This window comes from Embleya sp. NPDC059237 (genome assembly GCF_042754105.1).
Lineage (GTDB): Bacteria > Actinomycetota > Actinomycetes > Streptomycetales > Streptomycetaceae > Embleya.
Genome location: NZ_JBHZAE010000006.1, coordinates 303,105 through 358,397 on the forward strand (window position 1 = coordinate 303,105; position 55,293 = coordinate 358,397).

At 72.0% G+C, this 55,293-nt stretch carries 56 protein-coding genes (2 of these 56 running past the window's edge); 27 read left to right on the plus strand and 29 right to left on the minus strand.

What is annotated here, in order from left to right; all coding sequences use genetic code 11:
• Window positions 1-457: the 5' portion of a YybH family protein gene (locus ACFXKZ_RS20900; protein WP_380002385.1), read on the minus strand. It extends 92 nt beyond the left edge of the window; 457 of the gene's 549 nt are visible here — the first part of the coding sequence; it begins with the start codon at window positions 455-457; its stop codon lies off the left edge, out of view.
• On the minus strand, window positions 454-1,326 hold the full coding sequence (locus tag ACFXKZ_RS20905) for an alpha/beta fold hydrolase (RefSeq protein WP_380002386.1): 873 nt from the start codon (window positions 1,324-1,326) through the stop codon (window positions 454-456). The genes ACFXKZ_RS20900 and ACFXKZ_RS20905 overlap by 4 nt, the downstream gene beginning before the upstream one ends.
• 93 nt (window positions 1,327-1,419) lie before the next feature.
• Here ACFXKZ_RS20905 and ACFXKZ_RS20910 point away from each other — a divergent pair, with 93 nt between their 5' ends.
• Window positions 1,420-2,334: a MerR family transcriptional regulator gene (locus ACFXKZ_RS20910; RefSeq protein ID WP_380002387.1), complete on the plus strand. Its 915-nt coding sequence runs from the start codon at window positions 1,420-1,422 to the stop codon at window positions 2,332-2,334.
• Between the two features lie 10 nt (window positions 2,335-2,344).
• On the opposite strand, the gene ACFXKZ_RS20915 is transcribed toward ACFXKZ_RS20910, so the two are convergent.
• Entirely contained in the window at window positions 2,345-2,479 is a 135-nt protein-coding gene (locus ACFXKZ_RS20915; protein WP_380002388.1) for a hypothetical protein, read from the minus strand.
• A gap of 60 nt (window positions 2,480-2,539) precedes the next feature.
• Window positions 2,540-2,878 (minus strand): GNAT family N-acetyltransferase, encoded by a 339-nt coding sequence (locus ACFXKZ_RS20920; protein ID WP_380002389.1) that lies wholly within the window; start codon window positions 2,876-2,878, stop codon window positions 2,540-2,542.
• Window positions 2,879-2,994: 116 nt separating this feature from the next.
• Between ACFXKZ_RS20920 and ACFXKZ_RS20925 the strand changes: the two genes are divergently transcribed.
• From ACFXKZ_RS20925 to ACFXKZ_RS20940, 4 genes are all read left to right on the plus strand, one after another.
• Window positions 2,995-3,492 carry a carboxymuconolactone decarboxylase family protein gene (locus ACFXKZ_RS20925; RefSeq protein ID WP_380002390.1) on the plus strand — a complete coding sequence of 166 codons (498 nt, stop codon included), beginning with the start codon at window positions 2,995-2,997 and terminating at the stop codon, window positions 3,490-3,492.
• A gap of 89 nt (window positions 3,493-3,581) precedes the next feature.
• Window positions 3,582-4,472: a PhzF family phenazine biosynthesis protein gene (locus ACFXKZ_RS20930; protein WP_380002391.1), complete on the plus strand. Its 891-nt coding sequence runs from the start codon at window positions 3,582-3,584 to the stop codon at window positions 4,470-4,472.
• Between the two features lie 33 nt (window positions 4,473-4,505).
• Window positions 4,506-5,495 carry a hypothetical protein gene (locus ACFXKZ_RS20935; RefSeq protein ID WP_380002392.1) on the plus strand — a complete coding sequence of 330 codons (990 nt, stop codon included), beginning with the start codon at window positions 4,506-4,508 and terminating at the stop codon, window positions 5,493-5,495.
• 115 nt (window positions 5,496-5,610) lie between these two features.
• Window positions 5,611-6,081 carry a nuclear transport factor 2 family protein gene (locus ACFXKZ_RS20940; RefSeq protein ID WP_380002393.1) on the plus strand — a complete coding sequence of 157 codons (471 nt, stop codon included), beginning with the start codon at window positions 5,611-5,613 and terminating at the stop codon, window positions 6,079-6,081.
• Here ACFXKZ_RS20940 and ACFXKZ_RS20945 read toward each other — a convergent pair.
• Window positions 6,071-7,042: an alpha/beta hydrolase gene (locus tag ACFXKZ_RS20945; RefSeq protein WP_380002394.1), complete on the minus strand. Its 972-nt coding sequence runs from the start codon at window positions 7,040-7,042 to the stop codon at window positions 6,071-6,073. The genes ACFXKZ_RS20940 and ACFXKZ_RS20945 overlap by 11 nt on opposite strands.
• Before the next feature lie 111 nt (window positions 7,043-7,153).
• On the opposite strand from ACFXKZ_RS20945, the gene ACFXKZ_RS20950 reads away from it, so the two are divergent.
• Window positions 7,154-7,747: a TetR/AcrR family transcriptional regulator gene (locus tag ACFXKZ_RS20950; protein WP_380002395.1), complete on the plus strand. Its 594-nt coding sequence runs from the start codon at window positions 7,154-7,156 to the stop codon at window positions 7,745-7,747.
• Between the two features lie 54 nt (window positions 7,748-7,801).
• Here ACFXKZ_RS20950 and ACFXKZ_RS20955 read toward each other — a convergent pair whose 3' ends face one another.
• A complete protein-coding gene (locus ACFXKZ_RS20955) occupies window positions 7,802-8,683 on the minus strand; it encodes an alpha/beta fold hydrolase (RefSeq protein WP_380002396.1) in 882 nt (293 codons plus the stop codon).
• Between the two features lie 117 nt (window positions 8,684-8,800).
• Between ACFXKZ_RS20955 and ACFXKZ_RS20960 the strand changes: the two genes are divergently transcribed.
• From ACFXKZ_RS20960 to ACFXKZ_RS20975, 4 genes are all read left to right on the plus strand, one after another.
• Window positions 8,801-9,487 carry a winged helix-turn-helix transcriptional regulator gene (locus ACFXKZ_RS20960; protein ID WP_380002397.1) on the plus strand — a complete coding sequence of 229 codons (687 nt, stop codon included), beginning with the start codon at window positions 8,801-8,803 and terminating at the stop codon, window positions 9,485-9,487.
• A gap of 71 nt (window positions 9,488-9,558) precedes the next feature.
• A complete protein-coding gene (locus ACFXKZ_RS20965; protein WP_380002398.1) occupies window positions 9,559-10,623 on the plus strand; it encodes a DNA alkylation repair protein in 1,065 nt (354 codons plus the stop codon).
• 158 nt (window positions 10,624-10,781) lie between these two features.
• On the plus strand, window positions 10,782-11,402 hold the full coding sequence (locus tag ACFXKZ_RS20970) for a hypothetical protein (protein ID WP_380002399.1): 621 nt from the start codon (window positions 10,782-10,784) through the stop codon (window positions 11,400-11,402).
• Window positions 11,403-11,586: 184 nt separating this feature from the next.
• Complete coding sequence (locus ACFXKZ_RS20975; protein WP_380002400.1) at window positions 11,587-13,032, plus strand: purine-cytosine permease family protein; 1,446 nt, start codon at window positions 11,587-11,589, stop codon at window positions 13,030-13,032.
• On the opposite strand, the gene ACFXKZ_RS20980 is transcribed toward ACFXKZ_RS20975, so the two are convergent.
• A complete protein-coding gene (locus ACFXKZ_RS20980; RefSeq protein WP_380002401.1) occupies window positions 13,033-13,383 on the minus strand; it encodes a DUF1330 domain-containing protein in 351 nt (116 codons plus the stop codon).
• A gap of 140 nt (window positions 13,384-13,523) precedes the next feature.
• Window positions 13,524-14,066 (minus strand): CGNR zinc finger domain-containing protein, encoded by a 543-nt coding sequence (locus tag ACFXKZ_RS20985; protein ID WP_380002402.1) that lies wholly within the window; start codon window positions 14,064-14,066, stop codon window positions 13,524-13,526.
• Window positions 14,067-14,105: 39 nt separating this feature from the next.
• On the opposite strand from ACFXKZ_RS20985, the gene ACFXKZ_RS20990 reads away from it, so the two are divergent.
• A complete protein-coding gene (locus ACFXKZ_RS20990; protein ID WP_380002403.1) occupies window positions 14,106-15,089 on the plus strand; it encodes a DMT family transporter in 984 nt (327 codons plus the stop codon).
• On the opposite strand, the gene ACFXKZ_RS20995 is transcribed toward ACFXKZ_RS20990, so the two are convergent.
• Window positions 15,076-16,632, minus strand: a complete 1,557-nt coding sequence (locus ACFXKZ_RS20995; protein ID WP_380002404.1) for an FAD-dependent monooxygenase — start codon at window positions 16,630-16,632, stop codon at window positions 15,076-15,078. The two genes, ACFXKZ_RS20990 and ACFXKZ_RS20995, sit on opposite strands and share 14 nt — an antisense overlap.
• 526 nt (window positions 16,633-17,158) lie before the next feature.
• On the opposite strand from ACFXKZ_RS20995, the gene ACFXKZ_RS21000 reads away from it, so the two are divergent.
• Together ACFXKZ_RS21000 and ACFXKZ_RS21005 are read left to right on the plus strand one after the other, a co-directional pair.
• Window positions 17,159-17,428 (plus strand): hypothetical protein, encoded by a 270-nt coding sequence (locus ACFXKZ_RS21000; protein WP_380002405.1) that lies wholly within the window; start codon window positions 17,159-17,161, stop codon window positions 17,426-17,428.
• 6 nt (window positions 17,429-17,434) lie between these two features.
• On the plus strand, window positions 17,435-19,216 hold the full coding sequence (locus ACFXKZ_RS21005) for a glycoside hydrolase family 3 protein (RefSeq protein WP_380002406.1): 1,782 nt from the start codon (window positions 17,435-17,437) through the stop codon (window positions 19,214-19,216).
• Window positions 19,217-19,235: 19 nt separating this feature from the next.
• Here ACFXKZ_RS21005 and ACFXKZ_RS21010 read toward each other — a convergent pair whose 3' ends face one another.
• Window positions 19,236-20,672, minus strand: a complete 1,437-nt coding sequence (locus ACFXKZ_RS21010; RefSeq protein WP_380002407.1) for an MFS transporter — start codon at window positions 20,670-20,672, stop codon at window positions 19,236-19,238.
• A gap of 247 nt (window positions 20,673-20,919) precedes the next feature.
• Here ACFXKZ_RS21010 and ACFXKZ_RS21015 point away from each other — a divergent pair, with 247 nt between their 5' ends.
• Both ACFXKZ_RS21015 and ACFXKZ_RS21020 read left to right on the plus strand, forming a co-directional pair.
• Complete coding sequence (locus ACFXKZ_RS21015) at window positions 20,920-21,459, plus strand: ArsR/SmtB family transcription factor (RefSeq protein WP_380002408.1); 540 nt, start codon at window positions 20,920-20,922, stop codon at window positions 21,457-21,459.
• Window positions 21,456-22,697, plus strand: coding sequence for an MFS transporter (locus tag ACFXKZ_RS21020; RefSeq protein WP_380002409.1), 1,242 nt, complete (start codon window positions 21,456-21,458; stop codon window positions 22,695-22,697). The genes ACFXKZ_RS21015 and ACFXKZ_RS21020 overlap by 4 nt, the downstream gene beginning before the upstream one ends.
• A gap of 84 nt (window positions 22,698-22,781) precedes the next feature.
• Here ACFXKZ_RS21020 and ACFXKZ_RS21025 read toward each other — a convergent pair whose 3' ends face one another.
• The gene (locus ACFXKZ_RS21025) at window positions 22,782-23,270 is read right to left on the minus strand and encodes a DUF6328 family protein (protein ID WP_380002410.1); all 489 of its coding nucleotides are present in this window, start codon (window positions 23,268-23,270) and stop codon (window positions 22,782-22,784) included.
• A gap of 575 nt (window positions 23,271-23,845) precedes the next feature.
• Between ACFXKZ_RS21025 and ACFXKZ_RS21030 the strand changes: the two genes are divergently transcribed.
• Window positions 23,846-25,393 (plus strand): ABC transporter substrate-binding protein, encoded by a 1,548-nt coding sequence (locus tag ACFXKZ_RS21030; RefSeq protein WP_380002412.1) that lies wholly within the window; start codon window positions 23,846-23,848, stop codon window positions 25,391-25,393.
• 58 nt (window positions 25,394-25,451) lie between these two features.
• On the opposite strand, the gene ACFXKZ_RS21035 is transcribed toward ACFXKZ_RS21030, so the two are convergent.
• Window positions 25,452-25,871, minus strand: a complete 420-nt coding sequence (locus ACFXKZ_RS21035; protein ID WP_380002413.1) for a molybdopterin-binding protein — start codon at window positions 25,869-25,871, stop codon at window positions 25,452-25,454.
• Window positions 25,872-26,185: 314 nt separating this feature from the next.
• Here ACFXKZ_RS21035 and ACFXKZ_RS21040 point away from each other — a divergent pair, with 314 nt between their 5' ends.
• Window positions 26,186-26,626 carry a PPOX class F420-dependent oxidoreductase gene (locus ACFXKZ_RS21040; RefSeq protein ID WP_380002414.1) on the plus strand — a complete coding sequence of 147 codons (441 nt, stop codon included), beginning with the start codon at window positions 26,186-26,188 and terminating at the stop codon, window positions 26,624-26,626.
• Between the two features lie 179 nt (window positions 26,627-26,805).
• On the opposite strand, the gene ACFXKZ_RS21045 is transcribed toward ACFXKZ_RS21040, so the two are convergent.
• Window positions 26,806-27,408, minus strand: a complete 603-nt coding sequence (locus ACFXKZ_RS21045) for a TetR/AcrR family transcriptional regulator (protein ID WP_380002415.1) — start codon at window positions 27,406-27,408, stop codon at window positions 26,806-26,808.
• A gap of 149 nt (window positions 27,409-27,557) precedes the next feature.
• Here ACFXKZ_RS21045 and ACFXKZ_RS21050 point away from each other — a divergent pair, with 149 nt between their 5' ends.
• Complete coding sequence (locus tag ACFXKZ_RS21050; protein WP_380002416.1) at window positions 27,558-28,688, plus strand: FAD-dependent oxidoreductase; 1,131 nt, start codon at window positions 27,558-27,560, stop codon at window positions 28,686-28,688.
• Between the two features lie 58 nt (window positions 28,689-28,746).
• On the opposite strand, the gene ACFXKZ_RS21055 is transcribed toward ACFXKZ_RS21050, so the two are convergent.
• The gene (locus ACFXKZ_RS21055) at window positions 28,747-29,094 is read right to left on the minus strand and encodes a hypothetical protein (RefSeq protein ID WP_380002417.1); all 348 of its coding nucleotides are present in this window, start codon (window positions 29,092-29,094) and stop codon (window positions 28,747-28,749) included.
• 208 nt (window positions 29,095-29,302) lie between these two features.
• Between ACFXKZ_RS21055 and ACFXKZ_RS21060 the strand changes: the two genes are divergently transcribed.
• A complete protein-coding gene (locus ACFXKZ_RS21060) occupies window positions 29,303-29,971 on the plus strand; it encodes an O-methyltransferase (RefSeq protein WP_380002418.1) in 669 nt (222 codons plus the stop codon).
• Between the two features lie 52 nt (window positions 29,972-30,023).
• Here the strand turns inward: ACFXKZ_RS21060 and ACFXKZ_RS21065 are convergent, their stop codons facing one another.
• Both ACFXKZ_RS21065 and ACFXKZ_RS21070 read right to left on the minus strand, forming a co-directional pair.
• On the minus strand, window positions 30,024-30,611 hold the full coding sequence (locus ACFXKZ_RS21065; protein ID WP_380002419.1) for a DUF3237 domain-containing protein: 588 nt from the start codon (window positions 30,609-30,611) through the stop codon (window positions 30,024-30,026).
• Window positions 30,608-31,858, minus strand: a complete 1,251-nt coding sequence (locus tag ACFXKZ_RS21070; RefSeq protein ID WP_380002420.1) for a flavin-dependent oxidoreductase — start codon at window positions 31,856-31,858, stop codon at window positions 30,608-30,610. The genes ACFXKZ_RS21065 and ACFXKZ_RS21070 overlap by 4 nt, the downstream gene beginning before the upstream one ends.
• Window positions 31,859-32,017: 159 nt before the next feature.
• On the opposite strand from ACFXKZ_RS21070, the gene ACFXKZ_RS21075 reads away from it, so the two are divergent.
• Both ACFXKZ_RS21075 and ACFXKZ_RS21080 read left to right on the plus strand, forming a co-directional pair.
• A complete protein-coding gene (locus tag ACFXKZ_RS21075) occupies window positions 32,018-32,560 on the plus strand; it encodes a MarR family winged helix-turn-helix transcriptional regulator (RefSeq protein WP_380002421.1) in 543 nt (180 codons plus the stop codon).
• 231 nt (window positions 32,561-32,791) lie between these two features.
• On the plus strand, window positions 32,792-33,775 hold the full coding sequence (locus ACFXKZ_RS21080) for a P1 family peptidase (protein WP_380002422.1): 984 nt from the start codon (window positions 32,792-32,794) through the stop codon (window positions 33,773-33,775).
• A 286-nt stretch (window positions 33,776-34,061) separates the two neighbouring features.
• On the opposite strand, the gene ACFXKZ_RS21085 is transcribed toward ACFXKZ_RS21080, so the two are convergent.
• Together ACFXKZ_RS21085 and ACFXKZ_RS21090 are read right to left on the minus strand one after the other, a co-directional pair.
• Complete coding sequence (locus tag ACFXKZ_RS21085) at window positions 34,062-34,856, minus strand: SDR family NAD(P)-dependent oxidoreductase (RefSeq protein ID WP_380002423.1); 795 nt, start codon at window positions 34,854-34,856, stop codon at window positions 34,062-34,064.
• Between the two features lie 113 nt (window positions 34,857-34,969).
• Complete coding sequence (locus tag ACFXKZ_RS21090; RefSeq protein WP_380002424.1) at window positions 34,970-35,851, minus strand: NAD(P)H-binding protein; 882 nt, start codon at window positions 35,849-35,851, stop codon at window positions 34,970-34,972.
• A 126-nt stretch (window positions 35,852-35,977) separates the two neighbouring features.
• On the opposite strand from ACFXKZ_RS21090, the gene ACFXKZ_RS21095 reads away from it, so the two are divergent.
• Window positions 35,978-36,907, plus strand: coding sequence for a helix-turn-helix domain-containing protein (locus tag ACFXKZ_RS21095; RefSeq protein WP_380002425.1), 930 nt, complete (start codon window positions 35,978-35,980; stop codon window positions 36,905-36,907).
• Between the two features lie 9 nt (window positions 36,908-36,916).
• A complete protein-coding gene (locus tag ACFXKZ_RS21100; protein ID WP_380002426.1) occupies window positions 36,917-37,375 on the plus strand; it encodes an SRPBCC family protein in 459 nt (152 codons plus the stop codon).
• 94 nt (window positions 37,376-37,469) lie between these two features.
• Here ACFXKZ_RS21100 and ACFXKZ_RS21105 read toward each other — a convergent pair whose 3' ends face one another.
• The 6 genes from ACFXKZ_RS21105 to ACFXKZ_RS21130 form a co-directional block, all read right to left on the minus strand.
• Window positions 37,470-40,307, minus strand: a complete 2,838-nt coding sequence (locus tag ACFXKZ_RS21105) for a DUF5682 family protein (protein WP_380002427.1) — start codon at window positions 40,305-40,307, stop codon at window positions 37,470-37,472.
• On the minus strand, window positions 40,304-41,416 hold the full coding sequence (locus ACFXKZ_RS21110) for an AAA family ATPase (RefSeq protein WP_380002428.1): 1,113 nt from the start codon (window positions 41,414-41,416) through the stop codon (window positions 40,304-40,306). The genes ACFXKZ_RS21105 and ACFXKZ_RS21110 overlap by 4 nt, the downstream gene beginning before the upstream one ends.
• An 11-nt stretch (window positions 41,417-41,427) precedes the next feature.
• Window positions 41,428-42,879: a VWA domain-containing protein gene (locus tag ACFXKZ_RS21115; protein WP_380002429.1), complete on the minus strand. Its 1,452-nt coding sequence runs from the start codon at window positions 42,877-42,879 to the stop codon at window positions 41,428-41,430.
• Window positions 42,876-44,300: a hypothetical protein gene (locus ACFXKZ_RS21120; RefSeq protein ID WP_380002430.1), complete on the minus strand. Its 1,425-nt coding sequence runs from the start codon at window positions 44,298-44,300 to the stop codon at window positions 42,876-42,878. Before ACFXKZ_RS21120 ends, ACFXKZ_RS21115 begins: the two co-directional genes overlap by 4 nt.
• Complete coding sequence (locus tag ACFXKZ_RS21125; protein ID WP_380002661.1) at window positions 44,270-44,773, minus strand: hypothetical protein; 504 nt, start codon at window positions 44,771-44,773, stop codon at window positions 44,270-44,272. Before ACFXKZ_RS21125 ends, ACFXKZ_RS21120 begins: the two co-directional genes overlap by 31 nt.
• Window positions 44,774-44,927: 154 nt before the next feature.
• The gene (locus ACFXKZ_RS21130; RefSeq protein ID WP_380002431.1) at window positions 44,928-45,902 is read right to left on the minus strand and encodes an Lrp/AsnC family transcriptional regulator; all 975 of its coding nucleotides are present in this window, start codon (window positions 45,900-45,902) and stop codon (window positions 44,928-44,930) included.
• A 162-nt stretch (window positions 45,903-46,064) separates the two neighbouring features.
• On the opposite strand from ACFXKZ_RS21130, the gene ACFXKZ_RS21135 reads away from it, so the two are divergent.
• From ACFXKZ_RS21135 to helR, 3 genes are all read left to right on the plus strand, one after another.
• A complete protein-coding gene (locus ACFXKZ_RS21135) occupies window positions 46,065-47,546 on the plus strand; it encodes an MFS transporter (RefSeq protein WP_380002433.1) in 1,482 nt (493 codons plus the stop codon).
• Window positions 47,547-47,821: 275 nt separating this feature from the next.
• Window positions 47,822-49,048 (plus strand): glycosyltransferase, encoded by a 1,227-nt coding sequence (locus ACFXKZ_RS21140; RefSeq protein WP_380002662.1) that lies wholly within the window; start codon window positions 47,822-47,824, stop codon window positions 49,046-49,048.
• Between the two features lie 74 nt (window positions 49,049-49,122).
• A complete protein-coding gene (gene helR / locus ACFXKZ_RS21145) occupies window positions 49,123-51,270 on the plus strand; it encodes an RNA polymerase recycling motor ATPase HelR (RefSeq protein WP_380002434.1) in 2,148 nt (715 codons plus the stop codon).
• 55 nt (window positions 51,271-51,325) lie between these two features.
• On the opposite strand, the gene ACFXKZ_RS21150 is transcribed toward helR, so the two are convergent.
• From ACFXKZ_RS21150 to ACFXKZ_RS21165, 4 genes are all read right to left on the minus strand, one after another.
• Window positions 51,326-52,039, minus strand: a complete 714-nt coding sequence (locus tag ACFXKZ_RS21150) for a hypothetical protein (RefSeq protein WP_380002436.1) — start codon at window positions 52,037-52,039, stop codon at window positions 51,326-51,328.
• A 67-nt stretch (window positions 52,040-52,106) separates the two neighbouring features.
• Window positions 52,107-52,490 (minus strand): hypothetical protein, encoded by a 384-nt coding sequence (locus tag ACFXKZ_RS21155; RefSeq protein WP_380002437.1) that lies wholly within the window; start codon window positions 52,488-52,490, stop codon window positions 52,107-52,109.
• On the minus strand, window positions 52,487-53,080 hold the full coding sequence (locus ACFXKZ_RS21160; protein WP_380002438.1) for a MarR family winged helix-turn-helix transcriptional regulator: 594 nt from the start codon (window positions 53,078-53,080) through the stop codon (window positions 52,487-52,489). Before ACFXKZ_RS21160 ends, ACFXKZ_RS21155 begins: the two co-directional genes overlap by 4 nt.
• Before the next feature lie 225 nt (window positions 53,081-53,305).
• The gene (locus ACFXKZ_RS21165; protein ID WP_380002440.1) at window positions 53,306-54,124 is read right to left on the minus strand and encodes a TetR/AcrR family transcriptional regulator; all 819 of its coding nucleotides are present in this window, start codon (window positions 54,122-54,124) and stop codon (window positions 53,306-53,308) included.
• Here ACFXKZ_RS21165 and ACFXKZ_RS21170 point away from each other — a divergent pair.
• Window positions 54,099-55,181 (plus strand): amidohydrolase family protein, encoded by a 1,083-nt coding sequence (locus ACFXKZ_RS21170; RefSeq protein ID WP_380002441.1) that lies wholly within the window; start codon window positions 54,099-54,101, stop codon window positions 55,179-55,181. The two genes, ACFXKZ_RS21165 and ACFXKZ_RS21170, sit on opposite strands and share 26 nt — an antisense overlap.
• 13 nt (window positions 55,182-55,194) lie before the next feature.
• Here the strand turns inward: ACFXKZ_RS21170 and ACFXKZ_RS21175 are convergent, their stop codons facing one another.
• On the minus strand, window positions 55,195-55,293 hold the final stretch of the coding sequence (locus ACFXKZ_RS21175) for a PucR family transcriptional regulator (RefSeq protein WP_380002442.1). The gene runs 1,422 nt beyond the window's last position; only the last 99 of its 1,521 coding nucleotides appear in the window; its start codon lies off the right edge, out of view; its stop codon occupies window positions 55,195-55,197.

A 55,293-nucleotide genomic window follows, 5' to 3' on the forward strand; every position in this document is an offset into this window, starting at 1 on the left:
CGGGCAGTGCGGTGATGTGGGTGTGCCACATGCGCCATTCGGGCGCACCGGTGCCGCTGTCGCGGTGGTAGATCTCGGTGGCCCGGCCGCGCGTCGCGTCGACCGCGTCGACCGTCCACTCGCCGCCGTCCAGCATCTCCGCGTCGATGGTGAACTCGCAGGCCAGCCAGGCGGTGTCGCCGCGGACCTCCAGGCGCATGATGCGGGTCTGCAAACCGCCGGTCTGGGCGATGAGTTCGCGATACCACTTCCACAACGCGACCTTCTCGGTCATGCCGAAGTACGGGTGCCCGTTGAAGTTGAACATCAGGTACTCGTCGCCGGGCGACGGGAACACCTCGACCATGCGGTCGATGTCCCAGCCGATGTTGGATTCCCACCACTGCCGGTGCAGGCGCAGGATCTCGGCGATGTCCGCCTCGGGCGCGGTGCGTTCCACGAAGGGGGTGTCGGTCATGCCGGGCTTTCCTTTCGGGTGATCGGGCCTCGGTCGGGTCGGGGTCGGCGCGACCGGGTGCCGTCGATGAGGGAGACGATGTAGGCCGCGACCCGGGCGGGTGCGGTGTACATGGGCAGGTGTCCGTGTCCGACCAGGACGGCGAGCCGGCCGGCGGTCAGGTCCGCGAAGGCGCGGGAGTCCGCGACGGGGCAACCCCGGTCGCCGTCCCCGACGATGGCGAGGGTCGGACAGCGCAGACGGTGCGCCGCCTCCAGGCCGGCGGCCCCGGCGGCGGCCGTCCAGATCGCCGCCGCCGTATCGTCGGGGTTGACGCTGACGTCGGCCGCGACGGCGGCGAACAGGGCGTCGTCCAGGCCGGGTTCGTCCGCGAGCACCCCCAACACGGCGTGCCGTACGCCCATCGCGGCGATGGCCGCCAGGAACTCCCGCGTGTCATCCGGTTCGGCGGCCCGGAAGGCACCCCCCACCGTGGTCACGCTCGCGACCCGGTCCGGGTGCGCCGCCGCCAGTTCGACCGCCACGGCGGCGCCGACGGACGCGCCCACCACGTGCACCCGCGCCACATCCAGCGCGTCCAGAAGAGCCACACACTCCGACACCCACCCGTCCACGCCGTAGGCGGCGCGGCGGGGCGATGCGCCGTGCCCGGACAGGTCGATGGCCACACACCGCCAGTCGGCGGGCAGCACCGCGAGCACGGCGCGCCAGCAGCGCGCCCGGAGGTTGGCCGGGTGGACGAGGAGCACCGTGGGGGAACCGGGCAGGCCACCCTGCCTGAGCAGTGCGGACGTGGAGTGCGCGGCCGCGTCCGCATCCGCGTTCGTGTCCGCGGTCGTGCCGAAAACGATTCGTTCCAGGGATGACATCGAGGCTCCCCTCTTCGCTTGGGGCGCCATAGTTACAGTAACGATGTAAGTTTGTCGAGAGCAGAGATCGCGAACCGCCCTAGACTCCGGGGCATGAGTTGGCGAACGATCGGCGATGTCGCGGCCGAGGTCGGGGTCAGTCCCCAGACCCTGCGCGCGTGGGAGAAGCAGGACCTGCTCGTACCGGACCGGACGCCGGGCGGGCAACGCCGCTACGGCCCCGAGCACGTCGGCCGGGCCCGCAAGATCGCCGACCTGCGCCGCAGACACGGCTGGAATCCCGCCGCGATCCGCACCTCACTCGGCGAACCGGACCCCGCCGACACCCCTCCCCCGGCCGCCGACGGACCGGCCGCCGAGGCACCGGCCGACGGCGGTCGGCTGCGCCGCGCCCGGCTGGCGAGCGGCCTGTCCCTGAAGGAACTCGCCGCGCTGACCGGCACGTCCGTATCCCACCTGTCCTCGATCGAGCGCAGCGTGGAACGTGCCTCGACCCAGCTGATCGCCCGGATCACCGACGCCCTCGGTGTCCCGATGAGCAGCCTCGCGTCCTTCACCCGGACCAACGCCAGCGTGGTCCGCGCCGACGAGCGGGCGAGCGTCGTCCTGGAGGGCGGCGTGCAGTGGGAGGAACTGCTCCTGCCCGGCCACGACCTCGAACCGGCCCTGCTGACCATTCCGCCGCACGGATCCAGCGGCGGCCCCTACTCCCGGCCGGGCGAGTCCTTCGCGTTCCTGATGTCCGGATCGCTCCGCGTCCGGGTCGGCGGCGGGCTCGGCGACCACGAGCGGGTCGCCGAACCGATAGACATCGCCGAGGGCGACTCGGTCGCCCTCCCGTCCCGCACCCTGATCTCCTGGGAGAACGTGGGTCGCAAGACCGCCCGGGCGATCTGGATCGAAGTCCTCTCCCCCAAGGCCTGGTCCGACCCGATGACCCGACGCATCATCAAGGCCGCGTCCGGCTTCACCCCACCCGACGACGAGCCCGCGCCGGACGGCGCCTGACCGGGCCGGCTCACCGAGGACGCACGCGCGCCGCGAGCAGCGCGATGTCGTCCTCTCCGGTGTGCGGGGCGAGGCCGCGGAGCACCCCGTCGAGCAGGTCGTCGGGCGTGCCCGCGGCGGGCGGGCGAAGGCCGGAGCGCGTCACGGCGCCACCGGCGTCGGCCCCGTGGCGGGCCGGCGCCGGTCGACGCGGGGCTCGGTCGGGTCAGCCCTGGACCTCCTGCAGCCACTGCAGGATCTCGGGGGTCACCGGGTCGACGAGATCGGCGAACTCCTCGTGCTTGCCCAGGAATTGCTTGACATAGGGGCAGACCGGGACCACCCGCATCCCGGCGGCGCGCACGTCGTTCAGCGCCTCCCGTACCAGCACGGAGGCCAGACCTCGACCGGCGAACGCGTCGTCGATCTTGGTGTGGTAGAAAACGCGCTGCTCGCCCCGGTCGTGGTACGCCGTGAGACCGGCGAACGCGTCGTCGACGCGGATCTCGTAGCGGTGCCGGTCGGCAACGTTGTGGACGGTGGGTACAACGGCCTGCTCCGTCATCGCGAATCCTTCGTGGGGTGGGGCGGGGTGAGCCGGATTGCGAAAGTTCCACTTTCAACAATCACGATGTTGATGATAGGACGTGCGACGAGGGATCGCGCGATCAAGGAGTGCAGATGACCGAAGCGGTAGTGCCGGCCCAGGACCGACGTGTCTACATCGACAAGCAGAGCCCCGCCGCATACAAGGCGTTGCTCGCGACCGCCGAGGCCGTGCACGAGGTCGCCGCCGAGGCCGGTCTGGAACGCCCGCTCGTCGAACTGCTGAACATCCGGGTGTCCCAGCTCAATACCTGCGCGTTCTGCCTCGACCTGCACACGCGGACCGCGTTGCGCGCGGGCGAGACGCCGCAGCGGATCGCCGTGCTGCCCGCCTGGCGCGACACCCTGCTGTTCGACGCGCGCGAGCGGGCGGCGCTCGCGCTGGCCGAGGCCACCACGCATCCCGCCGACGCGGGTGCGCAGCACACGGCGTACGAGGCGGCGCGGGCGGTGTTGTCCGATGCCGAGATCTCGGCGGTGATCTGGGTGGCGATCACGATGAACGCGTTCAACCGGGTGTCCGTGTTGAGCAAACACCCCGTACGCCCGCCCGCCACGACCCGTTCGGCCTGATCCGCGAGGCGGGGGCGCGAGTTCGGCCCGGCCCGGGAGGTGGGTACCGTGACGCGGGTGATCGTCGTCCACCGACTCGCCCTCGGCTGATGCGTGGGCGGGGGCTGCCCGTCGCGATCGTGCACGCGTGTCTGCGCGGAGGCGGCGCGGACGGTCGAGGCCACGGCGGCAGTCCCACCGCCGTGCTCGACGACGTGGCGCTGAGCGATGCCGAGCGGCGGCGGATACCGACCCTGTCGGGCACGTCGCACGCCGTGTTCGTCTCGGTGCACGGGGAGCGCACCCACGAGCCGGCGGTCTCCCTGCGCTTCTTCACCGCCGAGGGGGAACTGCCCGCGTGCGGCCACGGGACGGTCGCCGCGCTGGCCTTCCTCGCCGAGCGGGCCGTACGGGCCGATGGGGACGAGTATCGGGCCACGCTCCACACGGCGGGCCGCGTCTTCGCGGGCCGGGCGACGCGGCGGGCCACGCACATCGACGCCACGTTCGACGCCGGCCGCATCGGGCTGCGCGCGGCCACCGCGGACGAGTGCGACCTCGTCCTGCCGGCGCTCGGCATCGCCCCCGACGCGGTCGCCGCCGACATCCGGGTCGGCTCGCCGGGGCGGTCGCGGTTGCTGGTCCCCGTCGCCACGCGGTCCGCCCTCGCCGCCCTCGATCCGGATCCGGAACGACTCCGTGCCGCGTGTGATCGGCTCGGCTTCCTGGGCTGCTGCGTCTACTCCGTGCCGACGCCCACCGGCCGGATGGCGGCCCGCGTGTTCGCCCCGTCGATCGGCGTGCCGGAGGACATCGCGAACGCCAACAGCACCGCGTGCCTCGCCGCGCACCTGGCCGATCGGGGGTTCACCGAGATCGCCGTCGAGATGGGCGACTCGCTGGGCAGCCCCGCCACGATCACCGCCGGCACCTCGGGCACGTCGATCCACCTGGGCGGCGCCGCGCGGGTCACCCGGACGGTGCGTCTCACGACGGGTTGACCCTCTCCCCGTGTCAGGCGATCGACTGTCCGCATGTTCGCCTACGTGGGCTCCGGGCCCTACTGCTACTCGTCCTCCCTCGCGATGGTGCTCGGCGCCGACGCCCCCTCGCTCGCCGTCATCGAGACCCTGACCGGCTCTCCCTTCGGCTGCCAACTCATCGGCGGCGTCGTGCCGTTGTTCGATCCGTACGGGTGGGATCCGGACCGGGGCGTCGACGACGCGATCGCGCTCCTCGGCTGGTCCCGCACGCGCGGTGCGGGCGGCACGCCGGCGGAGGCCGTCGCCCGGCTGCGGGCGGCCTGCGCCCGCGGACCCGTCCTGGTCGGCCCGGTGGACATGGGCCTGCTGCACTACCTACCCGAGACCCGAGGGGCGTTCGTCCAGGGCTCGGGAGTCGCCTCCCCGGGCATCGGGGACGACATCGGCGGCGACCTCGGGGTCGCCGACCACTACGTGGTGGTCCTCGAAGTCACCGACGACACCGTGCTGTTGCACGACCCGCACGGCCATCCGTACGCCACCCTCCCGATCGACCGGTTCACGGCCTCGTGGCAGGCGGAGCAGGTCACCTACACCGACGAACCGTTCGTCATGCGGACCGACTTCGTGCGCCGCGAACACGTCGCCCCCGCCGAGGCGTTGCGCCGCTCGCTGGCCGCGGCCGTCGGCTGGGCGGGCGGGCGCGAGGACCTGTCGATGCCGGCGGGATCCCTCGCCGGCGGCGCCGCGCTGGAACGCCTCGCCGCCCAGGTGGACGGCGGACTCGCGGCGGAGGTCCGGGTCCTCCTCGAAGTGTTCGCGATCCGCGTCGGCGTCCGCCGGCTCGTCGACGCCGCGACCTGTCTCGCCGACATCGGCCGGATCGAGGCCGCCTCGATCGTGACCGACCAGGCCCGGATCCTCGGCGGCCTGCAATACCCCCTGGTGATCGGCGACGACCGGGCGCTGGCGGCCGGATTCCGCCGGCTGGCCCCGACCTACGAGCGCCTGCACGCGGTACTCGCCGCCTCGCTCCCGTAGGACGCGCCGGCGGTTACCTATGCGTGACGGATTCGCCCGGCGCGGGCCGCGCGTACGTTCGTCGGGCGGGGACGACCGGGGCGGCCGGTCGCACGCGAACGGAAGGGCGATTCGAATGAACGCGGACACCACCTCGGCCCCCACCCGCGACGTGGTGGGCGAACTCCTGCGCCGGATCGGGGCCGGCGACGCCGAGGCGATCGCCGACCTGTACGCCGAATCCGTCGACTGGAAACTGGACTGGCCGCTCGCCGAGCACGGGCGGGCGGCCACGCCGTGGATCCGGCGGCGCACCACGGGTGCCGAGGCCGCCGAGCACTACCGGCTGATCGCCGAACACCACGTGCCGGAACGGGTGGACACCACGGTCGAGCGGATCCTGGTCGACGGTGCCGACGCCGTCGTGCTGGGCGAGATCCGGCAGACGGCGCGCAGCACCGGGCGGGCGTACACGGCCCGCTTCGCGCTGCACCTGACCGTCGAGGACGGGCTGATCACCCGTCATCACGTCTACGAGGACAGCCTCGCCGTCGCCGCCGCGTTCGACAGCGACGGCGACGGCCTTGCGGGCGAGGTCACGCGCTGAGCGAGGCGCCGAGAAAGCCGAGGATCTCCGCCCGCGCGGGCTCGGCCTGCGGCACCAGGTTCGGCAGGCTGAGAAACGCGTGCCCCGCTTCCGGGTATTCGGTCAGCCGCGCGGGCGTCCCGGTCGTGTGCAGTCGTTCGGCGTAGCGGCGGCCGTGATCCGCCAGCGGGTCCCGGGTCGGCACCACCACGAGCGCCGGGGCCAGGCCGCCCGGTGTGTCGGCGTGCAGGGGCGAGAGCGGACGCGGGTCCGTGCCCGCCGGCACCCCGAGCCGCCGGAACAGGCGCAGCACCGGCACGGCGAGGGTCGGGGTCTGCGCGTACTCCCGCATCGAGTCGTGCTCGAACATCGTGTCCGTGACGTCGACGGCGGGGTTGACCAGCACCTGCGCCCGAAGCGGCAGCCCGGCCTCGGCGGCCCGGATCGCGACCAGGGCGCAGATCAACCCGCCGCAACTCTCGCCGAGCACGGCGGTCCGGGCCGGGTCCATGCCCCACTCGGCGGCGTGTCGCACGACGTGGCGGTACACGTCCCAGCCGTCGTCGACGGCCGCCGCCAGCGGATTCGCCTCGTCCACGAGGCGGTGCTCGACCGAGACGACGACCGCGGGCAGCCGGCCGGCGAGCCCGCTGTTGACCCAGTCGCTCTGTACCGCCGTGCCCACGAAGCCGCCACCGTGTACGTGGAGCACGAGCGGCAGCCCGGCCCCCGCGTCCGGCCCGCGCTGCCCGTCGTGTTCGGGCGGCGCCGGCCGGTATACCCGCACCGGCAGATCGCGGCCGGGCAGCGCCAGGGTCCGCCACTCGATCGTGACGCCGGCCTCCGGCTCTCCGGTGATCGCCCGCGCGGCGTCGGACGCCCGGAAGCGGTTCTCCGCCTCGCGATAGGCGACCAGTTCCTCGGCCGTCAACGCCGACCAGTTCGGCTCCGCCGGCCGCTCGATGGTGGTGACCTCGCTCATTGTTTCTCCTTGCGCTCCGGGTTGTGCTCGACCTGCCCAGGTTTCGATACCCGAGGTATCGCTACCTCAGGTATCGATACCTAAGGTAGCGCAAAGAGATATCGTGTGGCCATGACATCGACTGCTGCCGCCAGGCCGCCCGGTCGTCCGCGCGCGGGCGTCAACGACGTGGTCTTCGCCGCCACGCTGAGCACGGTCCGCGAACTCGGTTACGCGCGCGCCACCGTCGAGCGCATCGCGGTCGCGGCGGGCGTCGCGAAGTCGACCGTGTATCGGCGCTGGCCGTCGAAGGGCGCGCTGATCGTGGACTGCCTGTTGGACGCGTTCGGCCCGGCGCCGCTGGAGGGCGCCGATCGTGCCGAGGCGCTGACCTCGACCATCCGCTGGATCGCGGCGAAGATCGGCGAGCCCGGGGTGGGCGACGCGTTCGCGGGCGTGTTCAGCGACGCGGTCAGCGATCCCGCCCTGCGCGAGATCCTGTCCACGCGGTTCCAGGACCCGTACCGCATCGCCTTTCAGAACGCGCTCGGCGAGCCGGAGAACCGGGTCCTGTTCTTCATCGACGTCGTCGTGGGAACCCTGCTCCACCGCATGGGCATGACCGGCGAACCGATGGTCGAGGCCGACGTCACCGCACTGATCGAGATGATCGTGCCCCTGTTCACCCCGGGCAGCGCCGGCGCCGGCGGCGCCGATCCGGCCTGAAGCTTTCGCGGCGGGCACCGCGGCGCGGGCCCGCCGTCCGCCGTCCGCCGCCGGTCAGGAGGCTGCGGTCTGTCGAACGATCGCCGGAACGATGGTGTCCCACGTCGCCTCGGGCGGCATTTGGTGGCCCATGCCCGGTACCGGGATCAGCGTGCTGCCGGGGATCTCGCGGGCCAGGGCCTCGGCGTGGCCGTACGGGAACAGCGGATCGGCGGTGCCGTGCAGGACGAGTGTGGGCGCGGTGATCTCGCCGAGGCGGGCGCGGATCGGCTCGCCGCCGTCGATCGCCCAGTGGTTGGCCGCGGCGGCGGGGACCGGGCTGCGGTCGAACGCACGCCCTGCGGTCAGCCGCACGCGCTCCTCGTCGACGGGGATGGTCCCGGCGAAGGCGTGTTCGGCGGCCAGGAAGTACGCGATCACCGCGTCGCGGTCCGCCCAGTCGGGGGCGGGCGCGGGTTCGGCGAACGCCTTCTGCAGGGACTCGCTCATCGGCGGCAGCTCCGGGCCGTCGTTGTCGCCGGGGCCGCCCGGGCTGGTGGAGAGCAGGGTGAGCGTCAGGACCCGTTCGGGGGCCCGGAGGGCCAGGCGCTGGGCGAGTCCGCCGCCCATGGAGATGCCGACGATGTGCGCGGCGGACAGTTCGTACGCGTCCAGCACGGCCAGGGCGTCAGTCAACAGGTCTTCCTGCGTGTACGTCGGCGCGCCGAGCGGGAAGGTGGTCGACTGCCCCGTGTCGCGGGTGTCGTAGCGGATGACGTACCGGCCGGATTCGGCGAGCCGGGCGACGAAGTCGTCGTCCCACCAGTCCCGGGACGCCTCCGCGCCGCCGATGAGCAGGACCGCGGGCGCCGCGGGGTCGCCGAATGCCTGCGCGGCGAGGTCGACACCGCCGGCGTGGACGACGCGCTCGGACGAGGTGGGGTGGGCGGCGCACATGGATGCCTCCGGTGGAGTGGGTGGGGCGATGCCGGAACCGTACTACGACTTTCGAAGCTTGCGCTACGGTATTCGTAGCGAGATGCTCTCGTGGTGACACTTTCGAAGGAGGCGGGGATGCCGGCAGCAACTCCCGGCGGCGCGCACGACGGTCGACGCACCTACGGCCAGGCGTGCCCGATCGCGCACGCGCTCGACCTGATCGGCGAGCGCTGGGCCCTGCTCGTGGTACGCGAACTGCGGCTCGGCCCGCGGCGCTACGCCGACATCCAGGCCGCCCTGCCGGGTCTCGGCCCGAGCGTGCTGGCCCAGCGGCTGCGCGAGTTGGAGGCCGTGGGCGTGTTGCGGCGGCGCGTGTTGCCGCCGCCGGCCTCCGCCAAGGTGTACGAACTGACCGAGTGGGGCGCCGAGTTGGAGCCGGTCTTCGCGGCGCTGCGGGTGTGGGGTATGCGCTCGCCGGTGGTGCCGCTCCGGGGGGACATCGGCAGCGACACGGTGCTGCTCGGTCTGCGGGCGTACTTCGTGGCCCGACCGCGGGACCCGTGGACGGCGGCGTACCGGATCGACCTGGGCCGCGAGACCTACCGCGTCGTGGTCGTCGACGGCGAACTCGTCACGGTCGCCCGCGGTGAGGACCCGACCGCGCCCGCGCCGGACGTACACGTCGTCGCCGAGACCGCGACCCTGCAGTCCGTCCTGACCGGAAAGGTGCCGCTGGCATCCGCCCTCGCCGACGCCGGCCTGACCGTCACGGGCGATCTGGCGGCCCTCGAACGCCTGGTCGAGGCACTGCCGGCGCGCTGAGCCCGCGCGGGTGTGGATGCGGGGCCGCGCGTCACCGCCCGGTGTCGGACCCCTCTGGGAGCCTGGCGCGCATGGCTCAACCGCTCAAGGACATGATCAACGCGACCTCCGTCGCCACCCTGGCCGACGCCGTCGCCGCCGCCCGTGACGGCTTCCCGCGCGACCGCTTCGTCGCCGCCGCGCTGACCGGGCTGGACGACCTGGAGCTCAAGGCCCGCGTCGGCCACGTCGCCCGGGCCCTGCACACGACCCTCGACGTGCCCTTCCCGGCAGCCGCCGAGGTCCTGCGCGTGGCGACCGAACACACCGTCCTGGACATGTGGAGCGGCTGGCCCGCCACCGACTACGTCGCGGTGCACGGCGTCGACCACCTCGATGAGGCCATGGCCACGCTCGCCGTGATCACCCCCTTCGCCACGGCCGAGTTCGCGGTGCGGCCCTACCTCGACCGCCACGAGGACACCGCGCTGAAGGTCATGCACGGCTGGGCCGAATCCGCCGACGAGCACCTGCGCCGGCTCGCGTCCGAGGGCACCCGGCCCCGGCTGCCCTGGGGCACGCGCGTGCACTGGCTGATGTCCCCCGGTCCGACGCTGCCCATCCTGGAGCGGCTGCGCGACGACCCGAGCGAGTACGTCCGGCGCTCGGTCGCCAACCACGTCAACGACATCGCCAAGGACCACCCCGACACGGCACTGGCCCTCCTCGGCCGCTGGCACGCCGAGGGCGGCGTACACACCGACCGTGTGGTCCGGCACGCCGCCCGGGGCCTGTTGCGGGCCGGCCATCCCGAAGCGCTCGGGCTGATCGGCGCGGCACACGGCAGCGGCACGGTGGAATCGCTCGTCGTCGCGGACACCGTCACGACCGGCGACCGCATCCCGTTCACCCTCACCGTCCGCGCCGACGCCCCCGGGCCACTCGTCCTCAAGTACGCGATCGCCCGCGACGGTTCCCGCCGCGTCTTCCACCTGGCCGAGCGGGTGGCCAAGGCCGCCGGCGACACCTTCACCCTCGCCGGATCCCACTCGTTCCGCCCGGTAACGACCCGCACCGAACCCCCGGGCCCGCGCACCCTCCACATCATCGTCAACGGCGAACCCCGAGCCACCGCCCCCTTCACCCTGCTCCCCTAACCCCCTGACCCCACCAAGACCCCGAACAGCCGGCACGATCCCGGTGTGACCGATCTTGAAGCTTCCTTCCCAGGGCGGCGGACGACCGTTACCGGGATCCGTCCCCCGCCGCTGATGGCCAAGCGGCCCGGTTCGACGAAGCTCCGCGGGAGGGTCGGTTGGGCGTGCGTGCGCGGATCGCCGCGGACCTCCTGCGCCGGGCGATGCCGGAGATTCGCCTGGTCGCCTCCGCCGAGCACGCGCCCCGGGTCCCCATACGGGATTTCCACCGGGCATTCGCCGGTGTCGGCGCGGCCGTCGTCGCCGCGGGCGCGCACCGTCTGCCGTACCGCCGTGAAGCCGCCTTTCGCCGGCTGGTCGAGACCTGGATCCGCCGAGGCGGTCCGGCACTCGCCGAGTGGTTCGCGACGACGCTGCGGGACACCGGCCACCGGCCCATCGCCTCCCCACACGTCTCCCCTCCCCCGGTCCCCGAGCCCCGACCGTGGAGCACGCCGTCCCGGGCCGATCTTCGCTTGGCCCGGTACACGCCGGCCCGGGCATCCCGCGAAGCCTCCGCGCTCGTGCATCTCGCCGTGCCGCCCCACCCCGAGGCCGCCGAGCACGCCCCCTGGCGCCTGCTCGCCGTACAACGCACAGATCCCGCCGGCTTCCGGCTCCGCACGGAGGCGTTTCACGGCACCGGCAAGGTCGACACCGACGCGGCCGGGTCCTTCACCCTGCATGGCGGGGCGCTTGTCATCACCGCTCGGGGAGAGTGCGGCCGGACCGCGTCCTGAGGGCCGTGCGCTCGGCCCGGTCATGATCGAATCGCAGGTTGGCGCCCCCGGTCGCCTTGCATTTCGGGTGTGCGCATCGCCTACATGAATCAATTCATTCAGACCGTTGACGTTGGTTTAAATGCATGCAAGATTCTGCGCACCACAACGCCACGTACGTACGCAGATCGACGGGGAGACGCCCATGACCCTCGAGCAACCGCCCGAATCCCGTCTCGCGGTGGAGCACCGCACCATCGAGGTGATCCCCGACGCGGAGCGGCACGGCACGCCGCGGAGTCAGTTCACCCTGTGGTTCGGGGCGAACATGCAGATCACCGCGATCGTCGACGGCGCCCTCGCGGTGGTCTTCGGCGCCGACGCATTGTGGGCGATCCCCGCCCTGCTGATCGGCAACATCCTCGGCGGCATCGTCATGGCGTTGCACTCGGCCCAGGGACCCCGGTTGGGTGTGCCGCAGATGATCTCCAGCCGCGCGCAGTTCGGCGTCTTCGGCGCGGTGCTGCCGCTGGTCATGGTGATCCTGATGTATCTCGGCTTCGCCGCGACCGGCAGTGTGCTGGCCGGGCAGGCGGTCTGCGAGATCCTGCACATCGACAACACCAAGGTCGGCATCCTGATCTTCGGCGCGCTGACCGCCGTGGTCGCGGTGACCGGATATCGACTCATCCACCTCGCGGGCCGGATCGCGACGGTCGCCGGCATCGTGGGTCTGGGCTACCTGGTGATCGCTCTGTTCGCCAAGTACGACGTCGGCGCGCACGTCGGCAACAAGTCGTTCGACCTCGCGACCTTCCTGCTCGCGGTCTCCCTGGGCGCGGGCTGGCAGTTGACGTTCGGTCCCTACGTGGCCGACTACTCCCGGTACCTGCCGCGCGAGACCAGCGAACGCGCCACGTTCTGGTCGACCTTCGCCGGCAGCGTCATCGGTTCGCAGTGGTCGATGACGCTGGGCGCGCTGATCGCCGCCGTCGCGGGTGACGCCTTCCTGCCCGACCAGGTGGGATTCGTCGGGGATCTGGCCGGGCCGGCGTTCGTCGCGTTCCTGGTCTACCTGGTCATCCTGGTGGGCAAGCTGACGGTCAACTGTCTCAACGCGTACGGCGGCTTCATGTCGATCCTGACCACCGTGACCGCCTTCGACGGCCGGTCCCGGATCTCGCCGGTGGTGCGCGCGGCGTACATCGTCGCCTTCACCGCGACATCGGTCGTGATCGCGATCGCGGCCAGTGCGGACTTCCTCGGCAACTTCAAGAACTTCGTCCTGCTCCTGCTGATGGTCTTCACCCCGTGGAGCGCCATCAACCTGACGGACTACTACCTGATCTCGCGCGAACGCGTCGACATCCCCGCCCTGTACGACCCGAACGGCCGCTACGGGCGCTGGAACATCCCGGCGCTGACCTGCTACGTGGTCGGCGTCGTCGCGCAGATCCCGTTCCTGGCCCAGAAGTTGTACACCGGACCGCTGACCGAACGCCTCGGTGGCGCGGACATCTCCTGGATCGTCGGCCTCGCGTTCACCGCGGTGATCTACTACGCGTGGGCCCGCAAGACCAACAACCCGCCCGCCGAGACCATTTACCCGGCGGCGGATCGCGGCGACGACGCCGCGAGGGTGCTCGTGTAGCTACTCGCCCCCGGCCGTCGCCGCCCGCATCTTCGCGACGGTGACGGCCGGGTCGTAGTTCTCGGGGACACCCTCGACCAGGATGATGTCGCCCTCGATGTGCCGCGAGCGCAGGGGGGCGATCTCCTGGTATGCGGGCGAGTCCCACCAGGTCCGGGCCTCGACGATGCCGGGGAAGCCGATCATCACCACGCCCCCGGGCCAGGTGCCCTCCTTCACCTCGTGCGGCGTGACGTGCACGAGGAAACGGCCGCCGTACGGCGCAAAGGTGCCGGGCAGGCGCTCGATGTAGTCGGCGATCTCGGGGTGCGGAGCGGCGTCCCGCAGCTTGGCGATGGCGTAGGCGGTCATGTTCGTTCGCTCCTCTGTCGTCGTGTTTCCCTGGCGAAAACCAACCTAGGCAGCCGCCGACGACGGGGAATCGGTCGCGCATGGGTACTTTCCGTGTGCCGCTTCGGTGCCGGTCGCCGTCGCCGTCCTGTTGATCGCGATCACGCCCCGCGCGCACCCCGGCGGGCGCGGTAGGCGGCCACCGCGTTGCGGTTGCCGCACGCGGTGCTGCAATAGCGGCGCGAGCGGTTGCGGGTGAGGTCCAGGACGATGCCGCCGCACCCCTCGTCCGCACACAGGAACAGCCGGGACATCTCGTCCGTGCGGACCACGTCGGTCATCGCCATGGCGGTCTCCACCACCACGCGGCTCGCCAGTGGCGCGTCGCCGGACACCGCGTGCAGGTGCCAGTCCTGATCGTCGTGCCGCACGAGCTGCGGAAGCGCGCCGGCGTCGGCCAGCATCGTGTTCGCCAAGCTCGCGGCGCGGTCGCGGTCGGCGGTGAGCAGCTCGCGCAGTACCGGGCGCAGCGCACGCAGGCCGGCGAGTTCGGCGGCGTCGCCGTCCCGGCGGCCGGTGTAGCGATGCTCGGCGTACCACGCGTCCACGTCCTGCACCGTGGTGAGGGTGTCCGGCGCCTCCGCGCTGTTGATCAGCGCCACGACGGCCTGCAGCGACGACTCGGTGTCATGACCAAAAATCATTTTGACAGCTTACCGACCGCACCCTTACCGTCATGATCCATGACCGATGTAGCCCATGACATACCGCGTGTGCGCAGCTTCTCCGGCCCCTCCACCCATGCGGGTCTCGGCGGCGGTCTCCTCCTCGCCCTCGTCTCGGCGACCTCCTTCGGCATGTCGGGGTCGTTGGCGCGGGGGCTGCTCTCGTCCGGCTGGAGTCCGGGGGCGATCGTGCTGGCCCGGATCGGCCTCGCCGCGCTGGTCGTGGCGCCGTTCGCGGTCGTGGCCCTGCGCGGGCGGTGGCATCGACTGCGCACGCAGGCCCGCACCGTGCTGGTGTACGGCGTACTGGGCCTGGCCGGCGCGCAGTTCTGCTTCTTCTCCGCCGTCACCACGATGGACGTCGCACCCGCGCTGCTCATCGAGTACACCGCCCCGGCGGCGGTCGTGCTCTGGCTCTGGGCGCGCCGCGGTCGGCGCCCGCGACCGTTGACCCTGGCCGGCACCGGGCTGGCGGCCATGGGCCTGGTCCTCGCCGTCGACCTGTTCTCCGGCGCCGATCTGGCCTGGTCGGGCGTGGCCTGGGCACTCGCGGCGATGGTGGGCCTGACCGCCTACTTCCTGATCGCTGCGGACACCGACACCGGCCTGCCCCCGGTGGCGCTGACCGGTGCCGGTCTGGTGGTCGGCACGGTCACCCTCGCCATGCTCGCGGCGGTGGGCCTGCTGCCGATGCATGCCGGCCTCGACCCGGCCGCCTACCGCACCGGCAGCACACCCTGGTGGGTGCCGGTGCTCCTGCTCGGCCTGGTCACCGCCGCCCTGGCCTACACCACGGGCACCGCGGCGGGCCGCCTGCTCGGCTCCCGCACCGCCTCGTTCGTCGCCCTCCTTGAGGTGGTCGCCAGTGTCGGCTTCGCGTGGTTGCTGATCGACGAGGCACCGAACGCCGCCCAGACGGTCGGCGGCCTGCTGATCATCGTCGGCGTCGTCCTGGCCGGACTCGACAACCGCCGAGACCCCGCCGCGCTCAGCGGCCGGTGAGCGCGGCGAGGGTGTCGCCGACGGTCGTCCCGTTCGCCGGTCCGTCGCGCCAACGTGCCGCGACATGGCCGTCGGGGCGAACCAGCACGGCCCCATCGGCGTCGATGCCGCAGAGTTCGCGGTGTTCGTCGGGCAGGGTCTCGATCCGCAACGGGGCTGCCGGCGCGGCGCGTTGCTCCCAGCGGATGGGATCGGGGGTGAGCAGGGTGAAGCACTCGCCGACCGCGTCGAGCGTGGAGCGGCCGTCCGCGAGCCACACGTGCGGCATGCGCCGGCCCGGCTCCGCGCTCGGCACGTAGTTCGTGTCCGCGTCGGAGGGTTCGGGTGGGGCGTCGCCGTCGGAGCACACGGCGCCGGAGCGGTAGCCGACCCCGAGCACCAGGCCGAGTTGCGCGAAGTACTGTTCCGTCCAGGGCAGTTCGACACCGTCCGTCGGCGCGGCGCCGGCATCGAGCCGCTCCCGGCGGCGGTTTTGCACCTCGACCAACAGCCGGGTATTGGCCACCGCCTGACCAAGGGTGCGGTGCGCGACGGGCAGGCGTTCGGTCTGGTAGGACTCCACCAGGACCGGGTCGGCCCATCCGTGCAGCACCCCCGCCAGTTTCCAACACAGGTTGTGCACGTCGGCCAGGCCCGTGTTCATCCCCAGACCGCCGAAGATGGGCAGTGCGTGCGCGGCGTCGCCGGCCGGCAGGATGCGGCCGTGCCGGAACCGTTCGGCGACGAACGCGTTCATCACCCACGGCTGCACCCGCAACACCTCGACCCGGACGTCGGCGGCGGGGCCGAGGGCCCGTGCGACGACCTCGGCCCAGTCGACGGGCTCGGCGGTCGCCGGCGTGGGGCCGAACCAGGCCCAGCCCCCTTCCGGATAGAGCGGGGCGAGGGTGCCGTGCGCGGTCAGGTACACCCCGGCCGGTTGCTCGGCGCACCAGCGGAGGTCGGCGTCGAACACGACGGTGGTGAAGGGGCCCAGCGCGCCGGGACCGGTGGTACCGATACCCACCGCCCGCCGGACGGTGGAGTTCGCGCCGTCGGCGCCGAGCAGGTAGCGGGCCCGCACTCGCAGTTCGGCGTCGCGTCCGTGGTCGACGAGCGTGGCCACCACGCGGTCGGGGTCCTCGGCCACGTCGACGAGCTCGACGCCGAAGCGCACCGGGGCGCCCGGCGCGGCGAGCAGGATGGGCTCCAGGCGGTCCTGTGAGGTGAGCACGCCGAATTCGGGGCTCTCGGGCACCGGCGCGGCGACGCCGACCATCGCCGCACTGGCGAAGTCGCGGTCGTACAGGGTGTCGCGGAAGCGTACGCGGCCGTATTCGGGGGCGAACCCCGCGGCCCTGATCCGGGCGGCCAGGCCGAGTCGGCGAAAGATCTCCATGGAGCGCACGTTGACCAGCCGGGACCGGGGGAAGGGCGACAACTCGCGGTGTCGCTCCACGAGCAGTACCCGCACACCCCAGCGTTCGAGCAGTGCCCGGGCGGTGAGGCCGACCGGCCCGCCGCCCACGATCAGGACCTCCACCTCGGCGTCCACCACGCGCATGGCGATCTCCTCTGGCCCACCTCGGGTCGGTCGGCGCACTCGGTGACGGTGCCGGGCGCACGATCGGCGGCTCGGCCGGCACACCCCGTTCGAAGACGGTGGTGCGGGTGGGATGCGGCGGCGAACGGGTCGAGTCGGCGACGTGCCCGGGTACGCGGCCAACGGTAGCCCTGTCACCACCCTCACGAGCGAACCCCGCCCGTACCCGAAACCGGCGTGTCGCGGGCCCGACGCACACACCCGCCACAGCCCGACCCCACCGACCGGGTGGGGGCGCAGCGCGGTTGGGGCCAACGTACGTGAGCGTGGGGCGAGTTCGGATGCGCGCGTCGCGGGCGGGCAGGGCGAGGGTGTGGGGTCCAGGGATGTGTTGCGGACCGGGTCCGCGCGATCGGCCGGCGGCGCGTGCGGGAGCGGCGCTGCCGCAGGAGAGGGCCCCGAGCGCCCCCGCTCACGGTCCGTCGCCGCTCGTCCCCACCATCTCGCGCAGCGCCGCCACCCACTCCTGTGGTCCTTCGGTCACGCCGTGCTGCGCGGGCTCACCGGAACCCTCGGGCTCGCCGGGTTGTTCATCTCACACGACCTGGGCATGGTGCGCGCCGTGAGCGACGATGTCGCGGTGCTCTGTCTCGGGCGGGTGTGCGAACAGGGTCCGACGGAGGACCTGTTGGCCGCACCGGCGCATCCGCATACCGCCGTGCTGCTCGCCGCCGTGCCCGAGCCCGGGCGGGCGCTCGGCGACGGGCACGACCCCACCCGGCATCGCCCCGACCACTCCACCCAGTACGAGGACTGATCCGCCATGCTCCGGACTCTTCGCCACCACGACGGCACCCCCTTCCGCGACCTCAACCACAACGGGACCATGGAGCCCTACGAGGACCCCCGGCTCCCGATCGACGAGCGGGTCGCCGACCTGCTGGGCCGGATGACGCTGGAGGAGAAGGCCGGGCTGATGTGTTGCGGCCGGATGATCCCCGGCAACGGCGCCCGGGTCCCCACCGGGGCCGAGCTGATCGGCGAACGCGGCGTCAACACCTTCGGGTTGACCGCCATGCCCTCGCCGGTCGAGACGGCCCGGTGGAACAACCACGTGCAGGACCTGGCCGCAGCGACCCGCCTCGGCATCCCCGTCACGCTCGCCTCCGACCCGCGTCACGGCTTCACCGAGAATCCGGCCACCGCGTTCACCGGCGGCGCGTTCAGCCGAGGGCCCGAACCGATCGGCCTCGCGGCCACCGACGACCCCGCGCTCGTCGAGGAATACGCCGCCGCGATCGCGGCCGAACTGCGCGCGGTGGGTGTGCGGGTCGCGATCCACCCGATGGCCGACCTCGCCACCGAGCCCCGCAAGCCGCGCACCAGCGGCACCTTCGGCGAGGACGCCGACCGGGCCGGACGCATCCTGGCCGGCTACATCCGGGGCATGCAGGGCGAGCGGTTGGGCCCGGACAGCGTGGCGTGCATGACCAAACACTTCCCCGGGGGCGGGCCCCAGGAGGGCGGCGAGGACCCGCATTTCGCCTACGGCACCCGCGCCGTCTACCCGGGCGGCAACCTCGACTACCACCTGAAGCCCTTCGAGGCCGCCTTCGAGGTGGGCACCGCCCAGGTGATGACGTGCTACTCGATCCCGACGGGCACCGCGCTCACCGAGGTCGGCTCCTCGTTCAACCGCGACGTGCTGACCGGACTGCTGCGCGAGCGGTACGGGTTCGACGGCGTGGTGTGCAGCGACTTCAACGTGCTCACCGGCATGGAGATCCCCGGCATCGTCGCGCTGCCGCCGCGCAATTGGGGCGTCGAACACCTCACCCTCGCCGAGCAGGCGGTGCTGATGCTGCACGCGGGCGTGGACCAGTTCGGCGGGGAGACCCGTTCCGACCTGATCGTCGACGCGGTACGCTCCGGCGCCGTCGACGAGGCGCGGATCGACGCGTCGGCCCGGCGCATCCTGCGCGACAAGTTCCGCCTGGGCCTGTTCGACGACCCGTACGTCGACCCCGAGGCCGCCGAGCGGGTGGTGGGCCACCCCGCGCGCGTCGAACTCGGCCGCCGGGTGCAGCGGCGCTCCCTGGTCCGGCTCACCGGAGAGCCGTTCGCGGACACGCCGGGGCGCCGGCTGTACGTGGAGAACATCGACCCCGCAGTCGCCGCCCGCTACGGCACGGTGGTCGAGCGCGTCGAGGACGCGGACCTTGCCGTGGTCCGGATCGACGCCCCGTACGAGGTCCGCGAGGGCCTGCTGGAACGCCACTTCCACGCCGGATCCCTCGACTTCCCCGCCGCCGAGATCGACCGCCTGCGCACACTGTGCGCGACCGTGCCGACCACCGTCGACGTCTTCCTGGACCGCGCCGCGATCCTCACTCCGCTCGCCGACAGCGCCGCCGCCCTGCTCGCCGACTTCGGCGCCGACGACGACCTCGTCCTGGACGCGGCCTTCGGCCGCGCCCCGACACCCGGCACGCTGCCGTTCGACCTGCCGTCGTCGATGGAGGCCGTGCTGGACTCCCGCGAGGACGTGCCCTTCGACACCCGCGACCCGCTGTTCCGCTGCGGCCACCCGCATACGACCCGGTGACGGGCCGGGACGCCGGCGCTCAGGAGGGGGTTCGGGACGCGCGACGGGAGACGTCGCGTGTCCCGGGCCCGGCGGAGGGCGGCGCGGCGGTGCGGGGGATGGCCGCCGCGGTGAGTGCCGCCGCGAGGGCCGCGGCGGCGGCGAGGGCGAAGACGATGCGGTACGCGTCGAGCGAGGCGTAGGTGCCGCCCGCCGCGTCCCCCGCGCCCGCCGGCACCGTCGTGGTGACCGTGGTCAGCACGACGGCGACCACCGTGCTGCACAGGGCCTGGCCGATGGTGCGCATCAGCACGTTCAGGCCGGTCGCCGCCGCCGTCTGTGCCGCCGGCACCGCCTGGATCACCAGGGTCGGCAGCGCCGAGTACACCAGCCCGGTCCCGACCGAACACATCGTCGCCCCGGCCGTGATCGTCCACATCTGCTCGCTGGTGAACACCCGCACCACGTAGGCCCCCGCGATCACCAGCGCCCCCGCCACCAGCGTCAGGCGAGCCCCGCGCGCGGCGGACAACCGGGCCGACACCGGCGACATGACGACCATCGTCACCCCGCCGGGCAGCAGGCACAGGCTCGCCACCAGCGCGGACGCCCCCAGGCCGTACCCGGTGCCCTCGGGCGCCTGGACCAGTTGCACCGTGGCCAGCCAGTTGGCGTAGAAGGCGAAGCCGGTCACCAGCGCCGCCAGATGCGGCAGCAGCACCGTCCGGCGGGCCGCCAGGCGCAGATCCACCAGCGGTTCGCGCACCCGCAGCTGCTGCCGGCCCCACAGCGGCAGGACGAGTACGCCGGCCGCCCCGACGCCGAGCACCGCCGGACTCGTCCACCCCCAGTCGCCGCCCTTGGACACAGCGAGCAGTACGCCCACCAGGCCCGTGGTCAGCAGCAGCGCGCCGACCACGTCGAACCGACCCGGCGTGCGAGCCGACGAACGCGGCAGCACCCACCACGAAAGCGCCGCGCCGAGCGCGCCCAGGCCGGTGGTCACCCGGAACAACACGTGCCAGTCCGCGTGCTGCACCACGATCGACGCCAGCGGAAGTCCGGCCGCCGCCCCGATGCCCACCGTCGAACTCATCAGCGCGACCGCCGAGCCGACCCGGTGCGGCGGCAGTTCGTCGCGCAGGATGCCGGTCGCCAGCGGCACCACGGCGGCGGCGGTGCCCTGGAGCGCCCGCGCGGTGATCAGTACGCCGATGTCGGTGGTCAGCGCGCACAGCGCCGAACCCACCGTCATCACCACGAGCGCGCCGACCAGGATGCGGCGCCTGCCGTACATGTCGCCGGCCCGCCCGAGGACGGGGTTGAGCACCGCGCCCGAGAGCAGCGTCGCGGTCAGCATCCAACTCACCGTGCCCGGCGAGGACCCGGTGTCGCCGGGAAGTGCGGGCAGCAGCGGCACGATCACCGTCTGCATGAGCGCCATCAGGACTCCGCCGAAGGCCAGGGTCGGCACCATCAGACGGGAACGAAGGCCGGATGAGGGTACTGCGGTCGACACGCGGCGACTCCGGGATCCGGGGGCCGTCAGCTGACCTGACGGTCCGTCAGATCAGTTCTGTCACGAACTCCCCCGGAACGCCGGCACACGTGACGGAGGTCGCACCATGTCGCACGACCGCACGACGTCGTACGACGGAGCCAATTTCGAAATCGCGGACGAAAACCTCTTGCCCAATGGTCAAGAAACGTTGACCATTACTCGCATGCCTACGGATGATCTTCCCGAGACGTTTCACGTCACCACCGACGAGCAGTTGCGCGCCGTCTCCAATCTCACGCGTCACCGGATCATGGCCGTGCTCCGCTTCGAGCCGGCGACGATCACCCGGATCGCCGAGCGGATCGGCATCGCGAAGGGCAGTTCCAGCTATCACGTGCGGCTGCTGGAGCGGGCCGGCCTGGTGAAGGTGGTCCGGACCCGGAAGGTGCGCGGGGTCACCGAGCGCTACTACGCGATGGCCGCGCGGTCGATCGTGCTGCCGGACCCGGGCGAGGGCGGGCCGGATGTGCTGATGCGGCACGCGGTGGCGGATCTGGAGGAGTCGCCGGCGGCCGGCGAGCGGCACGTGCGGATGGCGCATCTGCGGCTCACCGAGGAGCGGTTCGCGGAGTTGGGGGCGCGACTGAACGCCCTGGCGGACGAGTACCGGGAGTTGTCCGATCCGTCGCTGCCCGACGTGTCGCTCGTCTTCGCGCTGTTTCGCCCCGCGTCGCGCGAGCGGGCCGAGGGGGACGCCAAGTGACTTCGGACGGGGGGAAGTTGCCGACCGGGTTCGGCCGACTGTGGACCGCGCAGACGGTGTCCTCACTCGGTGACGGGGTGTCACATGCCGCTCTGCCGCTGCTCGCGTTGACGTTGACCCGGGATCCGATGGCGCTGGCCGTCGTCACGGCCGCGGGGACGCTGCCGTGGCTGCTCTTCGGGGTGCTCGGCGGTGCGCTGGTGGACCGCTGGGACCGCCGGCGCACGATGTGGATCGCGGACACGGCGCGCGCGGTGTTGCTCGCGATACCCGCGGCGGCGGCCGTGCTCGGCGTGCTGAGCATTCCGCTGCTCGCGGTCGTCGCCTTCCTGCTCGGCGTCGGCGGACTGTTCTTCGACACGGCCGCCACGGCCTATCTGCCGGATCTGCTCCGCCGCGACCCAGCGCTCCTGGAGCGCGCCAACTCCCGCCTACGCGGCGCCCAGACCGCCGCGTCCGGCTTCGCGGGGCCGCCCGCGGGCAGTGCGCTGCTCGCACTCGGGCGAGCCGTGCCGCTGCTCACCGACGCGGCGTCGTTCCTGCTCTCGGCGCTGCTCGTACGGACGCTGCCCGCCATGCCCCGGCCCGAGCCGGAGGTCCGCGAGTCGCTGCTGCGGCAGGCGCGTGCAGGGGCCTCGTATGTCTTCCGGGACCGACTGCTGCTCGGGCTCGCGCTTCGCCCGGCGATCGGGAACATCGCCTTCGTCGCGGTGGAGACCGTGCTTGCCCTGTTCGCGCACGACCGCCTCGGCATGGACACCTACGGCTTCGGCCTGCTCCTGACGGCGGAGGCCACCGGCGGCCTGCTCGGCGCGGGCATCGCCTCGTCCCTCGGCCGACGACTCGGCACCGGCACCGCGCTGACCTGCACGGCCGCCGTCGAGGGGTTTGCCGTCCTGGGCCTGGCCGCCGCGCCGAATCCGTACCTCGCCGGCCTGGCGCTCGCCGTCTGCGGAGCGGGCATGGGCGCCACGATGGTGCTCGGCCCCTCCCTCCGGCAGGCGATCGTGCCCGCCCATCTCATGGGCCGGGTGGCCTCGACCTCCCGCATGCTGGGCATGTGTGCCGCCCCGTTCGGGGCCTTCCTCGGCGGATGCCTGGCCACCACCTACGACGTCCGCACCCCGCTCTACGCCGCCGCCGGCCTCCTCCTGACGATGACGGCCGTCACCGCGTCCATGACCGACAACCGCCGGGTCGAGGAGGCACTGCGCGCCGCCGTCCCGGTCGAGGTGTGATCCCCGCCGTCGAGCCGATGCCGGATGCGCCGTAGGGCCGAACGTGGCGGGGCCGACCGGTCGGGCCCCGCGGCCGCCCGCCGGCTATTCCGCTTCTCGTGATCCCGCTGCACCCAGGCGCAGCGCCAACGGCAGCACGAGCCACCAACCGAGGAACCAGATCGCGGCCCCCGACGTGAGCACCGCCGCGGTGACGGGGCCGGTGGCAACCCGCAACAGCAGCAGCAACGAGCAGCCGATGGTGCAGGCCAACAGGCCCACCCCGAGCGGCACAAGACGGTTGGCCACACGGACCAGTCCGGGCTTGCGACCCTGTCCGGCGACGGCGCGATGCACCGAGACCACGGACACCAGGACCCCCATCGAGGCCGCGCCCAGCACCACGGCGGCCACGTACAGGCCGTTGTCGAAGTCGCTCAGGGTGTCGAACTTGGGGGTGAACACGACGCTCAACAGGAAGCCGAACAACACCTGCGCCCCGGTCTGAACGACCCGAACCTCCTGGAGCAGTTCGTTCCACCGTCGGTCGGCCCGCTCGTCCGCGCTCTCGCTCCGGCCGTCCTGTTCGCGCATGCTGTCCCCTTCGTCGGTCTCGCGTTTGCGTGGGGGACGACTTCCCCGACCGCCGCGAGGGCACACGGGTTCGACTGCCGGATCGTGCCGCGCGACCACGAGTTCGATCCCGCCCGGCGAGCAACTCCCGTATCGGGGAGGCAAGTTCGTCGCCGGGATCGATCACGCACCGGCTCGGAGAGCCGGCCGGACCGGGACGCGGCACGGCGCACGCGTCGAGTGCGACCGGCGGCGGAACGGGCCGTTCCGGCTTCGTGTCGAGAATCCCGCAGGCGGCCGGCCCGGGCGTCGGTGGTACGCACAGGATCGGGGGGTGTTCTTCGTGTACGGCGACGATCCCCCGGTTTCCGGCCACTGCCTACCGTGATCGTCCGCAGCGGCGCAAGCCGCACTCCGAGGAGGTTTCCCGTGACGGGACGATCCGAACTGCCGGGTACACCGCCCGCAGACCGCCGATGGACGCCGGCCACCGAGTCGGGTGCGGTGCGCGGCACCGGGCACGCCGACGTCGAGTTTTCCCCGACAGCCGAGTGTTTCCCGGAAGGCGCGCGATGAGACGCGTCTCGCGAGGGGTCGTGGGGACCCTCGTCCTGGGTCTGCTCGCCGCCGGATGCGGCGGCAGTGGCGGCGGTGACGACGCCGGTGCCGGCGACACGATGACCGTCGGGGTCACTGCCGACCCCGGTGGCCTGAATCCGCTCACCGCGCTGAACGCGAGCGCGTTCATGCTGAACCGCTTCTCCTACGACGGGCTGGTCAACATCCAGCCGGATGGGCGCGTCGTCTCCGGTGTCGCCGAGACGTGGACGACCGACGCGACCACCGCGAGCTTCACCCTCAAGCGCGGCGTGACGTGCGACGACGGTACGCCGTTGACCCCGTCGGCGATCGCGGCGCAGTACGCGTACGTCGCCGAGCCGACCAACGCCTCGCCCATGCTCGGCATGATCGTGCCCACCGGCCTCACCGTCTCCGCCGACGACGCCGCCGGCACCCTGACCCTGAAGACCCCGGAACCCACCCCGTTCCTGCTGCGCAACGCGGCGACGCTGCAACTGGTGTGCCCCTCCGGCCTGCGCGCGCAGGGCAAACTGGACCATGCCTCGGACGGCACCGGGCCCTACCGGCTGACCGAGGCCGTACCGGGCGACCACTTCACCTTCACCAAGCGCCCGGGTTACACCTGGGGTCCGGATGGCGTGGACAACGCCCGCACCCCGGACCGGGTGGTCTTCAAGGTGATCGGCAACGAGTCCACCCGGACCAATCTGCTCCTGGGCGGCCAGTTGGACGTCACCACGGTGGTCGGCCCCGACCGGTCTCGGCTGACGGCGGCCGGGATCAAGTCCACGGCCATGCAGGACCCGCTCGGCCAGTTGTTGTTCAACGAGGACGCGAACCGGGTCACCGCCGATCCGCGGGTGCGCCGGGCGCTGGTCACGGCGATCGACCTGCGGCAGTTGGGCGCGGTCGCCACCGGCGGCAAGGGGGTGCGGCCGACCCGGCTGGGCACCGCGATGTCCCCGCCCTGTCCGACCGACTCGGTCACCGCCAACCTCCCGACCCACGATGTGGACGGCGCCGCCGAGCTGTTGCGCACGGCGGGATGGCGCAAGTCCGGTGGGTACTGGACCAAGGACGGCCGGCAACTGTCCATCGAGGTGCCCTATCCGGGTCTGTCGGGCACCCAGGTCATCGCGGCGGCGGAGTTGGCGGTCAAGCAGTGGAAGTCGTTCGGCGTGAAGGTCGATCCCCGACCGACCACGCCCGCGACGAAGGTGTCCACGCTGATGGCCGGCCAGTGGGACGTGGCGTGGGCGCCGCTGTCGCTGAGCACGCCCGACCAGATGCTCCCGTTCTTCTCCGGGACCAAGCCGCCCGAGGGCCTCAACTTCGGGTCCGTGCAGAACCCGGAGTATCAGCGCCTGACGGCGCTCGCGATGGCCAAGCCGGACACCTCGGGCTGCGCCGAATGGACCGCGGCGGAGGAGGAGTTGATGAAGCGGATCGACGTGATCACCTTCATGGACAGCAACGTCCCCTACTTCACCCGGGGTTACGCGTTCGAGGTCGACGGCGGCGGTTTCCTGCCCACGACGCTGCGGCGCGCCGACGCACGCTGACCGCTCACGCGGGCGCGGCGGATTCGCGGTCACCGCCGCGCCGCCGCGCCGGTTCGGGTCAGGCCGTGGCGAGCGCGACCTCGGTCGACTTGAGCAGGGCGGTCACCGGCGTACCCGCCGTCAGACCCAACTCCCTCGCGGCCTCGACGGTGACGACGGCAGTCAGTTCGCCGTCCGCGACGGCGACCTTGACCCCGGCCATCGCACCGCCGAAGGCGACCTCGACGACCGTGCCGGGGATACGGTTGCGGATGCTCAGCCCGTCGACGCCACCGGTGGCGAGCGAGACCTCGGTGGACTTGATCAGGGCCAGGACGGCGCTGCCTTCGGCCAGTCCGAGGTCGCGCACCGCGTCGACGGTGACGGCGGCGGTGAGTTCGCGACCGGAGCCGAGCCGGACCTTGACGGCGGCCATCACCTCACCGGTGGTCACCGAGACCGCGGTGCCCGGGAACTGGTTGCGGATGCTGAGCGACATGCGGACACACCTGGATCCCTGATCGCCGGAAGCCGATCTCCCGAACACGCGACCATCACCCTAAACGGGATGAAACACCGGCTCCGGGCAGACACGAGGAGCGTGCCGCGGATACCACCCCAAGGGCGGTTCGGCCGGACCTACGCCCGGTTCGCGGCCACGCGTTACCGCGATCGGCTCCGCGAGGGCGCGTAGGCGACGCGGCCCCGGCGCGCCCGGCCGGGAACCGGGTCGGAGGTAGTGTTTCGGTGCGGTCCGGTGCGGCGACGTCGCCGCGATTCCCACCGCGGCCGGACCCGCGACGAGGAGGACTCATGTCGAAGCCGCCACTGCCCGAACAGGCCATCGCGATGCTGCAAAAGCCCAACCCGGCCGTGATGACCACGCTCCGACCCGACGGCCAACCCGTCTCCACCGCGACCTGGTACCTGTGGGACGACGGCCGCATCCTGATCAACCTGGACGAGGGCCGAAAGCGGCTCGATCATCTCCGCAACGACCCCCGCGTCTCGCTCACCGTGCTCGACGAGGGCAACTGGTACACGCACCTCAGCATCGTCGGCACCGTCGAGGACATCCGCGACGACAAGGACCTGGCCGACATCGACCGGTTGTCCCGGCACTACGGCGGGCAGCCCTACCCACAGCGGGAACGGGCGCGGGTCAGCGCCTGGATCCGGATCGACCGCTGGCACGGCTGGGGCACGCTCAAGGACAACGACCAGGCGGGCGGCAGCCGGAACGTGTCGGAGTAGCCGACCCGTTGCCGCGCCGGTACACCCGGCGGCCCCTGTCTCCCCCATTCGGGACAGGGACCGCCGAGGTGCGGTTGGACGGGGCCGGCCGAGCCCGAACGGCGGCACCCCACCTTTCCCGTGCGAGCCACGCGCACCGCCGACTACGCGCACCGCCGGCCACGCGCGCTCCGGGAGAGCTAACTCCCTTGGGCAGCAGGCGGGTTGCGCGGTGGCGGCCAGCCGTGGGCGAGAATGTCGAAGACCGCGTCGACGGTGGCCGCGGGATCCTGCCGGCCGCGCGCCAGGGTCGGGATCTCCAGGACGAACCGGGCCAGCGCCAGACACGCGATGTCGTCGTGGTCCACGCCGAGTTCGTCGGCGATGGCCGCGCCGAGGGCGTCGGTGTGCCGTGTCCACATATGTTCCGCGTACGCGCGCAGCGCCGGCGTGGAGTTCACCAAGTGACTGAACCCGGCTGCCTGCGGATGGGTCGCGACGGCGAGGAAGTTCTCCCGGACGTGCCGCCGGAGGGCGTCGAGGATGTCCCGGCCGGCGGGCCGCCCCCGCACCGCGGCGACCAAGTGCGCCTCCCGGTCCTCCTCTTGGTCGAACACCAGCGCCTCCTTGCCGCTGAAGTGCTTGAACACCGTGGTCGTGGACACATCGGCCGCATCGGCGATGTCCCGGATGCTCACCCGGTCGTAGCCGTGCTCCAGGAACAGTTCCAGTGCGGCGTCGGCGATCGTTTGCCGAGTGGCCGCCTTCTTGCGTTCGCGGCGGCCGGCAGGGGGGACGGTCATGGGTTGAGTGTATCCGATGGTTGCATCGATGCTTTAGTTGACTCATTGCACTTTTGAACTTAGTTTGCTTTCGTGAGGGCAGCGGGTGAGTTCCCCCGCTTCCGTGCCCGTTCGGCCGACAGCCCTCTCCGCCGGCGAAAGGAACCCCCATGAACTCCCCCGCACCCGCCCACGCCCGAATCAGCGTCATCGGCGCCGGACCCGGCGGGCTGACCTGCGCCCGCATCCTCCAGCGGCATGGCATCCCGGTCACCGTCCACGACCGCGACCCGGGCCCCGACGCACGCGACCAGGGCGGCAGTCTGGATCTGCACGCCGACAACGGCCAGATCGCGCTGCGCGAGGCCGGTCTGCTCGACGAGTTCTTCGCCCGGGCCCGTCCGGAGGGCCAGGAGATGCGGAAGCTGGACCCGAGCGGGCGGATCATCTTCCATCACGTCCCGGCCGCCGACGAACTCTTCAAGCCGGAGATCGACCGCGGCCACCTGCGCGCGCTGCTCCTGGATTCCCTGCACCCGGGCACCGTGCACTGGGGCCACGCGCTCGACACGATCGACGGACCCGCCGACGGGCCCCGGCTGTTGCGCTTCGCGGACGGGACGACCGTCGAGGCCGATCTGGTCATCGGCGCCGACGGCGCCTTCTCCCGGGTGCGCCCGGCGGTCTCCCCCGCCGTGCCCGCCTACACCGGGATGGGTTTCCTGGAGGCCCACTTCCTTGATGTCGAGCGGCGGCACCCCGAGATCGCCGCACTGGTCGGCCGGGGCGGCGCCGCCGCGGCCGACGGCGAACGCGCCGTGTTCGCCCAACGCAACAGCGGCGACCACATCCGCGTCTACCTCATCCGCCGGGTCCCGGTCGACTGGATCGCCGCGAGCGGGCGCACCATCGAGGACACCGAGGGCATCCGCGCGCTGCTCCTCGACGAGTACGCCGACTGGTCGCCGAGCCTGCGGCGCATGCTCACCGACAACGACGGACGCTACGTGGACCGGCCGCTGTTCGCGCTGCCGGTCCCGCACACCTGGGCGCACCACCCGACGGTGACCCTGCTGGGCGACGCCGCCCACCTGATGCCTCCGCTGGGCGTCGGCGTCAACCTCGCCATGCTCGATGCCACCGAACTCGCCCTCGCGCTCGCGAGTGCCGCCGACGTCGCCGACGCGATCCGGGTGTACGAGAAGACCATGCTCCCCCGCTCCACCCGGATGGCAGAGGCTCTCGACGGCGCCACAGCGGGTCTGCTGTCCACCGAGGACTCCGACGACGACCGGCCCTGAGCGGGTGACCCGGTCTCCCGGGTAGCCGAACCGGACCTGTGCGAAGTCGCAGGTCGCCTCAGCGCCGGCGGGGGCGGTGGATGGCGGTGACGAGGGCCGCGGAGGCGGCGACGAGCAGGGCCACGAATACGGGATGGATGTCCTTGGACAGGCTCTGGGCGCCGTCGGGGCGCACGAGCCAGAACGTGAGCGGGACGGCGAAGGCCACCGCCACGAGCGCGGCCGTCGCGCGCACCGACCGATCGGCGACCCGGGTGAGCGCGCCGATCAGGGCGATGGCGACCGGAACGACGGCGATCAGGGCGAATTGGGCCAAGACCATGACGGGGACCAGCCAGGCGGAGATGGTGACCGCCCGCGGGACGCGCCGGTCGATGGTTGCGGGCGAAACGGAGGTGGCTGACATGACGTTCCCCTCGTTGACTTAGCAGGCTTGCCTTTCGTTATAAGTTATAACTCTCGTGAGAGACTAGAGTCAAGAAATGCTCGTGAAACCCTCTAACTTCAGAGACCATCCATCAGGCGCGGGGCTCGGGCTGTGCCGGGTGGGATCCGGCCGGCATCGTCGGAGGGCCACGGGTGTTCCGTGCTTGGTCGAGGAGAGGAATTGCTTCGTGTCACAGCAGCAATGGAGCGCCGTGGACGGATACTTCACCGATCTGCTCGGCCCCGACGACGAGGTGTTGCGGGCCGCACAGCGGGAGAGCGACGCGGCGGGTCTGCCGCCGATCGCGGTCACCGCGCATCAGGGCCGGTTCCTGCATCTCCTGGCCCGGATCCGGGGGGCTCGGCGCATCCTGGAGATCGGCACGCTCGGCGGGTACAGCACCATCCATCTCGCCCGCGCGCTGCCCGAGGACGGCCGGCTGGTCACGCTCGAATACGCGCCGCGCCATGCCGAGGTGGCCCGGGCGAACATCGCGCGGGCGGGCCTGGCCGATCGGGTGGAGGTCCGGGTCGGGCCGGCCCTGGAGACGCTGCCGATCCTGGACGCCGAGGACGGTGAGCCGTTCGACCTGGTGTTCATCGACGCCGACAAGGACAACTACCCGCACTACCTGGAGTGGTCCCTGCGGTTGGCCCGGGTCGGCGCGGTGCTCGTCCTGGACAACGTCGTGCTGGGCGGCGCCGTCCTCGACCCGGCGGCGGGCGGCGTGCGCGCCCAGGGTGTGCGTACGACGCTCGAACTGCTCGCCAAGGATCCCCGCCTCGACGCCACCGCCGTGCAGACGGTCGGCGACAAGGGGTGGGACGGGTTCGCGCTCGCCGTGATCACGGGCTGAGCGCGGCTTCGGCGCGGTGGGCCCCGTCGTGGCCGCCCACCGCGCCGACGCGCTACACCAGCGCGTGTGCCTCGTACCGGACGGTGTTCGCGCTGCGCATCGCCGCCGCGACGGCGATGGTGCGATTGAGCCCGGCGTACCGGGCGTCGCCCGTCTCGAAGCGGCAGACGAGCCGGAAGTAGTAGCTGCGCGGATCCACGTTTTCGCCCCGCCGTAGTCGGGCCATGACCTCGGGCGGGCCGTACCGGAGTCCGGTGGTGGTCAGGTGGATCAGCGCCTCGTCGTCGGTGCGCAGGGTGTAGCGGGTGTCGATCTCGGCGGCACCGTCGGGGTGCACGATCTGCCAGTCGCCGCCACCCGGAAGGATGTCCCCGCGCAGCCGTGGGCCCTCGAAGGAACCGCCGACGATCGGGATGATCCGGCGCTCGCCCCAGGGGGTGCCGCCGAGGTCGAGCATGGTGTCCAGGTCCACCCGGAAGCGGGCGAGGAAGCTGAGCTTCGGGGAGGGCGAGGGGTAGGGCGCCGTTCCCGGGAACGGCTCCGGCTCCGGCTCGGGCTCGGACTCCGGCTCCAACTCCGGTTCCCGCGAGGTGGGTTCCGCGTTCGGGTCCGGCTCGGTCCGGGACGGGTCCGCGTTCACGGCCGGCTCCCCGTGTCGACGGTGTACGACGCGCGCTCGTTGAGGAGCGTGGGGTCGAAGCCGGCGACGCGTTTGTAGCCGGCCGCCGCGTCCTCGCGTTCGGCCGGGGTGAGCACGTCGTCGATGTTCGTGAAACCCTGCGGCGCCCGTTCGTGGACCAGGCGCATCACGATCTCCGGCCCCAGGTCCCGGTTGGCCAGCTGGATGGCGGTCGTCGCCGGTCGGCGGTCGGCCTCGTAGCCGGCCAGCGCGTCGTCGACCGGGTGCGTGGCGAGCCGCCACGCCAGCACCCGCGCGTCGAGGATCGCCTGCGAGGCGCCGTTGGACCCGATGGGGTACATCGCGTGCGCGGCGTCGCCGAGCAGGGTGACCCGGCCATGGGTCCAGCGCGGCAGCGGATCGCGGTCCACCATCGGATACTCGTACACCGCGTCGGCGGCGGCGATCACCGAGGGTATGTCCAGCCACGGGAACCGCCACTCGCCGAAGTGCCGCAATACGTCGGCGGGTTCGGCCCTGCGGTTCCAGTCGCCGGGGGCGGGCGGCGGGGTGTCGAGCGGGCGTTCGGCGATCCAGTTCAGCAGCAGGTTGCCGTCGGCATCCGGCTCGGGCGTCAGCGGATAGGCGACGAACTTCTCCGTCCCGTCGCCGGCCATGATCATGGTCCGCCCGGAACGGAACGCGGGCGCGCGGGTGGTGCCGCGCCACAACACGAGGCCGTTCCACGGCGGCGCGCCTTCCTCGGGGAAGAGCTGCCGGCGGATCGCCGAGCGAATCCCGTCGGCGGCGATCAGCACGTCGCCGTCGAGCGGCCCGGCGGCGGTGTGCACGCGCACGCCCTGCGGCAGGTCCTCGTACGAGGTGACCGGCCGGCCCGTGCGCACCGCGTCGGTACCCAGGCGTTCGCGCACCGCGTCCAGGAGCAACATCTGGAGGCCACCGCGATGCACCGAGTACTGCGGCCAGCGATACCCGGCGCCGAGCCCGCGCGGCTCGGACCAGATGGCCTGGCCGAACCGGTTGAAGTAGGCCAGCTCGCCGGTCGGCACGCCCAGCGCGGCCAGCCGGTCGGCCAGGCCGAGTTCGGTCAACTCGCGTACGGCGTGCGGCAATACGTTGATGCCCACGCCCAGCGGACGGATCTCGGCCGCCGCCTCCAGGACGGTGACATCCGTGATTCCCGCCGCGTGCAGCGACAGCGCGGCGGTCAGACCGCCGATTCCTCCCCCGGCGACGATGACGCGCACGAAGGCCTCCCGGAGCAATAGATTGTTTCAGCCATAACAACTTTGCTCATCCTGGGGGCAGGGACCGGATTGCGCAAGGACTCTTGGCAGGATGTGCGCCACGTGCAGGATGGGCACGACACACCCGCACCACCCCACCCACCGAGCGAGACGGAACGTATGACGCCGCGCGCGACACCCCCCGCCGAGCCGACCCGACTGCCGGACGTCCGGTACGCCGACCAGGCGCGCGAACGCATCGTCGAGCTGGCGCCGGACACCGATCCCGGCGCGTTCGACCTGGGCTACCACCTGCTGCACGTGGCGTATCTGCTGGTCGCCGACCTCGAGGCCACCGTGCATCGGCCGCGCGGGTGGACCCTGCCGGGCTTTCGCATCATGTTCAAGCTGTGGATACTCGGCCCCACCCAGCCCGCCCGGCTCGCCGAATTGTCGGTGTTGTCCCGCTCGGCGCTCACCAACGCGATCAACACCCTGGAACGCGACGGCCTGGTCGAGCGCCGGCCCGTCGCCGAGGACAAGCGCGCGGTCCTGGTCGCCCTGACCGAGCAGGGCCGCGCATCGATCGCCGAGGCGTTCGCCGCCCACTCCCGCCGCGAACTGGACTGGTTCGCCACCCTGCCCGAGCCGGACCGCGACCTGCTCACCACCCTGCTGCGCCGCCTGGTCGCGGGACGCCCCACCGCTCCCGCACTCGACTGAACGGGCCCGCGCGGCCGCGCGAGCGGGCCTCCGCGGCTCCGAAGCCGCGCTCGCGCTGCGCCTGTTGCGCGAGCCCACCGTCGTCACGCACCGTCCGCACGCGGGCGCCGAGCGTCTTTTGGCGGAAGACCCCAAACGGCGTGGCGAAATTCGGACCCCACGACGGAGATCGACGATCGGGAGCCGGTGAGAATCGGGGTTGTTGTTCCCCCGAGAAAGGCCGGGTCGACCGTGAACGAGGCAGAGCGAGACCCGGTGCGCGCGCTGCGGTTCCGGGACGCGGGGCACCGGGTCGGGCGGTTCGCGACGGGTCCGCACAATACGATCACCGACGTGTCGGGCGTGCTGGTGGGGCATACGACGCTCGTGGACGAGGCCGAGGGGGTGCGCTCGGGGGTGACCGCGATCGTACCCACCGCGATGCGGGAGGCCCGGTCGTTGGCGGCGGGGATGTACCTCGGCAGCGGCCACGGGAAGTCGGTCGGGGTCACCCAGATGGTGGAGCGGGCCGAGTTGGCGACGCCGATCCTGCTCACCTCGACGCCGAGCCGGGTCTCGGATCACCCGGACCGGCCGGTGGTCGGCGGGACCGACGACGCGTGGCCGGCTCCGGTGGTTCGGCGGCCGCTCACCCGGGAGCACGTCTCGGCCGCGTTGACGGGTGCGCACGACGGTCCGGTCGAGCTGGGCAGCGTCGGCGGCGGCGCGGGGGCGTGTGCCCTCGGCTTCAAGGCCGGCATCGGGTCGGCGTCGCGCCGGGTGTCGCTCGGTGCCCGGTCCGCGACCGTGGGTGCGCTCGTCCAGGCCGACATGGACGGGGAGTTGCGCCTCCTCGGGCGATCGGTGACGCCGGTCGGCCTGGGCCTGGCGAGCGCCGGTCCGGCCGCCCCGCACAGCTCCTGCGTGGTCGTACTGGCCGTCGATGTCCCGTGCACGGCAAGGCAGTTGTCCCGCATCGCGGCCCGCGGCGTATTCGCCCTCCGCCGCGTCGGCGCCACGCTCGGTCGCGGCAACGGCGACTATGGCCTGGCCTTCTCCACCGCCTCCCAGGGCTCCCCGGCGGACCTCGAACAGGCCCACCTGGAAACCCTGTTCACCGCCGCCATGGACTGCGTCGAGGAAGCCGTGATCGACGCCCTGCTCGCCGCCCGCACCATCACCACTCCCACGGGCCGCAAGGCCCACGCCCTCCCCCGCCACCTCATCCGAGCCTGATCCCACGCGCCGCGCTCGCGCGATCCCTCGGTGGGTGGCCCGGGCCCTGTCCGGCCGCCCCCGTCGGCGGCACCGCCCTCGCCTCCGCGCGCACCGGCCCCGGAAACTTTTCGGCCGGACCCGTCACACTGCCGGATCGCGAAACGTCATACCCTCCGAGAGCCGGATCCGGATCGTATTCCGGTTCTCGCGGTCGCCGAAGGTCGATGTCGGGTAGGGCCCGACCTTTGGCTCCCGGGGGGCGGGCAGTTGGGGGCCCGCTCCCCGGATCCGGCAGCCGATCGGCTCAGGGGGTGATCGCGTCGACGTAGCCGCCGTCCACGCGAAGGGCGCCGCCCGTGGTCGCCGAGGCGAAGGGGGAGCTCAAGTAGACCACCATGTTGGCGATTTCCTCGGGTTCGATCAGCCGCTGGATCAGCGACTGCGGGCGGTGCAGGCGCATGAACTCGCGTTGCGCCCGGTCCCACGGCAGGGCGGGATCCACCAACTCGTAGACGAAGTCCTCGACTCCGCCGGTGTGCGTGGGGCCGGCGATCACCGAGTTGACCGTGACACCGCTCCCGGCCGCCTCCTTGGCGAAGCCGCGCGAGACCGCCAACAACGCCGTCTTGGACATGCCGTACTGGATCATCTCCGCCGGCGTGGCGATCGCCGAGTCGCTCGCGATGTTCTGGATCCGTCCCCAGCCGCGAGTCTGCATCCCGGGCAGGTAGGCGCGGGTCATCCGGACGGCGGTGAGCACGTTGACCTCGAAGTAGCGCCGCCATTCGGCGTCGTCGATCTCCAACGCCGGCCGGGTCCCGAAGATGCCGAGGTTGTTGATCAGGATGTCCACCGACGGGACGGCGGACAACACCCTCGCCGCTCCCTCGTCCTCGGCGATATCGCCGGGCGCGGCCCGGAATCGACCCTCCGGTACGTCCTTGCGCAGCCGCTCCAGGGCCGCCGCGACCGATTCCGGCGTACGTCCGTTGACGGCGACCTCCGCTCCCGCTTCGGCAAGGCCCTTCGCGATCGCGGCCCCGATGCCCTGCGTGGAACCGGTGACCAGAGCGGTCTTCCCGGTGAGATCGATCAACACGACGCGAACCCTTCGTCCGAACAACTCCTCTGCCGGGGCCAGTAGATCATCCCGTCGGGCATGTGGACACGCGCTGCGCCCGGTCCGGTCGGGGTGTCGAGCGACCCTGTCTCCTATGCCGCGTCGGCGATCCGGTGGCGGAGGTGGTCGTAGGCCCAGGCGGCGAGGGTGGTCGTGGTGGTGGTCTCGACGGTGCGGGGCTGTTCCGGCACGAAGTCCTCCCGAAGCCCGGTGGACATCCCGAGCACCGCCTCGACCAGTCCATCCGTCATGCCGGCCCCGAGGAGCCGCTCGCGCATGGCGTCGTCGGTGATGCGCTCGACGCCGATCCGCCGACCCGTGGCGGCGGTGAGGATGTCGCCGACCTGCCGCCAGGTGAGGTCGGCCGGCCCGTGTACGGCGCGTACGCGGTGCCCGGACCAGTCGGGAGACAGCAGCCGGGTGACCGCGACCTCGGCGATGTCGCGGGGCGCCACCCAGGCCATCGGTTGGTCGAGCGGCAGGATCACCTCGAGGGTGCCCGCACGCAGGGCATCCGGTTGCAGTTCGAGGTTGGTGAAGAAGTAGCCGCAGCGCAGATGGGTGACGTCGACGTCGATCTTGTCCAGGGCGGTTTCGGTGTGCGCGAGGCCGTCGATCTCACCGGCGCCGTGCCGTTTCTCGGCGCCCACGCTGCTCTGGAAGACGACCCTGCCGATCCGGTTGTCGGTGACGGCGTGGACCACACTGTCCGTGGCGCGCGCGTAGTCGGCCAGGGGGTCCTCGCCGCCGGTGGTCGGATCCACCCAGAACAGCGCGTCGACGCCCTCGGTGGCGGCCACCACCGTGTCGGCCTCGAATTGGTCGACCCGTACGGCGTCCACGTAGTCGCGCAGTTCGGGCGCCAGTCGGCCCGGATCGCGCAGCAGGACGCGCGGCCGAAGTCCGGCCCGGACCAGCATGGCGACAACGTGCCGGCCGACGTTCCCGGTCGGGGTGGTGACAGCGATCTGCATGATGCCCTCTCAGCCGGTGATGCGACATGAATCCGGCGGGCCTCGAGACGGCCCGAACCTCTCCTCTGCCCGACCCGACGGGTCGGACACCTCCGGCGACGCGGCGGGGGGTGCGAGAATCGTGGGGTGTTCGACTCGTCCGACTTCGACCTTGCGCCGTATACCGACGTCGACATGGACGGCGTCGTGCGGCGCACCTTCTGTAGTTGGCAGGACGCCGGCTGGCGCTCCCTGCTGGTCCAGAGCTTCACGCACGCGCGGGAGGCCGAGGATTTTCCGCTGCCGGGAGTCACCGACCTGCATCTCGTGCTCTACACGAGCGGTGAAGCGGACATGCGGATCCGGGCCGGCGGAAAACCCACCCGCCGTCGCTGGGTGCCGGGCCGGCTGGAGTTGATGCTCCCGGGTCAAACGACCGTGCGCAGCTACCGCGCGACGCCGCCGATGCGGACCGTCCAGATACACGTCCCGCGTGCGACCGTGGTCCGGGTGGCCGCCGAACTGGGCGGACCCGAGCCGGACTTCGAGGCCATGGCCGGCGGCCTGGCCGCGGGTGACACCCTCGTCGAACAGGTCGTACGTGCCCTGCCGACCGTCGCGGGCGCGACCGACGTCTACGCGGAATCGGCCGCGACGGTCCTGGTGACCCACCTGCTGGCCCGGGGCCGGGATCAGCGGGTCCCCGGCCCCGAACCCTCGGCCGTCCGGCGGGCCGTCGCGATCATGCGCGAACGCCTGGCCCATCCCCTCACGCTGGCCGATCTCGCCGCCGAAGTACACCTGAGCGTCTACCACTTCATCCGGGTCTTTCGCCGAACCACCGGCGAGACCCCGCACGCGTTCCTCACCCGGCTGCGGATCGAACACGCCCGGCGACTGCTCGACGACACCGACCTCACCATCACGCGGATCGCCGAGCGCTGCGGCTTCGCCGGGCCCGGCAGCCTGTCCTCGGCCTTCCTCGCGCATGTCGGGGTGCGCCCGTCGGAGTACCGCAAGATTTCCGCGACGGGTGGACAATCCGGCGCATGTCCCGAGCCGCCGGCGCCGTCCTAGCGTGACGACGTGCCTTACATCTACATCGTGACCTCCCATTCCCCCGCGAGCCCCGACGCGGTCTTCGCGGTCCTCCTCCGGGCCGCCACCTGGCCAAAGTGGTCGCCGATCGATTCCGCCGCCGTCGAGGGCGACGGCGATCCCGAGGCCCCGCAGCAGGTCGGCGACGTCCGGGTCTTCCGGACCGGCCGGGGGGCCGCCCGGGAACGCATCGTCGAGCTGGTCGCCGACCGGCACTTCCGCTACACGAACGAGGGCGGCCCGTTCCGGTCCTTTCGCGGCACCGTCGACCTCACCCCGGCGTCCGCGGGCGGCACCGACATCACCTGGTCGGCGACCTTCGAGCCGAAGTTGCCGCTCTCGGGCCCGTTCTGGCGGTGGTATCTGACCCGCTTCATGCAACGGATGGCCGACGGCCTGGCCGGCTACGCCGCCCGTACCAAGGACCGGCCCGGCAGCGGTTCCTGAAACCGCGCACGGCCGGGTGCGGACGGCGTCGAACCGTCCCCACCCGGCCGTGGTCGGGGCGTGCCGTGCCCCCGGGCCCTGTCCGGCCGTACGCTCAGCCGGCCAACAGCGCCTCGACAGCCTCCGCCGTCGCCGGATACCGGCCGAGCAGGGCCGCGCCCGCCGGCCCGTCGCCCGCACCCGGTTCCCACGTGCCCTCGCACCCCAGCAACCGCGCCACCGCGTCACACGTGTGCGGATGCGCGACGAGGAGGGCCAGGCCACGTGCCCCGCCCGAGGCCCGGGACACCGCCGACGCCGGCGGGGCCGGTTGCGCCCGCCACGGCGGCACCCACTCGTCCAGCGCAGCCAGTCGACCCGGGAAGATCCGCCCGGCCTCGCGAATCAGCAGCGGCGCGAACTCGGCGCCGCCGGCGCGCAGCGTGCCGATCAGGGTCGGCAACCACGGCAACAACACCGAATCCGGCAGGCGGGCGAAGGCGTTGGACACCGCCTCCACGACGAAGTCGGTCAGCGCCGGCACCGGCTCCAACGCGTACACCAACCCGCTCAGGTAGCGCGGGTAGGCCGGCAGCACCAGCGGATTGCCGAGCAACTCGTCGCAGCGCGAGCGCAATTCCGCTCGGGACAACCCACCGAGGTGGACCTGCCCCGCCCACAGCAGCGCCACCTTCGACGGCTCCTCCGGGTGGGACTGGGCGACCGCCAGCTCCAGTTGCGTGCGGTCGCAGCCCAGGGACAGCGCCAGGCTCTCCATGCCGAACAGGAAGCCCAGCGTCGCGGCGACCTGCCGCACCGTCGCGTCGTCGTCGGCGAACGCCGTCGGCAACAGCGTGCAGTAGTGCGCGTATCCGGACTTGACGAACGACTCGATCCACGCCGGCAGCACCGATTCGCTGGTCCGGTAGTACGCCAGCACCCGGCGCACCCGGCGCAGTACCTCCGGCGCGCCGTCGACGCTGCGCTCGGTGGCCAGCACCTCCAGCGCCCGCGTGCCCAGTTCGTCGGCGAGTCGGCGGCTGTGCAGGTACAGCGTGGCGTCCTCGACCGCCGCCAACACGCTCGCGGTCGTCGCGTTCGGCCCGTACGCCGCGCGCCGCAGCCGCTGCTCCAGGACCTGTTCGATGCTGACGCCCTCGTAGCCGAGCTCGATCAGCGCCCGCTGGTGGGTGCCCAGGGCCAGGTCCCACGACTCTTGGATGGAGCGTTCGCCGAGCCGCCGCTCGCCCATGATCGGCCGGGCCGCGCCCGGCGGCATCAGGTAGCGCAACATCCACAACACATCGGAGCAGCGCTCCAGTTCGGGTTGCCCGGCAATGTCGAGCAACGCCCGTCGCACACCGCGCTGTTCCAGTCTCAGGCCCAGGGGCGCGAGCCGGTCGTGCACGTCGCGGGCCAGCGGCGGCAGCGCGTCGTAGCCGACCCGGCCGATCCGGTCGCCGCCCATCATGATCTCGACGAGCCGGCGCACGTCGCGCCGGCCGGGCACCCGGTCCTTCTCGATGCAGGTGACCGCCGCGTCCTGGAAGTCGTACGGCGTGGGCTTGGCCCGGTCGCGCAGCCCGGCCAGCAGGATCGACGTCTCGAACACGGCGATCGCGTCGGCGGTCGAGGCCAGGTAGCCGTTGCGGCGCGCGGCGCGCACGATGTCCACGGACCAGCCGAGCAGTTCCTCCTCGTCCAGCCGGTCCAGGACCGGCGCACGACGCAGGAACCCGGACAGCTTGTCGGCCGGCAGGGCGGACGGGTCGGGCGACGCGGACGAGCCCTGCGAGGCGACCGCCGCCGCGCGTTTCGCGGGCTTCGTGCTCTTCTTCCTCGCCCCCGCCTGCCCGGTGAGCCGAAAGGGTTTCACTCCGCTGCGAGTGAGGTTCTTCGCCCACACCGAGGCGGCGATCGTCACCGAGCCGGCCGCGAGGCCGAACTGTGCCTCGATCGCGGCATGGCTGGAGGGGATCAGCCCGTGCTGCCAGGTGGTGGCGGTACGCGGGGTGATCTCGAAGGTGTCGGCGCCGTGCACGCCGAACTCCTCGACCCGGGAGGCCGCGTGGAACGCGCCGCAGACGTAGAGGCAGTCGGCGGGGTCGGTGCCGCTCGCGGCCAGGTGCTCGCGCATCCGGGTCCACATGTAGCGCTCGCGGTCCTCGTCCACCCGCACCCGGCGCTCGTCGCCCGGGGCCAGCCGGCGGAACAGGCTGCCGATCAGCAACATGACCTGCCGGTAGGTGTCGTGGTCGCAGTCGCCGAGCGGCAGTTCGACGTACTGGTGCCACCACTCCGACCAGTGCCGGACCCGGCCTTGGCGCAGCAGGTGTTCCTCCAGTTCGGCAAACCGCGGGCGCAGGTCGCCGATCTCCAGGCCGACGGAGTCGCCGTGCAGCGCGCTCTCCTCCTCGGCCGGCGACGCGTCCGGGTCGGCGGGCACGGCGGGCGCGGTCCCTTCGCCGCCGCGCGGCTCCCACTGGAACACGTGGTCCGAGGAGCGGTCGACCAGGACCAGTTCGGTACCGGGGGTGTCCAACGTGTAGGCGATCGCCTGGTATTCGGCCGACGCCTCGGTGATCGGCGCGACCACGGACAGCGGAGCCCAGTCGAGCGGGAACCCCTCGATCTCACTGGCGAAGGACTGGACGGCCACCGGCAGCGTGCAGTTGCGCAGTTCGGTGAGCAACGGCGCCATGTCCTCGCACAGCTCCAGGTAGACCACCTTCGGCTGCTTCTCCCGCAGCCGGCGGGCCATGGCGGTGGCGGAGGCGGGCGAGTGGTGGCAGACGGGGAAGATCTCCAGGGGTTCGCGCACGGCCCGGTCGACGTCGTCGACGATGCCGAGCAGGATCTCGCCGAGGGCGTCGGGTCCGTCGGCGAACGTGGCGGCGGCTTCGCGGAGTTGGCTGCGCAGGGCGTCGAAGGCGCCCTCGGGCGGGCCACTCACGACAGGCCCGCGATCGCCGAGCGACCGCCCTCCAGGAACTCCGGCCACGCGCCGCCCTCCTCCTTGCCGCGCGGCTCGACCACGCCGTGCAGGTACTTGTTGATGATGGCCAGGTCCTCCGGCTCGCGGCGGGCCAGCGAGCCGACCAGCGAGGCGGCGAGGGTGTGTGCGGTCAAGGCCCGCTCGCCGAAGAAGTTGCTGTGCAGGATGGCGTCTTCGAGCACGCCGATCTGCTCGGCGGTGGACAGCGACGACTCCAGTTTCTCGTCGTCGCTGCGGGCTGCGGCAGCGGCGGCGCGCAGGTCGGCGAAGCTCTGCAGGAGCACGTCCAGCAGGTTCGGCGGCACCTCCAGTTCGATCTCGTGCCGGCGCAGCAGTTCCTCGGTGCGGAAGCGCACGATCTCCGCTTCGCTCTTCTTGTTCGTCACCACCGGTATGCGGACGAAGTTGAAGCGGCGCTTGAGCGCGGAGGACAGATCGTTGACGCCCCGGTCGCGGCTGTTGGCGGTGGCGATGATCGAGAAGCCCGGCTTGGCGAAGACGATGGCGTCGTCGTCGAGTTCGGGCACCGAGACGTACTTCTCGGACAGGATGGAGATGAGTGCGTCCTGGACGTCGCTGGTGGAGCGGGTCAGTTCCTCGAAGCGGCCGATGGCGCCGGCCTCCATGGCGGTCATGATCGGCGAGGGGATCATCGATTCGCGGGACTGGCCCTTGGCGATCACCATGGACACGTTCCACGAATACTTGATGTGGTCCTCGGTGGTGCCGGCGGTGCCCTGGACGACCAGGGTGGAATCGCGGCAGATCGCGGCGGCGAGGAGTTCGGCCAGCCGGCTCTTGCCGGTGCCGGGGTCGCCGATCAGGAGCAGGCCGCGGTCCGAGGCGAGGGTGACGATGGCGCGCTCGACGATGCTGCGGTCGCCGAACCACTTCTGCGCGATCTCGCGGTCGAGGCCGTCGGAGCGCTCGGAGCCGAGCACGAACAGGCGGATCATCTTCGGGGACAGCCGCCAGGTGAAGGGCTTGGGGCCGGTGTCGATCGACTCCAGCCAGTCCAGTTCCTCGGCGTACTTGAGTTCGGCGGGGGCGCGCAACAGGTCGGACATGAGAGGCCTTTCTAACCGAGGAACGTCTTGAGTTCGTGCACGAGCTTGCGGATGTGGCCGGAGAGCACCGGCGTGCCGAGGTCCTTGAATCGCTCCCGGAACCAGGGATTGACACTGGCCCGGCCGGAGCTGGTCACCGAGCCCACGGGAATGAACTTGGCCCCCGAGCGATGAATGGCGGCCATGCTCTCGAAGAGGGGATCGGTGTGCCATTCGTAGAAGTCGGAGATCCACACCACGACGGTGTTGCGCGGTTCGGCGATCTTGGGTTGGGCCAGCGCCATCGCGACCGTGCCGTCGGTGCCGCCGCCGAGGTTGGTGCGCAGCAGCGTCTCGAAGGGGTCGTGTACCCACGGGGTGAGGTCGAGCGCCTGGGTGTCGTAGGCGATCAGGTGCACGTCCACCTTCGGCAGCCCGGCGAAGATGGAGGCCAGGATGGTGCAGTTCACCATCGAGTCGACCATCGAGCCGGACTGGTCGACGACCACGATCAGCCGCGAGGGTGTGGTCTTGCGGACGGTGTGGCGGTAGAAGAGGCGGTCGACGTAGAGCCGTTCCTCCTCCGGGCTCCAGTTGGTGAGGTTCTTCCAGATGGTGCGGTCGAGGTCGAGGTTGCGGTACACCCGCTTGGGCGGGATCGACCGGTCCAGGGTGCCGACGGAGGCCTTGGCCACCTGGGTGCGCAGGACTTCGGCGACCTCGTCGACGAAACGGCGGATCAACGCCTTGGCGTTGGCCAGGGCGACGCCGGAGAGGTTGTCCTTGTCCCGGAGCAGTTGCTCGATCAGCGACATGCTGGGGGTCAGCCGGGCGGCGAGCGCCGGGTCGGCGAGCACTTCGCGCAACTGCATACGCTTGACCAGATCCGCCTCGATGGCGGCGAGTTCGGGGCCGATCTCGGGGATCAGGGTGCCGAGGTCGGGCGTGCCGGCGCCGCCGGTGCCGGTCGGGGAGACGCCCGTGCCCGCACCGCCGCCGCGTCCGCCCCGCAACTGGCCCGGCCTGCAGCCCAGGGCCCGCTCCAGCCAGCCGGCGTCGGACTGCCAGCCGGCCAACTGTCCGGCGCTGACCGCGCCGGAGCCGGTGGCGAGTACGTTGAGCAGCACCTTGGACACCATCGCCGCACGGCGCACCTCGGCGGCCCGATCGCGGCCGTCCTCGTCCGCCTCGGGCACCATCAGGCCGTCGAACTCGGTGGCCAGGTCCGGGTGTCGCTGCACGATGGAGTCGACCGAGGCGCGTGGGTCGAGCAGTTCGGCCGGCAGGCCGATGTCCTCGACGACCGCCACGGAGGCCGATTCCAGCGCGGCCTGCTCCTCGGGGTCGAAGAGTCGGGCGAGCAGTCGCCAATACAGCACTTGGCGGCGGTTCTCGTTCGGGTCGTCGGCCGACGCAGCGATGGGGGCGACCGGTTCGGTGCCGTCGGTGGTGGGTTCGGTGCCGTCGGCTGTGGAATCGGTCATTTCCGCAGCAGCTTTCCGGCCCGCTCGCGCAGTGCGGCGACGGCTTCGGTGCCGGCCTTCTCGGCCTTGACGCCGAGCTTGTCGGTGGTGCCGCCGGCCCAGGCGCCGGCGTGCAGCGCGACGGTCTTCTTCTTGACGGTGGTCTCGACGGCGAGCGGCTGGATCCGGAACGCCCCGGCGTCCCAGCGCAGCAGGCCGATGCACGCGGTGGAGGTCGCGACCGCCTCGGGCGTGAGCGGGCCAGCGGCCGGTATCCGGTCGACGTCGAGGGGGACGTGGTGTCCACCAGCGAGCGCCAACGCGGGTGCGCCGTCCTCCGTAACGGCGTACCCCTCCAGGAACACCGGGATCGAGATCCGCGTCGGGTGCCGGTCGAGCGGCGCGGTCGGTGCCGCGACGGCGGTGGGCAGCGCGACCCGGGCGGTGACGAAGGCGTCGGCCGGTTCGCCGCTGCGCGCGTGTGCGTCGTCCCAGATCAGGTCGCCCTCGGTGGTGATCGGCATGTCGGTCAGGTCCATCGCCCGGCCCTCGCCGGTGGCGGTGAGCAACGACAGGTGGGGGCGCAGGAGTTGCCAGACGCCGACGCCGACGATCGTGTCCGGCTTGGGCACGGACACGCTCGCCCGGACCAGGCGCGGCGGGCCCCCGTCGGCGGGCTCGAAGACGGCGTGTACCTGGGCCTGTGCGGCGGTCGTGTGCTCCTGGACGTCGACGCCCAGCGGCAGCAGGCGCCCGGTGGCCGTGCCGATCGCCGGTCCGGCGTCGACCCGCGCCTGGGTCGACAGCAGGGCGCGCGACCACAGGTCGGCCCAGCGGCGCAGCGGGATGCGCTCCAGAGTCGCACCCGGGCAGGACGCGGCCAGTTCGGCGGAGAACCCGTCGAGCAGCGTGGCCAGGCGGCGCAGCGTCGGGTCGGGCAACATCGCGAAGACGACCGGCGCGGAGTCGGCGATCAGGTCGTGGTCGATGCCCTGCCAGCCGGCTCGGGCCAGGTCGGCGAGCCAGGTGCGGGCGGCGATCAGCAGGTTCGGCACCGGCTCGCCCTCCCCCACCGGGACCGCTTGCGCTTCCTCGCCGAGGACGCGCCCGGTCGCCTCGTCGGCGCGGGCCACGAGCGCGTCGTGGGCGGCGCCCAGGAGTGCGGTACGGGCGGCGGCGAGCGCGACGAGGTGGTCCTCGCTCGCGGTGCCGGCCGCCGCCTTCTCGGCCGCCTCCGCGACGCGGCCGGCCAGGGGTGTACCGGCGACGGCGGCGGCCAGTTCGGAGAGGGCACCGGCCTGGGTGGGGTGGGGGCGCAGCAGGCCGCCGACGAGGGTGCGGTCGAAGGCGTCCACCACGGCGAGGACTTCGTCGAGCCCGGCGACGGGTTCGACGAGCAGGTCGGCGCGCATCAGGCCACCGCCCTCGTCGGCGGGAACCACTGCATCTCCGGCAGCGGCGCGGTGGTGGGGACGAGTTCGAGGTAGGCCAGGTGGCGCAGGAACCTGCTGAACACGGGCGCGGCGGCCGTCTTGTCCCCCTGCGGCGGGCGGGTCGCGGCCATGGTTCGGGTGATGTGCCACGCGTCGGATTGCCCGTTCGCGAGTTCGACCCGCAGGTAGCGGGCGACACGTTCGGCGCCGTATTGCAGCACGGCCTCGCCGATCAGGGCTTCGATGTGCTTGCAGAACGACCCGTGCGCGCCGCCGCAGGGGCGGTTGTTGTTGGTACTGCACGTGAACGCGAAGTCCCCGGCGGCGACCGAGGACACATAGACCCGCCCGATGTCCGAACCGCTGGACACCACACCCTGCAGGCGCCCGTCGGCCAGTTCGACGAACGGCACCTTGGCGAGTTTGCGCGGCCGAGCGGGTGGCAGCACCCGCGCCACGCTCGACTCCTCCCATGCCGACAACACACCATCTCCTTTGCACCGAGGGGGATTCCACGCCGAGTCGGAAACGATCGGCGGGTACGGATACGAACCTACTGACGGTCACCGACACGCGCGGGCGGTCCGGATCCCGATCGGCGAGAGGGGATGAGGGGATGAACGGGGGATCTTCGGGTCAGGCGCGCAGTGTGGCGGCGGCCTTGTAGGTGCGCAGGACCGGTGCGGTCTCGATTCGGGTGATGGCGTCCAGGGCGAGCCGATGGATCAGGTATCGGTGCAGGTCCTCCGCGTCGCGGCACAGGGCGTGTGCGACCAGGTTGGTGGGGCCGGTGGTGGCGGCCACGACGGCGAGTTCGTGGTGGCCCGCCAACGTGTGGGCGACCTCGTCGAGGCGGCTGGGGGCGACCTGCATCCACAACAGCGCGGACACGGTGGCGCCGAGTACGGCCGGTTCGAGGTCGATGTCGAAGAACACCGCGCCGCGGGCCCGCAGTTCGGTCAGCCGACGGGTGACGGTGGCGGGTGTGGACCCGGTCGCGGCGGCCAGTTCCGCGTAGCCGGCCCGGCCGTCCTCGCGCAATGCGGCCAGCAGGCGCAGGTCGGCGTCGGTGAGCGGGTACGGCTCGCCGTGTGGGGGGTCGGCGGGGGTGTCGCGGCCGCGCAGCCGGGCCTCCTGCTCGGGGGTGAGCGCGCCGAGCCGGCCACGCCACGGGGTGGGCCCGCCCAGGTAGGTGTGCAGCAGGTAGTGCGCCGACACGGCGGTGATGCCCGCGGTGCGCGGGATGTCGCGCAGCAGGAGGGAATGGGCGTCGGGACCGCCGGCCGGGGTGTGGATGATCGCGACGATCTCGGTACCGCCGGAGGTCAGCCGCACCCACGAGGTGTCGGCGCGGCGGGCCAGTGCGACCGCGATGTCGTGGGCGGTGCGGGTGGCGGCGGTCAACCGTACGAACCACTGGTGCGCGCGGGTGCTGCGCGGGCTCGGCAGGGCGACCACGCGCAGGCCGGCCTCGGCGTGCAGGCGGCGGTAGCGGCGGGCCACGGTCTGCGTCGACGTGCCCAGGACGTCGGCGATGAGGGTGAACGGGGCGCGGGCGTCCGTGTGGAGGGCGTGGATCAGGCCACGATCGAGGTCGTCCGGTTCGAGCATAATCCTCAAAATAGCCGATCGACATGGATGAAATCGTCGATCCGGTGCTCGGCAATGGAACCACAGGTCGGAGCCGAGCGAGGGTGGTGTTCGCACGGAGCACCGGACGGCGACGACCCGGCGGCCCGCGCGTCCCGACACCACATCACCCACGGGGAACCCATGTCCGAGCACCCGACCGCCCCCGGCGGCGCCCCCTCCATCGCGACCGCCCCGGTCGCGTCCGATCGGCCGACCCACGGCGCCTATCCGTGGCGTTGGACCGCCCTGATCGCGCTGCTCGTCGCCGAGGCGATGAACCTCCTCGATGCCACGATCGTCCAGGTCGCCGGCCCCGTCATCCACGCCGACCTCGGCGGGCCCGCCGCCGCGATCCCCTGGTACAGCGCGGCCTATACGCTCACCTTCGCCCTGGGTCTGCTCACCGCCGCCCGCCTCGGCGACATCGCCGGCCGGCGTCGCGTCTTCCGCGTCGGCGTCGCCGCGTTCGCCGCCACCTCCCTGGCCTGCGCGCTCGCCCCGAACGTGGGCGTGCTCATCGGCATGCGCGCGGCGCAGGGTGTGGCCGCCGCGCTGATCGTCCCGCAGACGTTCGGGCTGATCCGCGCCATGTTCGAGGGCGACGAACTCCCCCGGGCGCTGGCCACGATCGGCCCGGTGATGGGTCTGTCCGCGGTGCTCGGCCCGGTGGCGGGCGGCCTGCTCACCCACGCCGACCTGTTCGGCGCCTCGTGGCGTGCGGTGTTCGTGGTCAACCTGCCGCTCGCGGCGGCCGTACTGCTGATCGCCCCGCGCCTGCGCGAGGACCGCGCGCCCGTGCGCCCCCGCCTCGACCCGATCGGCACCGCGTTGGCCACGGTCGGGACCGCGCTGCTGGTCTGCCCGCTCGCGGGCGGCACCGGTGCGCCGAGTGTCGGCGCCTGGGCCGCCGCCGCGCTCGGCGCACTCGTCCTGGCCGGGTTCGTCGTCCACCAGCGCCGCACGGCCGCCGCCGGTCGTACCCCGCTCGTCGAGCCGTCCCTGCTGCGCGGTCGGGCGTTCCCCGCCGCGCTGGCCACGTCCACGCTGTTCTTCGCGGTCATGAACGGGGTGATGATCACCGTGGTGCTGCACCTGGAACTGGGCCTGGACCGTGGTCCGCTCACCGCCGGCCTCACCCTCCTGCCGTGGTCCGCCGGCCTGGCCGTCGCCTCCTGGGCGGCCGGCGGCATCCTGGTCCCCCGCTACGGCGTCCGCGTCCTGCACGCCGGCATCGCCACCCTCGCCGTCGGCCTGGTCGCCGCGGTCCTCGCCTACCGGGCCGCGCCCGCCGGCGACTATCCGCGCGGGCTGCCGTTCGCCCTGGCCGTGGCCGGGCTCGGCGTGGGCCTGTTCACCCCGCCGTTCTTCACCGCCGCCCTGCGCCGGCTCTCCCCGCAGGAGACCGGCTCGGCGGCCGGCCTCCTCAACGCCGTGCAACAACTCGGCGGCACCCTCGGCATCGCGATCGTCGGCGGCGTGTATCTGACCGGCGACGCGTCCGGACAGTCCGCGTCCGTCGGCGCCCGACATGCCCTGACCGCGGCCGGCGTCCTGCTCGTCGCAGCGGCGCCGGCCGCGTGGGCGATGACGGCGCGCGGCCGGCGCGGCGCGGACACCCACTGAAGCGCGTCGCCCGCCCGACGCAACCGGTCCACCGAACCACCCGCCAACCGGTTCGGTACACAGAACCGGTCCGCTCCCAGCCCGGAGGAATGACGCGGCACGGGAGGGCAACGGGAAACGCCGCGGACATGAAAACGACGAGGAGAAACCCTCTCCTCGCCATAACCAACATATAGCGCATCGGGGGCCTTGCGGCAAGGCCCCCGTCGTACCGCAGAATCATCGACCTGAGCCGAAGCCCCGGCCGGGATCTGCGGAAATGGGTGAGTCGAGAAGTGCGTGTGTTGTTGTCGACGTTCGGGTCGCGCGGGGACGTCGAGCCGATGTTGGGCCTCGCGATGCGGTTGCGGGAACTCGGCGCGGAGGTATTGCTGTGCGCGCCACCGGACTTCGCGGAACTGCCGGCCCGGGTCGGCGTGCCGATGGTGCCGCTGGGTTGGCCGGTGCGGGCGATGGTCACGGGTGACGAGCCGCCGTCGGCGGACGATCTGCCCCGACGCGCGGCGGCGTGGGTCGACGCCCAGTTCGAGGTGTTGCCGAAGGTGGCCGAGGGCTTCGACGTGGTGGTGGGCGGCGGCATGATGCCGGTCGCCGAGCGGTCGGTGGCCGAGAAGTTGGGCATTCGCTACGTCTACGCGACGTACCAGCCGATCACGCTGCCGTCGCCGGACCGGCCGCCGCTGTCCCGGCCGGGTCGGCCGTTCCCGCCGGAGGTGACGGACAATCGGGCGCTGTGGGACATCGACGCCCGGGAGATCGCCGAGTTGTTCGGCCCGGCGCTCGCCGCCCACCGGCAAGAGTTGGGCCTGCCCCCGGTGCAGCACGTCCGGGACCACATCTACACCGACACGCCCTGGCTGGCGGCGGACCCGATCCTGAGCCCGTGGGACGCGACCGACCTCGACGTCGTACAGACCGGTGCGTGGATCCTGCCCGACGAGCGTGCGCTGCCGGCCGACCTGGAGGCGTTCCTGGCCGCCGGCGCGCCGCCGGTCTACGTGGGCTTCGGCAGCATGCCGATGCGTACCGCCCGGGATGTCGCCCGGGTGGCCATCGAGTCGGTGCGCGCGCACGGCCGGCGCGTGCTGCTGGGACACGGTTGGGCCGAACTGGCCCAAATCGACGACCGCGACGACTGCTTCGGCATCGGCGAGGTCAACCAGCAGGCGCTGTTCGGCCGGGTGGCCGCGGTCGTGCACCACGGCGGCGCGGGCACCACGACCACTGCCGCCCGGGCGGGCGCGCCGCAGGTGATCGTGCCGCAGGGGGTGGATCAGCCGTATTGGGCGGGCCGGATCGCCGACCTGGGCATCGGCACGGCGCACGACGGCCCGATCCCGACCGTCGAGTCCCTGACCGCCGCGCTCGCGACCGCGCTCGCCCCCGAGACCGGCGGACGGGCCGGCGCCGTGGCCGCCGCGATCCGTGCCGACGGCACGACCGTGGCCGCGAACCTCCTGCTCGACGCACCCGGCCGGGATCGCTCGTCGGTATCCGCGTGAACCTCGCGCAACCGTCGAGCCGCAACCCGCCACGCACCACGGTCGCCCCGCGACCCCGGAACGGAGCCGATGCCGTGAACCCCGTCACCACCAGCGCGTTCGACCTTCCCGACCGCCTCGCCGCCAAGGCCGACCCGGCGCTGATCGCCGACGACGAGCGGCACTTCGCGGCCATCGCGACCTGTCTGGACGAGCAGATCGCCGAGTTGTCCGACCGCCTCGACACCGAGCGCAGGTCGCCGGGCGGCCAGGGGCGGGCGGCGATGGACCGCGACATCGAGATCCACCGACTGACCACGCGCCTGCGCGCCCTGCGCCGCTTCGGCCTGGACCTGTGCCTGGGACACATGGTCGACGCGGCCGGCGAGACCGTGTACGTCGGACGTCTGGGCCTGACCGACAGCGCGGGCCACCGACTGCTGATCGACTGGCGCACCCCCGCCGCCGAACCCTTCTTCGGCGCCACCCACGCCAACCCGATGGGACTGGCCAGTCGCCGCCGCTACCGCTGGACGCGGGGCCGAATCGGCGACTACTGGGACGAGGTGTTCACCACCGACGGCATCGTCGGCCACGCCGCGCTCGACGACCAGTCCGCCTTCATCGCAAGCCTGGGCGGCAACCGCTCGCCCCGGATGCGCGACGTCCTGGGCACCATCCAGGCCGACCAGGACGCGATCATCCGCGCGGGCTCCGCCGGCGCGCTCGTCGTCGACGGCGGCCCGGGGACCGGCAAGACCGTCGTCGCCCTGCACCGCTCCGCCTACCTGCTCTACGCCGACCCGCGCCTGGGCCACCGCCGGGGCAACGTGCTGTTCGTCGGCCCGCACCAGCCCTACCTGAACTACGTCGCCGACGTCCTGCCCAGTCTCGGCGAGGAGGGCGTACAGACCTGCACCCTGCGCGACCTGCTCCCCGAGGGGGCCGGCGCGGCCGTCGAGGCCGATCCCGAGGTGGCCGCGCTCAAGGCGTCGGCGCGGCTCGTGCAGGCGATCGAGAAGGCCGTGGCGTTCTACGAGGAGCCGCCCACCAAGGGCATGACGGTCACGACGCACTGGTCCGACATCCGGCTGACCGTCGCCGATTGGGCGGAGGCGTTCGAGGCCGCCGAACCCGGGATCTCGCACAACGACGCCCGGGACCGGATCTGGGAGGAACTGCTCACGATCCTGGTCGACAAGCACGACGACGACGAGGCCTCGCCGGAGTTGCTGCGCCGGTCCCTGCAACGCAACCGGGAACTGCTCGCCGCCTTCAACCGTGCCTGGCCACTGCTCGAGGCTACCGACGTGGTCGGCGACCTGTGGACGGTACCGGCGTATCTGCGCATGTGCGCCCCGTGGCTCGACGCGGACGACGTACGAAGGTTGCAGCGCAAGGAGGCCGACGCCTGGACGGTGTCGGACCTGCCGCTCCTGGACGCGGCGCGGCTGCGGCTCGGCGACCCCGAGGCGTCCCGGCGCATGCGTCGGCAGCGGGCCGCCCTCGCGGCCCAACGCGAGAACATGTCCCAGGTCGTCGACGCCCTGGTGGCGGCCGACGACGACGGCGAGGGGGTGGTGACGATGTTGCGCGGCGAGGACCTGCGCACCTCCCTGGTCGACGAGTCCGGCGGGCCCCGCATCGAACCCGACCTGCTCGCCGGTCCGTTCGCGCACATCGTCGTGGACGAGGCGCAGGAATTGACCGACGCGGAGTGGCAGATGTTGCTGCTGCGCTGCCCGTCCCGCAGCTTCACCATCGTCGGCGACCGCGCCCAGGCCAGGCACGGCTTCACCGAGTCGTGGCGGGAGCGGCTGGAGCGGGTCGGTCTGGACCGGATCACCATGGCATCGCTGAGCATCAACTACCGCACGCCACAGGAGATCATGACGCAGGCGGAGCCGGTCATCCGGACCGTGCTCCCGGACGCCAACGTGCCCACGTCCATCCGCACCAGCGGCATCCCGGTCGGGTACGGCTCCACGTCGGAGCTGACCACGATCCTCGACGACTGGCTCGCCGGGCACGACGAGGGAATCGCCTGCGTGATCGGCGATCCCACGTTTCGCTCGACGCCCCGCGTGCACTCGCTGACCCCGGAGTTGTCGAAGGGCCTCGAATTCGACCTGGTCGTCCTGATCGACCCGGAAACCTTCGGCAGCGGCATCGAGGGCGCGGTCGACCGCTACGTCGCCATGACGAGGGCGACCCGCCGTCTCGTCATCCTCACCGGCCCCTGAGCCCCATCGTGGGCGGGCCCGGCCGGGCCCGCCCACGATGGGCTCGGGCACCGAACTACAGCCGCCACCACCAGGCTTCGAGATCCTCGTCGTCGGCGTATTCGACGGGCGCCGCGTACGGGGATCGTCGGGCGATCGGCAGAGCGCCGGTGCGGCGGACCGCGGCGCGCAGGTCTCGGACGGCGGGCATCTCGGCAAGTTCGTCGACGTCGAACGGGCAACCCGCGGGACCGCCGACGAGGGTGGCGCAGCCGAAGGCGTACCACATGCCGACGAGTTCGGCGTCGTGCTCCCGCTCGGCGGCCACGGCGACCTCGCGGACCACGTCGATCAACCGAACACGCTGCGGCGGGACGGTGTCGGGGCCGTGCAGTTCGCCGGCGTCGACCATGCGTCGCCACAGCGCGGTGCCGGTGTCGCAGTAGAGGAACGGCGGTTCGACGTAGCCGTCTTCGAGCCACGACTCGTAGCCGTCGAAGTCGGGGGCGTCCTCGTCGAAGCTACGCAGAGCGGTGAACTCGGTGAGCGTGTCGAGGCGTTCCGGTCGCGGGGCGTGATCCGGGTGCCGGTCGAGCGGGAAGCGGTACGTGTGCCCGCGACGCAGCAGGATGTCCAGCACGCGAAAGTGCGTGAACGAGCAGTCGTATCCGTTCTGGAATCCGTACAGCGCCGCGAACCAGTCCCGAACGCGCGGATCGTCGGGCGCGGTGTGTGTGTCCAGAACCCGAATGGAGTCCGCGACCAGGTCCTCGATCTCGTGCTCGGACACCCGCGTCTCCGTCCCAAGTCGTCTCGTGTCGATCGCGACGCCCGACTGTACCGACCCTGGGTGTCGGTCAGGGTTGTGGGATGGCGCGCATGACGGCATGCCAGGGGCCGGCGTCGAAGATCAGGTGGATGTCGGTGATGCGGGCCTCGGACAGGCGGAAGTGTTCGGCGGTGTGTTGCACGCCGACCGTCGGGATGGTGGTGTGCACGTCGTAGACCAGGGTGGCCCGGTCCTCCGCGTACAACTCGCTGATCAGGTCCACCCGTTCGACGATGGACACGAACATGTCCAGTCCTGCGAGGTGTCCGTCGGCGTCGTCGGAGGCCGTCAGCGGGCTGCGGAATCGGAAGGTTTCCGCGAGGGTGCGGGCGGCGGCGGGCGCGTCGCCTCGGAAGCGGGCGTGGTGGTAGGCGCGCACGGTGTCGCGGGTCGCGTCGGTGGGCGTGGTCATCCGGAGGTTTCCTTTCCGGCGGCGGCCTCGAGGTGGGCGGCGATACGTTGTTGGTTTTCCACGACGCGGAGGCACAGGTGGCGCAGTTGGCCCAGTTCGGTGTCGGTGAAGCCGTGGAACACGGCGGACATGGCGCGTTGGGTCGGCGCGCGGAAATCGTCCAGCCAGGCACGGCCGGCCGGGGTGATGCGGCCCGCCACCGCGCGTCGATCGTGCGGGTCCGGCACCCGCTCGGCGAGCCCGTCGCGTTCGAGCGTGTCGAGCAGGCCGGTGACGTTGCGCGGGCTGACCCCGGCGGCACGCGCGAGTTCGCCGGGCTTGACGCCGGCCTCCCCCGCACCGCCCAACCTCGCGAGCACGTCCAGCGCTCCCGCGCTGAGCCCCCGCCCTTGCGAACCATGCGCCCGCAACCGCTCGACCGCGTTGTGCGCGGACCGCGCGGCGGCCGCCGCCTCCAGCCGCAGGGTGTCTCCGTCCACGGCGAACTCGACCATCGCGGACCGTACTTGCGGATCGAAGAGCAGCCCGTCGATGTCCGTCGACAACCTCACGATTTTATTTACATCCTTCATAATGAAGTTGTATTCCATTCGCCCGACCCGCGTCAACGACGCCCGCGTCGACGGGGCCGGGATCAGCCGGTTTCGGGGAGTGTTCCGAGGTCGTAGTCGTACAGCCAACCCGTCGCCCGAGCGTGCATGCGGCTCGAAGGCGAGCGGCATCACCAGGTCACGGAGCTGGTCGGGGTCGGTCAGGTCGTGCTCACGCGGATGTTCCGGGCCGCTGAGCCCTTCGGCGGGCTGGGCCGAGCGGGGTCAGCGCGCGGCGGCGGCGATCAGTGCCGCGATGCCGTCGAGGTGGGTGCGCAGCCCGAATTCGAAGAGTTCGTCCAGGTCGGCGAGGGTCGTGGCGTCCTCCGGGATGGCCGCGGCCAGGGTGTCGAGGCGGCCGGACGCGAAGATCTCGGTCATCAGCTCCAGGCTCGCGGCGAGTCGGCGTGCGCCGCTGATCCCGGTGACGTGTTCGGCCTCGACCTCGAAGGCGTTGCTCGCCGCGATGCCGCCGACGTAGCCGTCGAGGGCGATCACCGTTTGCAGTGCGGTGCGGGGTGACAGGCCGAGGCCGGCGAGCGCGCGCAACTGCCAGTCGACGTGCAACATTCCGCTGGGCACGGCGGGTGGGCGGACGAGCGAGTCGAGCATGGTCGTGGTCAGCCACGGGTGCCGCCGGTAAGCCCGCCGCTGCACGCGGGCGCACAATTCCAGTTTGGCGCGCCAGCCTTCCGGACCCGGCTCGGGCAACGGCTCGGCGCCGAAGGCGACATCGGCCATCAGCCGGGTCAACTCCTCCTTGTCGGGCACGTGCCGATACAGCGACATGGCACCGACACCCAACTCGCCGGCCAGTCGACGCATGGTCAGGGCGGCACGACCCTCCCGGTCGGCGATCTCGATCGCGACGGCGATCAGCCGGTCCAACGCCGGTACCGCGTCGACGGTTTCCTCGGCCGCCGGGCGTCTGCGCGGCGAGCCGTACCACCACGTCTGGCGGGAGAAGATCCGGCGCGGCGAACTCCTGGGCCCGCGCTGGGTGATCGGCAGCGCGATCGTGGACGGGACGCCGTCGTTGCACATCCACGAGACCGGCTCGCTGATCGAGGTGGACGACGAGCGCTCCGGCCGCGAGGCGGTGCGGCAAGTGGTGCGGGACGGCGCGGACTTCGTGAAGGTCTACTCGCGCCTGACCCCCGACACCTACCGCGCGATCGCGCACGAGTCGCGCCGACTCGGCATCCCGTTCGCCGGACACTGCCCCGACCGCCTGTCGCCCGCCGAGGCGGGTGATCTGGGCCAGGCGAGTATCGAGCACATGTATCCGATCGTGTTGGCGACCTCGACCCGGGAGGCGGAGATCCGACGGGAGTTGGCGGAGGTGCGGGTCGATCCGACCGACACCGACCCGGTCGGCCGTTACTCGAATTGGTTCCGGCAGATCCATCCGCTGGAGTACGAGACGGTGACCGGCCACGACCCGCGTCGCGCCGACGCGCTCTTCGCCCGGTTCGTCGCGCACCGCACCCGGGTGGTGCCGACGCTCGCGGTGCACCGGACCCTTGAACTGCCCGATGAGAACCCGCGATCCGACGACACGTGGAAGTACCTTCCGTCCTGGATCGTCGAGGACTGGCCTCGGCAGATGTCGATCGTGGTGGACAGCCGAACCCCCGAACAGGCCCGGCAGATCCGCGAGATCCATGCCCACCGCCGCCGGCTGGTCGGGCGCATGTTCCGCGCCGGGGTTCCGGTCCTGGCCGGCACCGACACCGGAAACCCCTACCTGGTCCCGGGGTTCGCACTGCATCGGGAACTGGAACTGCTCGTCGCCTGTGGCCTGTCCCCGCTCCGGGCACTCCAGGCGGCCACTCGCGAACCGGCCGCGCTGCTGGGAGCGGCCTCGACCCTGGGCACGGTCGAGCCGGGCAGACTCGCCGACCTGGTCGTGCTCGACGCCGACCCGCTGTGCGACATCCGCAACACGACGGCCATCCACGCCGTGGTGGTCGACGGCCGACTGATCGACGACGCCCGCCGGTCGGCCCTGCTCGCCGAGGTACAACACGCCGCATCGACCACACCCCCACCCGCCCCGGAAGCCGCACCGCCCGCGGGTTGCGCCTGCGACGCACACTGACCGGCGCGCCGGACTACATCAGGTGCGCCCGGCAGGCCAGTTGCACCGCCAGGCGCTGTTGTGGGTCCTCCAGGTCCGCGCCGATCAATTCGCTCACCTTGCGGACCCGGTT

Excerpts from the sequence above, each read along its gene's own strand:
- ACFXKZ_RS21010 (WP_380002407.1), bottom strand. The coding sequence starts at position 20,672 with ATGGTGCCGACCCTGGCCTTCGGCGGAGTCCTGATGGCGCTCATGCAG.
- ACFXKZ_RS20965 (WP_380002398.1), top strand. The coding sequence starts at position 9,559 with ATGGCTCAACCGCTCAAGGACATGATCAACGCGACCTCCGTCGCCACC.
- ACFXKZ_RS21055 (WP_380002417.1), bottom strand. The coding sequence starts at position 29,094 with ATGTCAGCCACCTCCGTTTCGCCCGCAACCATCGACCGGCGCGTCCCG.
- ACFXKZ_RS20975 (WP_380002400.1), top strand. The coding sequence starts at position 11,587 with ATGACCCTCGAGCAACCGCCCGAATCCCGTCTCGCGGTGGAGCACCGC.
- ACFXKZ_RS20955 (WP_380002396.1), bottom strand. The coding sequence starts at position 8,683 with ATGTGCGCCGCCCACCCCACCTCGTCCGAGCGCGTCGTCCACGCCGGC.
- ACFXKZ_RS20945 (WP_380002394.1), bottom strand. The coding sequence starts at position 7,042 with ATGAGCGAGGTCACCACCATCGAGCGGCCGGCGGAGCCGAACTGGTCG.
- ACFXKZ_RS20920 (WP_380002389.1), bottom strand. The coding sequence starts at position 2,878 with ATGACGGAGCAGGCCGTTGTACCCACCGTCCACAACGTTGCCGACCGG.
- ACFXKZ_RS21050 (WP_380002416.1), top strand. The coding sequence starts at position 27,558 with ATGAACTCCCCCGCACCCGCCCACGCCCGAATCAGCGTCATCGGCGCC.
- ACFXKZ_RS20980 (WP_380002401.1), bottom strand. The coding sequence starts at position 13,383 with ATGACCGCCTACGCCATCGCCAAGCTGCGGGACGCCGCTCCGCACCCC.
- ACFXKZ_RS21075 (WP_380002421.1), top strand. The coding sequence starts at position 32,018 with ATGACGCCGCGCGCGACACCCCCCGCCGAGCCGACCCGACTGCCGGAC.
- ACFXKZ_RS21130 (WP_380002431.1), bottom strand. The coding sequence starts at position 45,902 with ATGCTCGAACCGGACGACCTCGATCGTGGCCTGATCCACGCCCTCCAC.
- ACFXKZ_RS20935 (WP_380002392.1), top strand. The coding sequence starts at position 4,506 with ATGTTCGCCTACGTGGGCTCCGGGCCCTACTGCTACTCGTCCTCCCTC.
- ACFXKZ_RS20905 (WP_380002386.1), bottom strand. The coding sequence starts at position 1,326 with ATGTCATCCCTGGAACGAATCGTTTTCGGCACGACCGCGGACACGAAC.
- ACFXKZ_RS20985 (WP_380002402.1), bottom strand. The coding sequence starts at position 14,066 with ATGATTTTTGGTCATGACACCGAGTCGTCGCTGCAGGCCGTCGTGGCG.
- ACFXKZ_RS20995 (WP_380002404.1), bottom strand. The coding sequence starts at position 16,632 with ATGCGCGTGGTGGACGCCGAGGTGGAGGTCCTGATCGTGGGCGGCGGG.
- ACFXKZ_RS21045 (WP_380002415.1), bottom strand. The coding sequence starts at position 27,408 with ATGACCGTCCCCCCTGCCGGCCGCCGCGAACGCAAGAAGGCGGCCACT.
- ACFXKZ_RS20910 (WP_380002387.1), top strand. The coding sequence starts at position 1,420 with ATGAGTTGGCGAACGATCGGCGATGTCGCGGCCGAGGTCGGGGTCAGT.
- ACFXKZ_RS21110 (WP_380002428.1), bottom strand. The coding sequence starts at position 41,416 with ATGTCCGACCTGTTGCGCGCCCCCGCCGAACTCAAGTACGCCGAGGAA.
- ACFXKZ_RS21035 (WP_380002413.1), bottom strand. The coding sequence starts at position 25,871 with ATGTCGCTCAGCATCCGCAACCAGTTCCCGGGCACCGCGGTCTCGGTG.
- ACFXKZ_RS21005 (WP_380002406.1), top strand. The coding sequence starts at position 17,435 with ATGCTCCGGACTCTTCGCCACCACGACGGCACCCCCTTCCGCGACCTC.
- ACFXKZ_RS21090 (WP_380002424.1), bottom strand. The coding sequence starts at position 35,851 with ATGCAGATCGCTGTCACCACCCCGACCGGGAACGTCGGCCGGCACGTT.
- ACFXKZ_RS20925 (WP_380002390.1), top strand. The coding sequence starts at position 2,995 with ATGACCGAAGCGGTAGTGCCGGCCCAGGACCGACGTGTCTACATCGAC.
- ACFXKZ_RS20940 (WP_380002393.1), top strand. The coding sequence starts at position 5,611 with ATGAACGCGGACACCACCTCGGCCCCCACCCGCGACGTGGTGGGCGAA.
- ACFXKZ_RS21015 (WP_380002408.1), top strand. The coding sequence starts at position 20,920 with ATGCCTACGGATGATCTTCCCGAGACGTTTCACGTCACCACCGACGAG.
- ACFXKZ_RS20990 (WP_380002403.1), top strand. The coding sequence starts at position 14,106 with ATGACCGATGTAGCCCATGACATACCGCGTGTGCGCAGCTTCTCCGGC.
- ACFXKZ_RS21025 (WP_380002410.1), bottom strand. The coding sequence starts at position 23,270 with ATGCGCGAACAGGACGGCCGGAGCGAGAGCGCGGACGAGCGGGCCGAC.
- ACFXKZ_RS21040 (WP_380002414.1), top strand. The coding sequence starts at position 26,186 with ATGTCGAAGCCGCCACTGCCCGAACAGGCCATCGCGATGCTGCAAAAG.
- ACFXKZ_RS21115 (WP_380002429.1), bottom strand. The coding sequence starts at position 42,879 with ATGACCGATTCCACAGCCGACGGCACCGAACCCACCACCGACGGCACC.
- ACFXKZ_RS20960 (WP_380002397.1), top strand. The coding sequence starts at position 8,801 with ATGCCGGCAGCAACTCCCGGCGGCGCGCACGACGGTCGACGCACCTAC.
- ACFXKZ_RS21165 (WP_380002440.1), bottom strand. The coding sequence starts at position 54,124 with ATGTGCAACGACGGCGTCCCGTCCACGATCGCGCTGCCGATCACCCAG.
- ACFXKZ_RS21135 (WP_380002433.1), top strand. The coding sequence starts at position 46,065 with ATGTCCGAGCACCCGACCGCCCCCGGCGGCGCCCCCTCCATCGCGACC.
- ACFXKZ_RS21155 (WP_380002437.1), bottom strand. The coding sequence starts at position 52,490 with ATGACCACGCCCACCGACGCGACCCGCGACACCGTGCGCGCCTACCAC.
- ACFXKZ_RS21160 (WP_380002438.1), bottom strand. The coding sequence starts at position 53,080 with ATGGAATACAACTTCATTATGAAGGATGTAAATAAAATCGTGAGGTTG.
- ACFXKZ_RS20950 (WP_380002395.1), top strand. The coding sequence starts at position 7,154 with ATGACATCGACTGCTGCCGCCAGGCCGCCCGGTCGTCCGCGCGCGGGC.
- ACFXKZ_RS20930 (WP_380002391.1), top strand. The coding sequence starts at position 3,582 with ATGCGTGGGCGGGGGCTGCCCGTCGCGATCGTGCACGCGTGTCTGCGC.